This window comes from Leptolyngbya sp. NK1-12, from assembly GCF_032598965.1.
GTDB lineage: Bacteria > Cyanobacteriota > Cyanobacteriia > Elainellales > Elainellaceae > Elainella.
Genome location: NZ_CP053586.1, coordinates 3,844,827 through 3,902,090 on the forward strand (window position 1 = coordinate 3,844,827; position 57,264 = coordinate 3,902,090).

Annotated in this window: 53 protein-coding genes (2 of these 53 running past the window's edge); 29 read left to right on the forward strand and 24 right to left on the reverse strand. The window is 50.3% G+C overall.

The features are described 5' to 3' along the window. From HJG54_RS16290 to HJG54_RS16300, 3 genes are all read left to right on the forward strand, one after another. Positions 1-1,681, forward strand: the 3' portion of a protein-coding gene (locus tag HJG54_RS16290) for an ATP-binding protein (protein WP_316429983.1). It extends 23 nt beyond the left edge of the window; the window shows 1,681 of its 1,704 coding nt (coding positions 24-1,704); the start codon falls outside the window, past its left edge; the stop codon is at positions 1,679-1,681. A gap of 75 nt (positions 1,682-1,756) precedes the next feature. Beyond that, positions 1,757-2,176, forward strand: coding sequence for a hypothetical protein (locus tag HJG54_RS16295; protein ID WP_316429984.1), 420 nt, complete (start codon positions 1,757-1,759; stop codon positions 2,174-2,176). A 453-nt stretch (positions 2,177-2,629) separates the two neighbouring features. Further along, positions 2,630-4,228, forward strand: coding sequence for a serine/threonine protein kinase (locus tag HJG54_RS16300; RefSeq protein ID WP_316429986.1), 1,599 nt, complete (start codon positions 2,630-2,632; stop codon positions 4,226-4,228). A gap of 209 nt (positions 4,229-4,437) precedes the next feature. On the opposite strand, the gene HJG54_RS16305 is transcribed toward HJG54_RS16300, so the two are convergent. Both HJG54_RS16305 and HJG54_RS16310 read right to left on the reverse strand, forming a co-directional pair. After that, positions 4,438-4,944, reverse strand: coding sequence for an orange carotenoid protein N-terminal domain-containing protein (locus tag HJG54_RS16305; protein ID WP_316429988.1), 507 nt, complete (start codon positions 4,942-4,944; stop codon positions 4,438-4,440). Between the two features lie 120 nt (positions 4,945-5,064). Continuing rightward, positions 5,065-5,304, reverse strand: coding sequence for a hypothetical protein (locus HJG54_RS16310; RefSeq protein WP_316429990.1), 240 nt, complete (start codon positions 5,302-5,304; stop codon positions 5,065-5,067). Between the two features lie 186 nt (positions 5,305-5,490). Between HJG54_RS16310 and HJG54_RS16315 the strand changes: the two genes are divergently transcribed. From HJG54_RS16315 to HJG54_RS16335, 5 genes are all read left to right on the forward strand, one after another. After that, positions 5,491-8,040 carry a U32 family peptidase gene (locus HJG54_RS16315; RefSeq protein ID WP_316429991.1) on the forward strand — a complete coding sequence of 850 codons (2,550 nt, stop codon included), beginning with the start codon at positions 5,491-5,493 and terminating at the stop codon, positions 8,038-8,040. Positions 8,041-8,657: 617 nt separating this feature from the next. Next, entirely contained in the window at positions 8,658-9,962 is a 1,305-nt protein-coding gene (thrC, locus tag HJG54_RS16320; RefSeq protein ID WP_316429992.1) for a threonine synthase, read from the forward strand. A 154-nt stretch (positions 9,963-10,116) separates the two neighbouring features. Continuing rightward, on the forward strand, positions 10,117-10,392 hold the full coding sequence (locus HJG54_RS16325; RefSeq protein WP_036006382.1) for a MoaD/ThiS family protein: 276 nt from the start codon (positions 10,117-10,119) through the stop codon (positions 10,390-10,392). Between the two features lie 190 nt (positions 10,393-10,582). After that, positions 10,583-11,125, forward strand: a complete 543-nt coding sequence (locus HJG54_RS16330) for a DUF2996 domain-containing protein (protein ID WP_316429995.1) — start codon at positions 10,583-10,585, stop codon at positions 11,123-11,125. A 221-nt stretch (positions 11,126-11,346) separates the two neighbouring features. Beyond that, positions 11,347-12,225: an IS982 family transposase gene (locus HJG54_RS16335; RefSeq protein ID WP_316429998.1), complete on the forward strand. Its 879-nt coding sequence runs from the start codon at positions 11,347-11,349 to the stop codon at positions 12,223-12,225. 190 nt (positions 12,226-12,415) lie between these two features. On the opposite strand, the gene HJG54_RS16340 is transcribed toward HJG54_RS16335, so the two are convergent. From HJG54_RS16340 to patD, 4 genes are all read right to left on the reverse strand, one after another. Next, positions 12,416-13,540, reverse strand: coding sequence for a trypsin-like peptidase domain-containing protein (locus tag HJG54_RS16340; RefSeq protein ID WP_316430000.1), 1,125 nt, complete (start codon positions 13,538-13,540; stop codon positions 12,416-12,418). Positions 13,541-14,059: 519 nt separating this feature from the next. After that, positions 14,060-14,833, reverse strand: coding sequence for a Ycf66 family protein (locus tag HJG54_RS16345; RefSeq protein ID WP_316430002.1), 774 nt, complete (start codon positions 14,831-14,833; stop codon positions 14,060-14,062). A 333-nt stretch (positions 14,834-15,166) separates the two neighbouring features. After that, a complete protein-coding gene (psbX, locus tag HJG54_RS16350; protein ID WP_072009694.1) occupies positions 15,167-15,286 on the reverse strand; it encodes a photosystem II reaction center X protein in 120 nt (39 codons plus the stop codon). Between the two features lie 96 nt (positions 15,287-15,382). Continuing rightward, positions 15,383-15,811, reverse strand: coding sequence for a heterocyst frequency control protein PatD (gene patD, locus HJG54_RS16355; RefSeq protein WP_316430003.1), 429 nt, complete (start codon positions 15,809-15,811; stop codon positions 15,383-15,385). A gap of 412 nt (positions 15,812-16,223) precedes the next feature. Between patD and HJG54_RS16360 the strand changes: the two genes are divergently transcribed. Beyond that, entirely contained in the window at positions 16,224-18,503 is a 2,280-nt protein-coding gene (locus tag HJG54_RS16360; RefSeq protein WP_316430004.1) for a RelA/SpoT family protein, read from the forward strand. A gap of 41 nt (positions 18,504-18,544) precedes the next feature. On the opposite strand, the gene HJG54_RS16365 is transcribed toward HJG54_RS16360, so the two are convergent. Together HJG54_RS16365 and HJG54_RS16370 are read right to left on the reverse strand one after the other, a co-directional pair. After that, positions 18,545-19,333: an HpsJ family protein gene (locus tag HJG54_RS16365; RefSeq protein WP_316430006.1), complete on the reverse strand. Its 789-nt coding sequence runs from the start codon at positions 19,331-19,333 to the stop codon at positions 18,545-18,547. A gap of 120 nt (positions 19,334-19,453) precedes the next feature. After that, on the reverse strand, positions 19,454-20,980 hold the full coding sequence (locus tag HJG54_RS16370) for a family 10 glycosylhydrolase (protein WP_316430008.1): 1,527 nt from the start codon (positions 20,978-20,980) through the stop codon (positions 19,454-19,456). A gap of 389 nt (positions 20,981-21,369) precedes the next feature. On the opposite strand from HJG54_RS16370, the gene HJG54_RS16375 reads away from it, so the two are divergent. Continuing rightward, positions 21,370-22,017 carry a sugar transferase gene (locus HJG54_RS16375; protein ID WP_316430009.1) on the forward strand — a complete coding sequence of 216 codons (648 nt, stop codon included), beginning with the start codon at positions 21,370-21,372 and terminating at the stop codon, positions 22,015-22,017. Between the two features lie 170 nt (positions 22,018-22,187). Here HJG54_RS16375 and HJG54_RS16380 read toward each other — a convergent pair whose 3' ends face one another. Further along, positions 22,188-22,688: a sterol desaturase family protein gene (locus HJG54_RS16380; protein WP_316430010.1), complete on the reverse strand. Its 501-nt coding sequence runs from the start codon at positions 22,686-22,688 to the stop codon at positions 22,188-22,190. Between the two features lie 315 nt (positions 22,689-23,003). Between HJG54_RS16380 and pyk the strand changes: the two genes are divergently transcribed. Continuing rightward, positions 23,004-24,788, forward strand: coding sequence for a pyruvate kinase (gene pyk, locus HJG54_RS16385; protein WP_316430012.1), 1,785 nt, complete (start codon positions 23,004-23,006; stop codon positions 24,786-24,788). Between the two features lie 59 nt (positions 24,789-24,847). On the opposite strand, the gene HJG54_RS16390 is transcribed toward pyk, so the two are convergent. Then, complete coding sequence (locus HJG54_RS16390) at positions 24,848-25,441, reverse strand: peroxiredoxin family protein (RefSeq protein ID WP_316430014.1); 594 nt, start codon at positions 25,439-25,441, stop codon at positions 24,848-24,850. Between the two features lie 125 nt (positions 25,442-25,566). Between HJG54_RS16390 and HJG54_RS16395 the strand changes: the two genes are divergently transcribed. After that, positions 25,567-25,941, forward strand: a complete 375-nt coding sequence (locus HJG54_RS16395; RefSeq protein ID WP_316430016.1) for a VOC family protein — start codon at positions 25,567-25,569, stop codon at positions 25,939-25,941. Positions 25,942-25,990: 49 nt separating this feature from the next. Here the strand turns inward: HJG54_RS16395 and HJG54_RS16400 are convergent, their stop codons facing one another. The 3 genes from HJG54_RS16400 to HJG54_RS16410 form a co-directional block, all read right to left on the reverse strand. Beyond that, entirely contained in the window at positions 25,991-27,853 is a 1,863-nt protein-coding gene (locus HJG54_RS16400; protein ID WP_316430017.1) for a calcium-binding protein, read from the reverse strand. Positions 27,854-28,050: 197 nt separating this feature from the next. Beyond that, the gene (locus HJG54_RS16405) at positions 28,051-29,160 is read right to left on the reverse strand and encodes an ABC transporter ATP-binding protein (protein ID WP_316430019.1); all 1,110 of its coding nucleotides are present in this window, start codon (positions 29,158-29,160) and stop codon (positions 28,051-28,053) included. Between the two features lie 50 nt (positions 29,161-29,210). Further along, positions 29,211-30,047 carry an ABC transporter permease gene (locus HJG54_RS16410; RefSeq protein WP_316430021.1) on the reverse strand — a complete coding sequence of 279 codons (837 nt, stop codon included), beginning with the start codon at positions 30,045-30,047 and terminating at the stop codon, positions 29,211-29,213. Positions 30,048-30,380: 333 nt separating this feature from the next. On the opposite strand from HJG54_RS16410, the gene HJG54_RS16415 reads away from it, so the two are divergent. Then, the gene (locus HJG54_RS16415) at positions 30,381-30,770 is read left to right on the forward strand and encodes a hypothetical protein (RefSeq protein ID WP_211628131.1); all 390 of its coding nucleotides are present in this window, start codon (positions 30,381-30,383) and stop codon (positions 30,768-30,770) included. 270 nt (positions 30,771-31,040) lie between these two features. Here the strand turns inward: HJG54_RS16415 and HJG54_RS16420 are convergent, their stop codons facing one another. After that, positions 31,041-31,916: an ABC transporter permease gene (locus HJG54_RS16420; RefSeq protein ID WP_316430024.1), complete on the reverse strand. Its 876-nt coding sequence runs from the start codon at positions 31,914-31,916 to the stop codon at positions 31,041-31,043. Positions 31,917-31,958: 42 nt separating this feature from the next. Further along, a complete protein-coding gene (locus tag HJG54_RS16425) occupies positions 31,959-33,014 on the reverse strand; it encodes an ABC transporter substrate-binding protein (RefSeq protein ID WP_316430025.1) in 1,056 nt (351 codons plus the stop codon). Positions 33,015-34,177: 1,163 nt separating this feature from the next. Between HJG54_RS16425 and HJG54_RS16430 the strand changes: the two genes are divergently transcribed. From HJG54_RS16430 to HJG54_RS16440, 3 genes are read left to right on the forward strand one after another with little or no spacing between them, the layout of a single operon-like run. After that, positions 34,178-36,088, forward strand: coding sequence for a serine/threonine-protein kinase (locus HJG54_RS16430; protein ID WP_316430026.1), 1,911 nt, complete (start codon positions 34,178-34,180; stop codon positions 36,086-36,088). A 19-nt stretch (positions 36,089-36,107) separates the two neighbouring features. Next, positions 36,108-36,740: a rhomboid family intramembrane serine protease gene (locus HJG54_RS16435; RefSeq protein WP_316430028.1), complete on the forward strand. Its 633-nt coding sequence runs from the start codon at positions 36,108-36,110 to the stop codon at positions 36,738-36,740. A 1-nt stretch (position 36,741) separates the two neighbouring features. Beyond that, on the forward strand, positions 36,742-38,271 hold the full coding sequence (locus tag HJG54_RS16440) for an NAD(P)/FAD-dependent oxidoreductase (protein ID WP_316430029.1): 1,530 nt from the start codon (positions 36,742-36,744) through the stop codon (positions 38,269-38,271). Here the strand turns inward: HJG54_RS16440 and HJG54_RS16445 are convergent. After that, entirely contained in the window at positions 38,268-38,855 is a 588-nt protein-coding gene (locus HJG54_RS16445; RefSeq protein WP_316430031.1) for a Uma2 family endonuclease, read from the reverse strand. The two genes, HJG54_RS16440 and HJG54_RS16445, sit on opposite strands and share 4 nt — an antisense overlap. A gap of 290 nt (positions 38,856-39,145) precedes the next feature. Between HJG54_RS16445 and HJG54_RS16450 the strand changes: the two genes are divergently transcribed. Both HJG54_RS16450 and HJG54_RS16455 read left to right on the forward strand, forming a co-directional pair. Further along, positions 39,146-39,349 carry a hypothetical protein gene (locus HJG54_RS16450; RefSeq protein WP_316430032.1) on the forward strand — a complete coding sequence of 68 codons (204 nt, stop codon included), beginning with the start codon at positions 39,146-39,148 and terminating at the stop codon, positions 39,347-39,349. Further along, positions 39,340-40,230, forward strand: a complete 891-nt coding sequence (locus HJG54_RS16455) for a DMT family transporter (RefSeq protein WP_316430035.1) — start codon at positions 39,340-39,342, stop codon at positions 40,228-40,230. The genes HJG54_RS16450 and HJG54_RS16455 overlap by 10 nt, the downstream gene beginning before the upstream one ends. Positions 40,231-40,449: 219 nt before the next feature. On the opposite strand, the gene HJG54_RS16460 is transcribed toward HJG54_RS16455, so the two are convergent. Together HJG54_RS16460 and HJG54_RS16465 are read right to left on the reverse strand one after the other, a co-directional pair. Next, positions 40,450-40,878 (reverse strand): photosystem I reaction center subunit II PsaD, encoded by a 429-nt coding sequence (locus HJG54_RS16460; RefSeq protein WP_035996822.1) that lies wholly within the window; start codon positions 40,876-40,878, stop codon positions 40,450-40,452. A gap of 91 nt (positions 40,879-40,969) precedes the next feature. Next, positions 40,970-42,613, reverse strand: a complete 1,644-nt coding sequence (locus HJG54_RS16465; protein ID WP_316430036.1) for a DUF6930 domain-containing protein — start codon at positions 42,611-42,613, stop codon at positions 40,970-40,972. Between the two features lie 211 nt (positions 42,614-42,824). Between HJG54_RS16465 and HJG54_RS16470 the strand changes: the two genes are divergently transcribed. The 6 genes from HJG54_RS16470 to HJG54_RS16495 all read left to right on the forward strand — a co-directional run bounded on the left by HJG54_RS16470 (position 42,825) and on the right by HJG54_RS16495 (position 47,276). After that, positions 42,825-43,181: a HesB/IscA family protein gene (locus tag HJG54_RS16470; RefSeq protein ID WP_035996820.1), complete on the forward strand. Its 357-nt coding sequence runs from the start codon at positions 42,825-42,827 to the stop codon at positions 43,179-43,181. A 165-nt stretch (positions 43,182-43,346) separates the two neighbouring features. Beyond that, positions 43,347-43,772: a tetratricopeptide repeat protein gene (locus HJG54_RS16475; RefSeq protein ID WP_316430038.1), complete on the forward strand. Its 426-nt coding sequence runs from the start codon at positions 43,347-43,349 to the stop codon at positions 43,770-43,772. A gap of 265 nt (positions 43,773-44,037) precedes the next feature. Beyond that, on the forward strand, positions 44,038-44,229 hold the full coding sequence (locus HJG54_RS16480) for a hypothetical protein (RefSeq protein ID WP_035996814.1): 192 nt from the start codon (positions 44,038-44,040) through the stop codon (positions 44,227-44,229). A 226-nt stretch (positions 44,230-44,455) separates the two neighbouring features. Continuing rightward, positions 44,456-44,713 (forward strand): hypothetical protein, encoded by a 258-nt coding sequence (locus HJG54_RS16485; protein ID WP_316430039.1) that lies wholly within the window; start codon positions 44,456-44,458, stop codon positions 44,711-44,713. Between the two features lie 14 nt (positions 44,714-44,727). After that, positions 44,728-45,249 (forward strand): hypothetical protein, encoded by a 522-nt coding sequence (locus HJG54_RS16490; RefSeq protein WP_316430040.1) that lies wholly within the window; start codon positions 44,728-44,730, stop codon positions 45,247-45,249. A gap of 338 nt (positions 45,250-45,587) precedes the next feature. Continuing rightward, complete coding sequence (locus HJG54_RS16495) at positions 45,588-47,276, forward strand: Ppx/GppA phosphatase family protein (RefSeq protein ID WP_316430042.1); 1,689 nt, start codon at positions 45,588-45,590, stop codon at positions 47,274-47,276. Here HJG54_RS16495 and HJG54_RS16500 read toward each other — a convergent pair. Further along, positions 47,273-47,539 (reverse strand): hypothetical protein, encoded by a 267-nt coding sequence (locus HJG54_RS16500; protein ID WP_316430043.1) that lies wholly within the window; start codon positions 47,537-47,539, stop codon positions 47,273-47,275. The genes HJG54_RS16495 and HJG54_RS16500 overlap by 4 nt on opposite strands. Before the next feature lie 290 nt (positions 47,540-47,829). On the opposite strand from HJG54_RS16500, the gene ppk1 reads away from it, so the two are divergent. Next, positions 47,830-49,989, forward strand: a complete 2,160-nt coding sequence (gene ppk1, locus HJG54_RS16505; protein WP_316430044.1) for a polyphosphate kinase 1 — start codon at positions 47,830-47,832, stop codon at positions 49,987-49,989. 12 nt (positions 49,990-50,001) lie between these two features. Here ppk1 and HJG54_RS16510 read toward each other — a convergent pair whose 3' ends face one another. After that, complete coding sequence (locus HJG54_RS16510; protein ID WP_316430045.1) at positions 50,002-50,763, reverse strand: SDR family NAD(P)-dependent oxidoreductase; 762 nt, start codon at positions 50,761-50,763, stop codon at positions 50,002-50,004. A gap of 570 nt (positions 50,764-51,333) precedes the next feature. Between HJG54_RS16510 and HJG54_RS16515 the strand changes: the two genes are divergently transcribed. Next, a complete protein-coding gene (locus tag HJG54_RS16515) occupies positions 51,334-51,855 on the forward strand; it encodes a hypothetical protein (protein WP_316430046.1) in 522 nt (173 codons plus the stop codon). A gap of 92 nt (positions 51,856-51,947) precedes the next feature. Here the strand turns inward: HJG54_RS16515 and HJG54_RS16520 are convergent, their stop codons facing one another. After that, positions 51,948-53,162, reverse strand: coding sequence for an MFS transporter (locus HJG54_RS16520; protein ID WP_316430047.1), 1,215 nt, complete (start codon positions 53,160-53,162; stop codon positions 51,948-51,950). A 383-nt stretch (positions 53,163-53,545) separates the two neighbouring features. On the opposite strand from HJG54_RS16520, the gene HJG54_RS16525 reads away from it, so the two are divergent. Both HJG54_RS16525 and HJG54_RS16530 read left to right on the forward strand, forming a co-directional pair. Continuing rightward, positions 53,546-54,040, forward strand: coding sequence for a hypothetical protein (locus HJG54_RS16525; protein ID WP_316430048.1), 495 nt, complete (start codon positions 53,546-53,548; stop codon positions 54,038-54,040). A gap of 82 nt (positions 54,041-54,122) precedes the next feature. Beyond that, positions 54,123-55,340 carry an amidohydrolase family protein gene (locus HJG54_RS16530; protein WP_316430049.1) on the forward strand — a complete coding sequence of 406 codons (1,218 nt, stop codon included), beginning with the start codon at positions 54,123-54,125 and terminating at the stop codon, positions 55,338-55,340. A 448-nt stretch (positions 55,341-55,788) separates the two neighbouring features. On the opposite strand, the gene HJG54_RS16535 is transcribed toward HJG54_RS16530, so the two are convergent. After that, positions 55,789-56,223, reverse strand: coding sequence for a DMT family transporter (locus tag HJG54_RS16535; RefSeq protein ID WP_316430050.1), 435 nt, complete (start codon positions 56,221-56,223; stop codon positions 55,789-55,791). 198 nt (positions 56,224-56,421) lie between these two features. Here HJG54_RS16535 and HJG54_RS16540 point away from each other — a divergent pair, with 198 nt between their 5' ends. Next, positions 56,422-56,604 (forward strand): pyridoxine 5'-phosphate oxidase C-terminal domain-containing protein, encoded by a 183-nt coding sequence (locus tag HJG54_RS16540; RefSeq protein WP_316430051.1) that lies wholly within the window; start codon positions 56,422-56,424, stop codon positions 56,602-56,604. An 8-nt stretch (positions 56,605-56,612) separates the two neighbouring features. On the opposite strand, the gene HJG54_RS16545 is transcribed toward HJG54_RS16540, so the two are convergent. After that, positions 56,613-56,999 carry a nuclear transport factor 2 family protein gene (locus tag HJG54_RS16545; protein WP_316430052.1) on the reverse strand — a complete coding sequence of 129 codons (387 nt, stop codon included), beginning with the start codon at positions 56,997-56,999 and terminating at the stop codon, positions 56,613-56,615. 140 nt (positions 57,000-57,139) lie between these two features. Continuing rightward, positions 57,140-57,264 carry the final stretch of a nitrite reductase small subunit NirD gene (gene nirD, locus HJG54_RS16550; RefSeq protein ID WP_316430053.1) on the reverse strand. The gene runs 286 nt beyond the window's last position, so the window shows 125 of its 411 coding nt (coding positions 287-411); the start codon falls outside the window, past its right edge; the stop codon is at positions 57,140-57,142.

A 57,264-nucleotide genomic window follows, 5' to 3' on the forward strand; every position in this document is an offset into this window, starting at 1 on the left:
GTCATCTCCCCAAACGATTGGCACAGTGAAAGGGCCGGGTGAGGATGGCAATCAATATTTGTTCATCACGGCAGATAACCGTCAGGTCAAAATCGGTGAGTTTGTTTACTATGAAGTGACTTTGATGGATGCGGATCGGCTCCAAACTAGAACGCTGCAAATTCTAGGCAAAATTTCTGCCCGCTGCCTGATCGATCATTTGCCCGATCGGATTTTTGCCGATACTGAAATTAGTCCAGAGGCAATTGCGGCTCTAGTTGGGTTTGTCCATCCCAATCCAGAGCTTTACGAAGTGACAGTGGATGTGATCGGCTATTTCGATGCCAGGATTGGGTTTGTCAATCCGCGTATCACACCCGATCCGGGCGCAAAAGTCTACCTAGCCAGCGACGACAGCCTCAAACGAGTGCTGAGCAAAAAACAGCCAGCGGATGTGGGATCGGCCCATGTTGGTTCACTATTGCTGCGGGATCTGGGCGCAGTGCCGGTGGCGCTGGACGTGAAGGAATTGGTCAGTACCCATATGGCAATCCTGGCTGGCACAGGTTCGGGGAAATCTTATACGGCAGGGGTGCTGGTGGAAGAACTGCTGTTGCCTTATAACCGCGCTGCCGTTTTGATCTTTGATCCTCACGGAGAATACGGGACCTTAGCCGAAATGCGAGGCCACCCGGCGTTCCAGACGGCAGATGGATATGCGCCCAAAGTCCAGATTCTGAAGCCGGAAGATATCCATATCCGAATTTCGTCACTGGATTACTACGATGTGCTGACCCTACTGCCCGAGATGAGCGACCGGCAACAGTCGATTCTTAACAAAGCCTTTGGGATTTTGAAGCGGCACAAACTCGGCACCTATCGCTGGGGTGTGGCGGATTTGATCGCAGCAGTTTACGAGGCGGACCGGACGCAGGACGAAGAAGGCAATGAAAAGATCGGCTCCTCGGCTCCGGCAATCGAATGGAAGCTAGAAAAATTGGCGCGGTCGCCCTACTTTCATACGATGAACCATCTGGCACCCAAAGATCTGTTTGAGCCGGGACAGGTGACAGTACTGCAAATGAATGAGATCAGCCAGGAAGAGCAGCAGGTGATTTGCGCCACGGTATTGCGACAGGCAAATCAGGCTCGGATGAATACCCAGAAGGAGTTGATCGCCCCTGATGATGAAAATTACCTGCCCTACCCGGTTTTTATCTTGATCGAAGAAGCTCACCGCTTCGCCCCTGCCCATGAGCCATCTCGCTGTAAGATGATTTTGCGCACGATTTTGAGTGAGGGCCGTAAGTTTGGCCTCGGCGTCGGGCTGATTACGCAGCGTCCAGGCAAGCTGGACTCGGATGTGCTGTCCCAGTGCATGAGTCAGTTTATTATGCGAATTGTCAATCCGGTGGATCAGGACAGTCTCAAATATGGCGTGGAAGCAGCGGGACGAGATTTGCTCAAGGAATTGCCCGCCCTAACCAAAGGGCAGGTGATTATCGCTGGAGCTTGTGTCAATACACCCGTGCTGTGCCAGGTTCGCAAACGTCTGACCGAGCATGGCGGTGAAACCCTCAACGCCCCTGAACTTTGGCAGAATTACTTTCGAGCGCATCAGGTGGAGGCTCGCCGTATCGAACAGGCTCCTGTGGTCAGCCGCACCCGACCAGCTACCTTTCGCGGCATTAGCATCGAGTGATGGTCAGCGAATCAGGTTCAGCCACCCTTTAGCAAACCTCTGAGCTAAAATCAGGGCATTCTGCACGGTTTTGTTATGAATAATCCACTGCGACGCTTGAGGCAGTTGCCTTGGGTTCCCCTATTTTTAATTGCTTTGCTGACCTTATTTTGGGCCTCAGTCCTAGAATTGCTGCTAGTGGTCAGCTCAAGGTATGTACCATTAATTAATGCTGCGCTGCGAATGCTCTTCTCGCCGCCGTTAAACATCATTATGCAACTGGCGATTGCGATTGGCTTAGGCGCATTAGCCGTTGTATTTTTAGAAATTATCTATCCTCAGCTTGTAATCGACTCAGGCATTTTGTGGGCACTGGTGCTCTGCCTGTTTTTGATTTTGCTAGCGAGGAGTATTTTGCCGATTCCAACCGAGCTGCTAGAACCGTCCTATACGATGCTGATTGGCAACCTAGTAGGTATTTTTTTGAAGGGGAAACCCTACTGGCGCAGATTTTAATGGGTTACAAATGCATACAAACGTGTTGCGGGTGTATTGCAGATGTATTGCAGGATATTGCAGAAATGGGCATGACACGCAGTCTTCAATCTTACTTGCTTGCCGATTCAAATTCACCAATCCGGGAAACAAAGATTGCCGAGGTTAATGCATATCCACCCAAGAAGAGAAATCCAGCTAGAGCGACTAACATTGTGAGCCTCCTAAATAAATATTAAGAACAAGGCTTATATATCTAAAATATGCCTCTTGTGATGAATCTACATCCCCCAATCGGGGAATTCCGGATTTGCTTGAGGATCAGGAGAAAGGTATAGTTGCCCAGCGGGATAGGGTTTGGTTGCTTATGGCAGCTCAGGGTGTGTCCTAGGCCAACTAACAGTGCCGAAGAGATTCGCGTATCCTAAATAAAGTCCTAAATCTAAAATGCTCCATTGAGTGAGTTAAGAGCGTATGAACACGCTATTGGGTAAAACCTTGCAGGGCGGTAAATATACTCTGGATCAGCTACTGGGCCAGGGCGGTTTTGGGGTCACGTTTCGAGCCACGCACCATTATTTGGGCCAACCTGTGGTCATCAAAACGCTGAATCTGGTGAACCAGAACCATCCCCAGTTCAGCAAGATGGAGCAGCAGTTTCACGACGAAGCACGCCGATTAGCTCTTTGTGTCCATCCCAATATTGTCCGAGTGAATGACTTTTTCATCGAAGATGATGTGCCCTATCTGGTGATGGACTATATCCCTGGTCAGACTCTGGAGCAAATTGTTTTCCCTAATCATCCTTTGCCAGAAGAGATTGCGGTTCACTACATCCGTCAGATTGGCGCAGCTCTGGAAGTAGTGCACCAAAATGGCCTGCTGCATCGGGATGTGAAACCCCAAAACATCATTTTGCGGCAGGGCACTCAGGAAGTGATTTTGATTGACTTTGGCATTGCCCGCGAATTTACCGATGGCAAAACCCAGACCCATACCAGCCTAATTTCAGAAGGCTATGCGCCGATTGAGCAGTATGTGATGCAGGAAAGGCGCACTCCTGCAACGGATGTGTATGGCTTAGCTGCCACCCTCTATGCTTTACTGACTGCCCAGGTGCCCATCGCCTCGATTCTCCGCGACCGGCGACCAATGCCTGCCCCTCGTGACTTGCAGCCCCAGTTGAGTGCTGCCGTGAACCAGGCTGTAATGCGCGGCATGGCGGTTGAAGCTCGCTACCGTCCCAGCACGGTGTCGAATTGGCTGGCACTGTTGCCGGAGGCATCTCCTGACCTACCGCCAATTGCCTCACCCAATTCAGGTCGCCGCTCTAGCACATCCACAGCAGCAACTGTAGCCGTTAGTCCCCGCTATAGCTCTGGTCCGTTTCGGCGTCAGCCTCGTTCCCTACCCCAGCCTGTGATTCCGCCTCCACAGGTCAATCCAGCGAAAGCAAATCGCTCTAAGAATAAGAACCGCGTCAAAAATTCCCATTCTAATTCGGATCAGGCAGATTATATTGTATTGCCGGCTCCTGATCCTAGCGCTCCAACCGCACCCCCTCCCGGACACAAACCTTGGCGGGGTGGTTTAGTTTTTGGGCTGCTGACGATTGCGGCAGTGGCGGGCATCGCTGTTTATGCTGTGCTTTCACCCACGGAAGGTTCCCAGCCCGACCAAGAAGAATTGGCGCCCGCTCCGGAGACCATTGACAATATCCCTAGATCAAGAGATAGAGATCGAAACGAGCCAGAATTTCCTCTAAACTCACCCAGCCCATTAGAGACGCTCGAGCCGAGTCCCGAAGCCATTGAGTCATCTCCCGAAGCAGTTGAGGCTGAACCCTCTCCGCCAGCTGAGGAAACAGATTCGACTTCAGAAGATTCAACCGATTCAGCCGAGCCAACTGAATCAACCGAGCCAATTGATGCACCACCTCCCGCTGTAGCACCACCGCCTAGACAGGGCAACCGCAACCGCCCAAATCAGACGCCCGAAGAAAAGAAGCAGGACAAACAACGTCTCCTGCCCAATAATCTACGCCGAGAATTAGAAGAACGGGGACGCCGCTAATTTTCTGGTGGCAAGCAGCTGCCTTGCTCATGTGGAAGAATTCCGGGGCGACATAGAAACGCATTCATAGCAGGTAGATAACCTACCACCAGAAATTAAGCGAGGCTCCTGTCAGATTGATGACGTTTAATGATGGAGTCCGTCCTAATTCAATTCATTGCTGGGAGAACTCCTACGTTACAGTCATCCTAAAACCTGGCGGCTTGAACCTATAGTCTCGTGGCCTGATCCTGTTCAATTCCCGTAGCTGTAGGAGCAATGCCCATTGGCGAAACAATGTCGCGGAACAAGGTAATTTGCTGATTAAACTCAAGCCCCTTAATCTGAGTCAATAAATTATTAGCCTCACCGCTCAGTTGGTAGTCAGCCGGCATCGGAATGATAGTGCCGTTGTCCATGCCTTGGGCCAGCAGGTACCAGAATAGAAGCTTTGTTGTGTCGCTGAGAGCACCATATTCGCGGGTAAGTTGGGTATTTTTGTGAGTAATCAAATCCCGCTGAAGCTGCAACTGCTCCTCATGGGACAACTCTTTCACCTGATTGAACAAACCCTCGGCAATCTCAGGGGAAACGGTGCTAGCTGCCGGAGCCGCAGGCGTGACAGAGCTACCCATTTCTTTGTAGATGAAGTAGAACAAAGCTAGCTGTTGATCTACATCTAGATTCTGAAATGCTTGCACCAGCTCAGTATGAGAATTTGATGCGGTGTAGGTCATTGTTATCCTCCAAATTCACTGACCGTCACTGTAACAAGGGATGCATCTTGACTGTGACCTACTAAAGAGAGAGACTGGGACCTGACTCCAGAGAGAAGTTAAAAGATGGAGAACTCTAGTCTACTCATCTTCACTTTTTTCCTTCGGCATCAAATCATCCCGCAGATCTTCCGGTGCTTGCTCCACCATTTCAGGCGCAACAGCAGGATTCTCAACAATTTCTCGCGGATCGCCACTGTATCCACCCCGGTATACTAACTCTCGTGGATCGATCAGTCGATTGTTCTTAATCTCTGAATCTTGGGCCTCTGAACTAGATGGTTGAGGATTTGTCACCTGGTCGTGATTAGCATCATTCATACGTTGTACTCGCTTAATTTACAAACCAATTCACTATTAGCTTGCTGTCAGCTTAAGGATTTTCTGTTTTTAAGAGAACTACCTTAAGGCGTGTTTTCCAGCCAGCGACTTGGCTCAACCAAGCACTTCCCTACCAGACTCGATATCATAGCTAATGGACTCCGCATTCCAACTCTGCCAGCACCAATGAACCCCACCCACTCTGCTCGATCCACCGCTACCCCACCCGATGCTACCCGATTGGCTCCAGAACTGTTAGCTCCCGCCGGGCACTGGGATTGCGCCAAAGCAGCAGTCGAGAACGGAGCCGATGCAATTTACTTCGGGTTAGACCGCTTCAATGCCCGCATGCGTGCCCATAACTTCACCGAGGCAGATTTACCGGAACTGATGGCGTTTCTACATCGGCGTGGCGTCAAAGGTTACGTAACGTTGAATACGTTGGTATTTCCGCAGGAGCTAGTTGAGGCAGAGCACTATTTACGCACGATTATCGCTAGCGGTGTGGATGCCATCATCGTGCAGGATGTGGGAATTTGTCGGCTGATTCGCCATCTGTCGCCTGATTTTCCTATTCATGCCTCTACCCAGATGACCATTACCAGTGCTGCAGGCGTTGAGTTCGCCCAAGCATTAGGCTGTCAGCTCGTAGTGCTGGCGCGAGAGTGCTCCCTTAAGGAAATCAATAAAATTCAGCAGCAATTAGCCAATGCCGAAATATCACTACCGCTAGAAGTTTTCGTGCATGGAGCACTTTGTGTTGCCTACTCTGGACAATGTTTGACCAGCGAAGCCCTAGGCGGACGTTCAGCCAATCGAGGTGAATGTGCTCAAGCATGCCGCATGACTTATCAGTTGATAGCAGACGGGCAGCCGGTTCCTTTAGGCGATCGGCAATACTTGTTGAGTCCCCAGGATTTAGCGGGGCTAGAAGTGCTACCAGAATTGGTTCAAGCAGGCGTAAGTTGCCTCAAAATTGAAGGCCGATTGAAAACACCTGAATATGTTGCAAACGTCACCCAAGTTTATCGTCAGGCGATTGATCGGGTAATGGCATCATTTCAATCTGATCAGGCCAGCCGTGAATCGAATCACTATCAGGCTACACCGGAGGAACACTATCGATTAGAAATGGCATTTTCTCGTGGTTTATATACCGGCTGGCTTGATGGTATCAATAATCAAGCCCTCGTACATGCTCGATTTGGCAAAAAGCGCGGCGTATATTTGGGTGAAGTAAAACAGGTTGGCAAAGACTATGTTAGTGTACAGCTCCAGGCTCCTGCAAAACCGGGCGATGGCGTCGTGTTCGATCACGGTAATCCGCAAGCCAACGAACAGGGCGGACGCATTTATGCGATAGAACAACGGGGCAGAGAAACCCAGCTCAGCTTTGGCCGTCGGGACGTCGATCTGAGACGGATTCGAGTTGGCGATAAACTCTGGAAAACTAGCGATCCTGAGCTGGATCGGCAACTGCGGCAGAGCTTCAGCAATGACACTCCCCAATTTCAACGACCGCTCAATCTAGAGGTCTATGGCGAAAGCGGCCAACCTCTTATCCTAGTCGCACGCGATTCACAAGGTCATCGGGTGCAGGTAGAATCGACGATGCCCCTGGCTACCGCTCATACCCAGCCCCTCAGTCGTGAACGCTTACAGGAACAGTTGGGGAGATTAGGCAACACAGGCTTTTATCTACAGTCTTTGGTCTCCTATTTGCACGGCGATCTAATGCTGCCAATTAGCGAATTAAATCGCCTACGGCGGGAAGTAGTGGCCCAACTTGACGCGCTCCGTGCTCAACCAAAACGCTGGCAACTCAATCCAGAAGCGACCTTGGCTGCCTTACTGGCAAACATTGATCCGGATACTACCCAGGCTGCAACGAAAACTAACCCCGCCACTCCAGAGCTGATCGTTCTGGTACGTAATTTGGAACAGTTGAAAGCCGCAATCGAGGCGGGAATTTCTACCCTATATTGTGAGCTAGAAGACCCGCGCCGCTATCGCCAAGCAGTACAGATGGTTGCTGATAATCCTGCTAGCATGCTCTATGTTGCTCCACCGCGAATCACTAAGCCGGGCGAAAACTGGATTCTGGAACAGGTGCGCGCTTCGCAGGCCAAGGGCTATCTTGTTCGCAATTATGACCAACTCAAATTCTTTGCTCACGAGCGCTGCGTTGGCGATTTTTCCCTCAATGTGGCTAATCCCCTCACAGCGGACTACTTCAAGCAATTTGGCCTAGAGCGATTGACGGCCTCCTATGATTTGAACAATCAGCAGCTTGAAGATTTGCTACATACCTGCCCGCCCCACTGGTTTGAAATTACGATTCACCAGCACATGCCGATGTTTCACATGGAGCATTGCGTATTTTGTGCTTTCCTCTCCAAAGGAACCGACTACACTAATTGCGGGCGTCCCTGCGAGCAGCATGCGGTGAAACTCCGCGATCGTATGGGAACCGAGCACATTCTGCAAGCTGATGTTGGCTGTCGCAACACGGTATTTAATGGCGTAGCCCAAACGGGAGCCGAGTATGTGCAGCGGTTGATTGAGCTTGGCGGGCGCTATTTCCGCATCGAGTTTGTCAATGAGACCCCCGAACAGGTGCAGCAAACTATCACCTACTATCAAAAGCTACTGCGCAGTGACATCAAAGGCACGCAGCTTTGGCGCGAATTAAAACTACAGAGTCAACTCGGCGTCACGCGAGGCACGCTGGGGTAGAGCGCAAATATAGACTGGCATCCCGCATCTATCAGCCCTACGCCCAATTCAGGTTTCTAGATAGGCATTCCCAGATTAAAGTTATTCAACCCAATTAAACGATCAAGGCAGTGTGGGCAAAATGCCCACTGCAAGCGTCTCTCTTGCACTACAAATCGTTCAAATCATGAGATTGATATCAAATCCGACTAAACGCCCTAAATTTAAATGCCGCGTTATACGGGCGTTTCGCCGAAACGCCTCTACGCGAACTCTGGCTAATCAACCGGATTTGATATGACTGACTCATTTGCAGACGACTTACAGACTACTTACAAACTGAATTTCAGAAATCAAAAGCTCAGCAGTGAGCAGAAATTCTGGATCTTCATTTCTTCTTTGATTTAGTCATTGGAATTAGGAGCCGGGAGAAGTTTACTCTCGGCCTAAGACTCAAACCTATTTGACTTCTTTCTAAACCCGACAAAATTAGTCGGATATGTTTGACTCAGTTAATCATCTGTGTTAGTATCAATCGTCAATTGGATAAAAATCCTTCAAATCCTCATCCAGATTGAGATTTATCTATCAATACTGTTGATCCCACTGTTGAGAAGCTGAACCCAAAGGAATAACCCATGACCCAGGCAATCGCTCCCACCTGTTCCCAAACCGCCGCCACCTTTACTGGCCTGAAGTGTAAAGAATGCGGTGCAGAATACGAAGCCAAAGCTATACATGTCTGCGAGTTGTGCTTTGGTCCTCTAGAAGTGGTTTATGACTACGATGCGCTGCGGCGAACAGTGACTCGTGAGAGCATTCAGAGCGGACCCAACTCGATCTGGCGTTATCGTCCGTTTCTGCCCGTGGCAACCGATACTCCGATTGATGTGGGAACCGGAATGACACCGTTGCTGCAAGCCAATCGTTTGGCGCGTCGCCTGGGTTTAAAGCGGCTGTACATCAAGAATGATGCGGTCAACATGCCTACCCTTAGCTTTAAGGACCGAGTTGTGTCGGTAGCCTTGACTCGCGCCAGAGAATTGGGCTTCTCAACCGTTTCTTGTGCCAGCACCGGCAACTTGGCAAACTCAACTGCCGCAATTGCTTCCCACGCTGGACTCGACTGCTGTGTTTTCATTCCATCTGACCTAGAGGCCGGTAAAGTGCTGGGTACTCTGATTTATGGCCCGACGGTGATGGCCGTGCAGGGCAATTACGATCAAGTCAACCGCCTCTGCTCAGAAGTGGCCAATACGCATGGCTGGGGCTTCGTCAACATCAACCTACGTCCCTACTACTCAGAAGGTTCCAAGACACTGGGCTACGAAGTGGCCGAACAGTTGGGCTGGGAATTGCCCGACCATGTGGTAGCTCCGTTGGCGTCTGGTTCACTCTTCACCAAGATCTACAAAGGCTTCCAAGAGTTCATTAAAGTAGGGTTGGTGGAGGACAAGGCTGTCCGGTTTAGTGGTGCTCAGGCAGAAGGCTGCTCGCCGATTGCTCAGGCGTTCCGGGAAGGCCGTGACTTTATCGCTCCTGTTAAGCCAAATACGATTGCTAAATCGATTGCAATTGGCAACCCGGCGGATGGCGTTTATGCCGTAGACATTGCTCGCAAAACCAACGGCAACATCGAATCGGTCACCGATCAAGAAATCGTTGAGGGCATTAAGTTGCTGGCAGAAACCGAAGGCATCTTCACCGAAACTGCTGGTGGTACCACGATTGCTGTTCTCAAAAAATTGGTGGAAGCAGGCAAAATCAATGCTGACGAAACCACCGTGGTTTATATCACGGGCAATGGCCTGAAAACGCAAGAAGCGGTGCAGGGCTACATTGGTGAACCGCTGACGATCGAACCCAAACTCGATAGCTTTGAGCGTGCCCTAGAGCGCGCTCAAACCCTTGATCGGTTGGAATGGCAGCAAGTCTTGGTCTAGATAAAGTTTTGAGTTTTGAGTTCTAGTTTTTTAGTTGGCATGGTTGATTTGTGTGCACGCTCTGTGTTGCAACATCCAGCTAACAAGGCTCAAAACTCAAACTGACTACCCGTTCCAGAATCCTCAACTCAAAACTCAAACCTATCCCAAAGCTATGTCTGTGAAAGTTCTGATTCCGACTCCCCTCCAAAAGTTCACCCGCGATCAGGCTACGATCGAATGCGAAGGTAAGACGATCTCTGAGCTGCTGGATTCTCTAGAACAAGATTTTCCGGGGATCAAAGCTCGACTTTGCGATGAGCAGGGTAATCTGCGCCGCTTTATCAATTTCTATGTCAACAGTGAAGACATCCGGTTCCTTGACGGAGCTAATACAGCTCTCAACACTGGAGATGAGGTTAGTATTGTGCCAGCCGTAGCCGGAGGTTGAGTCCTGACTTCTGCAATTAATGCTGCAATTAATGCTGCAGCTTTATATTCGCGATTGGAAAAAGCAATTCGATTCGTCGGTTAGAGCACCCAACAAGGGGCGGCAACCGATTACTATAAACATAATCGGAATTAGCATGATGTGCGATTCCGGAACGCGATAGCCGCTCTGTAAGATTTCGATCTAAACCATGTCAGACGAAACAACTCCCAACGCTCCTGAAACTGAAGCTTCTGCCCCTGCACCTAATCCAGAAGCCAAACCAGATGCTGCTGAGGCTTCAGCTCAGAAACCGGCACGGGCACCCAAAGCCGATGCTGGGGAGAAACCAGCAAAGCCGCCCAAAAAGGAAAAGCCACCTGCTCTGGAAGACAAACCGTTTCCAGAGTTTATTGAGCAGCATTTCCTGCCGGGACTAAAACAAACCTTGGCTAAAGTCGGAATCTCTGACCTAGACCTTAAGTTTGAAAAGCGTAAATTGCCCATTGCAGCTCTGGGTGACGATGAATGTTGGCAGGTGATTGGTCACTGGCAGGGAGGACAGCGCCAGTTCAACATCATCTTCTCCAAAGAAGATATTCAGGCTCCTAAGTTTTTCACTTGTGCAGACAATGGCGCTCAACCTACTTTGATCGAGTCCTTTATGATTGATGAGCGCAAAGTGAACTTAGATTTGCTGTTGCTCTATACGGTGCAGCGCTTGAACGGACAGAAATGGCTGGTGATGAATTAATTCGACCAGCGGTAGGGCTGTCATAAAGTCACAAACCTAAAATTTAAGATTTAAGCCCCAGGGCGGTAGCTTTCGCTGCTAACCAACTTGGGGCTTGTTTGCTATGAAGTTTGGCTTGAGAGCCTATCTGAAACAGGACTTACGTAACGTGAGTTCGGGATAAGGAAGGGTGGAACAGATACAGTTGAAAGTACCTAATTCTCAACGCATCTGACCACCCTATGCTTAGTTTAGAAGCCCTTTTTTGCCATGTCGATGATTTTTGCCGATGGTTTGAACCGCGCTGGCAGCAGCACTTATTGGGCGAAGGACTACAGCGTCGTTCCCGCTCCCGCAGCCGCAGCTTAAGCGAGATGATGACAATCTTGATTGCCTTCCATCAGTCGGCCTATCGCAACTTCAAGTGGTTTTATACCCAGTTCGTCTGTCGTTACTGGCGCAAAGCCTTTCCTCGATTAGTCAGTTACCAACGCTTCGTGGAGTGGATGCCATCGACCCTCATTCCCCTGTGCGCCTACTTGCGCCACTGCTTCGGACGCTGTACGGGCATCAGCTTTATGGATTCGACCAGTATCAAGGTTTGCCATAACCGCCGCATCGCCTCTCACAAGGTATTCAAGCCTCTAGCTGCTAGAGGCAAAACGTCGGTGGACTGGTTCTTCGGCTTTAAGCTGCATCTGGTGATGAACGAGCAAGGAGAGTTGCTCAACGCGATCCTCACCCCTGGCAATGTCGATGACCGTCAGCCAGTTCCCCAATTGCTGCAACAGCTTTTCGGCAAAGTGTTTGGCGACCGGGGCTATGTCTCCCAGAAACTCGCCCTGCAACTGTGGCACGATTGGGGAATTCAACTGATTACCAAGCTCAAACGGAATATGAAGAACCGCTTGATGCCATTGGCAGATAAGCTGCTCCTACGGCGACGAGCCATTATTGAATCGGTGATTGACCAGTTGAAGAACATTTCTCAGATTGAGCATTCTCGTCATCGTTCACCCGTCAACTGCTTGGTCAATCTGGTCTGTGGATTAATTGCCTACTGCCATCAGCCCAAGAAACCATCCCTCATCCCTGATACCTTTTTGCCTGAGCCTATTTAACCCGAACTCACGTTACGTATTTGCCCCCTAAATCCCCCAATTTTGGGGGACTTCCAATCTGATTCTCTCCAAATTTGGGGACTAGGGGGACAGAAATTGCTGAGCTGCGTAAGTCCTGGGAAAACCCCAAAGGGGTTTTGAAATTCAAAAACTCTGATGAGTTTCGGATAGTGTAGTTGATAGCCTAGCTCTACCGTTCTAACCGATTACCACCCGTTGTCAGACGAATGTTGTAACGTCCAGTTTGTCCTGCACGATAGGTGTTGGCTAAAACCGTATAGGTGCCGTCAGCCGGCAGGGATGTGACTAGTCGGGCATCGGAGCCACCACCGCCATCATCATCTTGAGCGACATCCCGACCGTCCGGTGCCAGCAAAATTAGATAGGCATCTAGTTCGCTGCTTGTCATTTCAATCACTACCTGCTGCCCAGCTTTGCCTTCAAAGGTATAGGCATTGAAATAGCTGTTGTCTGCTGGTAGGATACCGCTCTCCTGACTCAACTGACCAACTATGGGTGTGTTTGGTGTGATCCGCTGAGCCGGTTGCCCTCCTGCCAGCATTGGCGATTGCTGAGCTGTGCGTGGAGCCGTACCATCGCGAACCGCCGTCAGGAATGGCTGCACCCGATCCACCGAAATAGCAAAGCCAATCCCGATATTGCCCCCTGCTCCCCTAGGGGAAAAGATGGCGCTGTTGACGCCAATTAACTCGCCGCGACTGTTCAGCAGTGGCCCACCTGAATTACCAGGATTAATTGCCGTATCGGTTTGGATTAACCCTCGATTGCTATCAATGCGGCTGACAATGCCAGTCGTGAACGTTCCCTGAAACTGACCAAACGGGTTGCCAATCGCAAAGGCCCGTTGTCCCACAGCTACAGATGCAGGGTCGGCAATCGGAACCGTCGGTAGGTTGCGCTGTCCACGTAGCTGCACAGCTGCCAGATCTAAACCCGCTTCACCAAAGGCAACCACATCGCCTTGCAGCTTAGTGCCGTCGGGTAAAACCACTTGAACCGTGCGTGCACCGGCAACCACGTGGGCATTTGTCAAAATCAAACCGTCCGGGCTGATAATGGTGCCACTGCCGTTTCCATCCCCAGCTTCAATTGAAACAACCGCAGGGCTGGCGGCCTGATACACACGGACGTTCACATCTTCTTCTACATCTTGAGCTAAGGCTTGATGGGAGGCACGGCCCAAGGTAACTGGATTCAACAACTCAACAGTAGAGAAGGCATTGAGCAAGTTGATACCTAAAGAAGTGCCAACAATGGCTAATCCTGAGGTGATGAGACGGAGATTGATGTTCATGCTTTAACCGTGGCTTGACTTGTGATGTGTGAGGCTGCTCTATCGGACGTGGACAAATCCAGTTCCATTACTGCCTGTTTTAACCTATAGCAGTCATCAGCAACAATGGTGGTAATTCTATCTATCTACCTGACCCGGCTCGGATAAGTTTGAGTTTTTGTTGGGATAGTCGCTCCGTCTGCAATTCAACGCCCTGATCGTTGCAGATACCAGTGGCTGTCGATTGTAGATTCCAAGCAGCTAATTTTGACGATAGTCACCCTATCCCTTCGTCTTCTCACACCCCGCAATACCAGACAGGACTCCTCACACCCGGCCAAACAAAAACTATTCTCCCTAGTTGTTCTGATTCAGGCAACCTCTTACCACCTACCTGGAAAGCAGAGGTTTGCTCAGAAACTCTGACGAGTTTTCTAGATAGGCTCTAAAAAAAATAAGCTCTGAGCCTCACAGAACAGGAGAACATCAAAGCTATGGCATACCAAACTCAGGAGGTTGAGCAAACTCAAAGTGGGTCAACTATTGCCAGTCATCGCGAGGATTGTCGGGCCGATCGTCTGGGAAATCAATCGGTTGGTAGTCTACATAATCAGAATCTGATCCAGACCGACGCCGGGGCGAAGGAGAAGGGCGGCGGCTACTTCTAGGCGGACGCGACGAAACGCTGGTATCTCGAATCACTTCCCGCATGCCAGTACCAGTGTCATCCATGCCGCTACCATAGGACGCGTTGGCATTGTCATCCCAATTATCACCCCAATCGGATCGTTCAGGTGGCAGGGGACGGGAGGAGCGGGGTTTGCGGGAGCGATCGTTGGGGCCAAACCGATCATCTCGACCAGATGGACGACGACGCATATCTTCTCCGTATTCATCCGCACTTGAGCGGCTATCACGACTGCCTCGAATCCGACGAGTTACATTGCGCTGTTCTTCTAACGGCGTCAATTCATCTAGCTCGGCCCGATAGACGCGACTCACCGGACGTTCGTCATCTACAACTGGCGTTGCCCGTTTGGCCTGTTCAGTCGTGATCCCTCTCAAACGAATAGCTTCGTAGGCAAACCACACTGCAGAACCAATTGATAGGAATTGGGCAAATTGCAGAATCGGATCAAGCCGCCAGCTTTGGAAGAGTAAAATGCCACCGCAGAGCAAGGCCACTGCCGCGAAAAAAATGTCATGGTCTCTAGCCAAATTCGGACGAACTGTGCGCAGAAAGTAGAGGCCCACTCCTGCTAGAGCAAGGGTAATGCCTAATATGCCACCAAGTCCGAGGCTCCAATTTAACATTGCTATTCTCCGTTGGTATGTCCCTATGTTAGCGAGTCCAAGAACAGATTCTCCACTGAAAATTCCACAAATCCAGTGGGTGAAAGGCAGTTAATCTAACAATTCTGACGCCCGATAGAAAAATAGCGCTTAGGGCTAAACTCAGCACCGAGCAGGCTAATTGCCCAAACCAACCGCGAATTAGAATTCACACTCAAATGGCACAAAGCTGTCCTGCCGACAAAATAAGTCACAGCAAGACAGCCAAGGATTTCACTCCTACTAAAACTGGGATAAGCAACAAGGGGCAGCAAAGCTGTTCCCTCATCGCCCCAATTCATCCCATGAATACAGCTAGGAACGCTGAATTTTATCTTTTTGGCTGATGAAGACAAGTCCTACGACCACGGGGATCACAACGATTACCACACCTGCCAGTAGGCTGTAGAAGAAATTTACTAAAGATGGAGTCATGGTGTTCTACCCTTGCTAGTAATGCTAAATAACTGAGGCTTCTGCACTAGATCATATTATCGACTCAATGACGCATTTGGAAAGCAGGGACAGGATTCAATTGCTCTCGGTCGGTGGGGCTTTGGTTGACGATTCTGGTGTACTTGCTGACGCATCTGAAAACCCATCTGGCTGGGGTTGGAGCGCCAAACTAGCCGCACAGTACTGCAACAATAGGTCTAGCCGATGGTTGATCTGCTGCTTTCGCTGTTGGGCTGTGGTGGGTTGCCGCGCAGCTTGCAAAAACACCCCATCGGTTTCGAGTAACCTCAACTGTTTATTGATTTCCGTATGAATGGATTGAAGCTGCGTACTCAGGGATGCCTCAATCGTTTCTGCCAACGGCACAATTTGCAATTGGAACATCTGCTGAATTTTAGCAATTGCTACTCGTAATTCGTGCGGAGAGGCGTCAACGACTTGGATTTGTAGCTGCTGGAGACGCTGCTGGAACTGCCGATAGGACGAATCAAATGCTGATGCCATGAATAACCAAAATCAATAGAAACGAATTGATCAATTTGGGTTAAAGTATTGTTAAGTACTCTGTATACATCGTTGGTAAGCCCCGCTCTGCAACCGGTTAGCTTTATTGTTAGATTATTAAATTTTTTATACAGTCAATTTGTTGAACGTGGTTCAGGCTTAGGCAGAACCGATTTGTTATTCATCTGAGCAATAAGCCGTAGAAGTCTTCATTTCTAAACACTTGCAGCAGACAAAGCCGGTTTTCAATTCCTGATCCCAGCGGATCCCAGCAGTTGATCTCCAGCCCTGTTGAAGTCAATGTCGAGGCAGGTTTTAGAATCGCTTTCTACTCGGAACTCGCTCAAATCCCTTAGAATCAGCAACATCCACTCAATAGTTTGGCTCCTTTACCCACTTCGGGCTTGACAGCATGAACGTAGCAACTCTGACTTTTCCAACTGATATTGCACTTCCTGAATGGCTGCAAGCTTGTTTGCTAGAGTATCGCTCGTCGAGTGGTAGCAGCTCAGACGCTCCTTTGGCCGATGCCGATTTAATCTGCGAGGCGTTTAACTTTGCCTACAGTCTCCACGAAGGGCAATACCGAGCCTCTGGTGAACCCTACATTGCCCATCCGGTGGCCGTAGCGGGGCTGCTGCGCGATTTGGGAGGCAGTGCCGCCATGATTGCGGCTGGTTTTCTGCACGATGTGATCGAAGATACTGACGTTACCGCTGAGGAAATTGAGCAACGCTTTGGCATCGAAGTGCGACGACTGGTGGAAGGCGTCACCAAACTCTCTAAGTTTAACTTCTCCAGTAAAACAGAACGGCTAGCTGAAAACTTTCGCCGCATGTTTTTGGCAATGGCGCAGGATATCCGCGTGATTGTCGTCAAGCTGGCCGATCGGCTGCACAACATGCGCACGCTGGAATATTTACCGGATGAGAAGCGTCGTCGTATTGCCTTGGAAACGCGGGAAATCTTTGCGCCGTTGGCGAACCGACTGGGAATCGGACGGTTTAAGTGGGAACTGGAAGATCTGGCTTTTAAGTATCTAGAGCCAGAAGCCTATCGGGCCATTCGGCAGCTAGTGGCCGATAAGCGTATTGATCGAGAGGCACGCCTAGAGCGGGTTGCCACCACGCTGCAGGAACGGCTCGATCAACTCGGGATTCGCTGCTATGACATTAGCGGACGCCCGAAGCATTTGTATGGCATCTATGAAAAAATGCAGCGGCAGCAGAAAAGCTTTGAAGAAATCTATGATATTGCCGCCATTCGCATCATCGTGGAAACGAACGACGAATGTTACCGCGCCTTGGCGGTTGTACATGATGCCTTTCGGCCTATTCCGGGCCGCTTCAAAGACTACATTGGCCTGCCCAAGCCCAATCGATATCAATCGCTGCATACCGTTGTGATTGGCAACACGGGCCGACCGCTGGAAGTGCAGATTCGCACCTTGGAGATGCATCACGTCGCGGAATACGGGATTGCTGCTCACTGGAAGTACAAGGAAACTGGCAATAGCTACGCCAAACTGTCCACCGACGACGAGAAGTTTACCTGGTTGCGGCAGTTACTAGAATGGCAAAACGACCTCAAGGATGCCCAGGAATACCTGGAAAGCGTTAAGGGCAATCTGTTTGATGATGATGTTTATGTCTTCACACCGGGCGGTGATGTGATTGCGCTGGCCCAAGGATCAACTCCAATCGATTTTGCCTATCGCATCCACACGGAAGTGGGCAATCACTGTGCCGGAGCAAAAGTAAACGACCGGATGGTGACTTTAGACACGCCGCTAAAAAATGGTGACATTGTTGAAATTATCACCCAAAAGAATTCTCATCCCAGCCTAGACTGGCTCAATTTTGCCGTTACCCCCGGCGCTAAAAACCGCATCCGCCAGTGGTACAAGCGGTCCCATCGAGATGCCAACATTTTGCGTGGTCGGGAGTTGCTAGAGAAAGAGTTGGGCAAACGGGGCTTTGAAGCATTGCTGAAGTCTGAGCCAATGCAGGCCACTGCTGAACGCTGTAACTACCAATCCCCAGAGGATTTATTGGCAGCTTTGGGCTACGGCGAAGTTACGCTAAATCTGGTGTTGAACCGACTGCGTGAGGCAATCAAGGCCCGTCAACCGATTGTCGCGGTTCCCAAAGAAGAGAGTACAAACACTCTGCTACATCCAGCCACAAGCAATACCCCAGTACAGCCAGTAGCGCGGAGCAAAACTTCTCCCATCGTAGGAGTAGAGGGGTTGCTCTACAGCTTGGCTGGGTGTTGCAATCCCGTACCCGGAGAGTCGATTATTGGTGTAGTCACGATGGGCGGTCGCGGCATTTCGATCCATCGCCAGGGGTGTAGCAACACCGAAAATGTTCCTGGAGAACGCTTGATCCCGGTGAGTTGGAATACGACTGAAGGCAACTCTCGTCCCCAGACCTATCCGGTGCAAGTACAAATCGAAGTCATCGACCGCGTTGGTGTTTTGAAAGATATTCTGTCGCGGTTGAGTGACTACAACATTAATGTGCGCAGTGCGCAGGTGAAAACCTTTCCCGGACAAACAGCGGTCATTAATTTAGGAATTGACATTATCGACCACGAACAGCTTGAGCGCATCTTCACCCAAATCCGCAAGATGAGCGATGTCTTGCAGTTGCGCCGAATTAGTCAGGTGGATGAACAGCCGGGTGGTTGAGCAGCCAAGTAGTTGAGCAGGGTGGCTTGATCAGAATTGCTTTAGCGTGCTCGCCGTTTCTTCACTTTGGGCGCTTTTGAGCTACTGCGTCCCAGCCCAGCCCAAGCAATCATCAGGTAGCCTGCTGCAAAGATCAGGCTGGAGAGGGTTGTGTGCAGCCGATCTCGCCGCATTTTTGCCTGTAGCTCGCCTAACGCCTCGGCTTGCTTCTGTTGGATTTGATTCATACCTTCTGTCCGGGCCTTAGCAACCTCCTGATCCAGCGCTTTAGGATCGGATTTCACCTTCTCGAGGGTGGTTCTGATTTGCTGTAACTGAGCCTGCTGATCTTCAGGTAAATCCAAACTATCAAGCCGTTGCTGTAACTGAGCCAACTGGTTTTCGTTAGAAACAATCGCATCAACACGGGCACGCTGCTGCTCTAGCAGGTTGTTGAGCTGCTGTTCGGCTTGGGCTGCCTGCTGATTAATCTGTCGGGTTTGAGCGGCACTCATTAGGCGACTGCTATTGAAATAGAGCGGCGCTAAAAGCAGAAATATCACGCCCAGCAGAGCTGATAAGCCAAGAGCCAGTTTTGGGAAACCCTTGAGGTCAGATTCTGAATCGCGGTCAAACCACACGCCTAGAAACAGCAGCGCCAATCCTAGGATGGGAACGGTGGCTCTCGAAACCCATTCGTTGATCAAATTTGCCAACCACTCGCTATCTAAGAAATTAGGTGGCACGGCTAAGACAATGTAGTCTAACAGGGTTCCTAGAATCAGGATCAGACCAGTGATCTTCAGAATCAGAGCACTATAGGACTGGGAGAAAAAGCTGCCTGTTTTCATGGCGAGGAAAAACTTGAGGTCAGGTTTGGGTCAGGTTTGGATCAGGATTAGATCAGGAAAAGACGGACACTTTGTAGGGTGCCCGACGATGGAAGCCAACCAACACCATAGCAGGAATCCCTAACGAAGCTGACAGAATTTGCGATTGTGATCGAAGGCGGGTTCTTGCCAGGAGAAGGCAAAGTGGCTAACGGCCTGAAGTTGGGGAAATGCTTGCCGAATAGCCTGCATCTGTTGCTCCAGGGGTGGATGCTGGTTGAGGGTTTGTCCCCAGGAGCCGGCTAGGGCAGGCTGAATTTGGGTGCCTGACGGAGCTTGAGCAGCAACTCGCTGAATCTGAGCAACAATGCAGCTAGCATCGGCACAGGTTGCATAGGCCATTGGGTGCCAGTCGATTGTATGGGGAAAGCGTTCCCAGGCTTGTAAGCGCGAATCATAGCCCTGCTGCCCAACGGTTTGGTTGGCCTCTGGAAAAAACACAGCACCAGCTTTTAGCCCCCGCTGTTGTACCGATGCAGTCGCCATTGCTAGAAAATCAAGTACACCCTGGATGGCATGGGCTACAGTCAGCCGCCAAAGCTCGTTTTGCCAATGGCTAATAGGGGCATCATTGACTGGGGTGAGTCCTTGCCAGAGGGGAATTGGCTCCGTAGGGTAGCGGGCGGCGAGATCGGACCAATCGGTGGAGTTAACGTGGCCCTTAGTCAAAAACCGCTGAATTAGCTCCATACCTTTTTGGTTCAGGGCACGCTGGTAGAGCGCCTGCTGAGCTGCGGTTCCGTAGATCCAGAGATCCTGCACCCGACTGGCCACTGAAGCAGAGCCAGTTCCTTTGGGATAGCGAATGTAGTCAAACAAAACACCATCTGGCTGCCGTTGCAGAATGGCTTGCAGGAGTTGGGCGTAATCTTGCTTGGCCTGAGGATGGTAGGGATCAATAAACAATTCGTCCGCGTTCACGGTGGTACCATCTGCTTCTGGAGCACGGGAGGTGAGACTTGTGGCTCCCTGGCCATTACGAGCTAACACAGACTGGGTTTCCAAACTCTGACTGTAGCTGTAGCCAAAATTTAATGTAAACATCCAGGCATAGACTTTCAGCCCTCGTTCCCGGCCCAGCCTCACCGCCTCAGCTAGCAGATCTCTGGTCTCATAGCCAGGAGTGCGCAGAACCGAGGGCCAGCGGGTCGAGTTTTGGGCTGCTGGAAGCAAAACCTGACCGTTGTAGAACACCTCCAGAAATACCTCGTTGTAACCACGGCTGACAATGCGGTCCATTACTTCTTCTAGCACTCCATCCACCGCATCACAGGGATAAAGCCGCAGCCAAATGGCCTGTTTCTGTGGCCAGGTTTGACTACGACACCGCTGTAATTGCTCTGCATGTTGCCGTACTAAAGTTTGGTAGCGCTGTTGGGCTGCCTGATCTCCTTGCAGGGCCAGTTGATGCACCGCACTCGTCTGGGTAATTTCCTCGGCACTGAGCTGACAGTAGGCATTGGTTTGAGCCACTGCGGGTTGGTTCATGCTAGCCAGCAGACTGCCGCTGACCCAACCGAGCAAAACCCCACTCCAGCCTCGATGGCTTTGGCGCTTCTGTCGCCGCTGGTTTGTTCCTAGCCAGCTTGCCAATCTGGACTTGTTCACTGCCATTGAAGAGCAACACCTTAAACTGCACAGCCTCTAGTTATAGCGAACGCAGCTCAATTCGCTGAGTGTTGCTTGCTCAATCTTCATGAATAGAACTAAGCATGAGTGGAATTTTTGGATAGATGTGATCGGCAATCAGCTCGGCTTTGGCTGCTCTGTTGAACTAGGGCTGTAATAAAAACGACTTAAATCGGAACTTCATGAAAACTCAAAGGATTTCAAAGATTCCAACAATCCCTCTGCACTCGCACTGATTCGCATCTGGCCTGCCTCTATAGTTGCAGTGGATGATGGTTAGTTCTACGTGTGGTCTACCGATCAAGGAGCAATTGCGATCTGTGATCATCACAACCTGCCCATTGCGTTCCTCCTCGCGAGTTTCACCTATGCTTGCCCACCAAGAGATGTTTCCGACTCCTCAGCAGGTGCATCCTTCTGTCAACAGCAAGTGGAAACGCCTGCTAGATATTATTGGTGCTTTGGTTGGGCTAACGATTGTTGGCATTTTAATTATTCCAGTTGCCATTGCCATTCAATTAGATAACCCTGGTCCCATCTTCTACAGCCAAATCCGCTGTGGCTTATATGGTCGCACCTTTCGGATTTGGAAGTTTCGCTCCATGATTGTCGGTGCCGATAAACTCAAGCACCTAGTGAGCAATCAAGCAAAAGGTAATATTTTTAAGAACCGTAATGATCCTCGCATCACCCGTGTTGGTAAGTTTTTGCGTAAAACTAGCCTGGATGAGTTTCCCCAATTTTGGAATGTGTTGAAAGGAGAAATGAGTTTGGTTGGCACGCGCCCACCCACCGTTGATGAGGTGATGGAATACGAGTCTCATCACTTTCAGCGCTTACTCGTTAAACCAGGCATTACCGGCGAGTGGCAGGCCAACGGTCGCTCTCATGTCGAAGATTTTGAAGACATTGTCAAACTGGATCTGGCTTATCAAGAAAAGTGGTCTTGCTTCTACGACATTCTGTTGATTTGCAAAACTATTGCTGCTGTCTTTAACAAGCAGGGAGCTTATTAAATAAGCTTCTCAGTAATTTCCTTCTCAAATTTAATTGCTTTCTGCAGCGGTCTCTTTAGCACTGCATGCGCTTAGTGCCAGCTTTAACCAATGAGTTCCTGTGTGTTGTTCCCCTTGAGCAGTTAAACCCTCTGTCAAGGGGACTTTTCTTAGGTTTACTACCAGCAGGTTTACCACCAACGCAGTGCCAACAGACCCCGCTCAGGCTGATTGAGTTCTTCCTCGGTTAACCAGTCTACAGCTTTGTAAGTACCAAATACATGATCCCACCAGTCAACCGCCAAGCCAAAGTTGTGGTGCCACATACCATATTTATGATGCACATAGTGAACCGGCATTTTCATCCAAAAGCACTTGGTGGGATTCTCGTGCTGAAGTTGATGGGCATAGGACGAAAAAGCAGCAAACGCCAATGCCCCCAGCATCCAAGCCAAGCCAGCTTGCCAAGAGACAAAAAACATCAGGCCCATGGCAATTGCGGTGCCTTTGACATAATCCAAAAACTCCCACAACACGCCCTGTCCGTCATTTTTACGGTGATGCTCCCGGTGCCGTTCGCTAATTTTGAGCTGAGGAGAAGCATGCATCAGACGGTGCACCCAGTACTCAACCAGGCTAGCTAGCACAAACGCCGTTACAAAGCATAGACAAACAATCACAGCAGTCCACATTTTCAAGTCTCTCCTGTAGGTTCTCCAGTCACACCAGATTGCTTCTTGTTTTCCTTGTCTTGATTTACTTGTCTTGACTCATAAATTCTATCCAAGTGCCAGCTTAAACTGGAAAGCCAGCAGGAGACATTAACCGGGATGGAATAAAACGAATGCGACGCTTTACGAAAGAATCAAAAACTCTTCATCCTAATAATGTCGCATCTTCAACACATTTTGGTTAAGGAACTCGCTAAACGTGATAGTATCCCTGTTGCCGCCGCACAGGCTAGCGAGTGTAAGTCTACTGGCTCCTTTTTCCCGGTTAGAGCAATCATGCAATCACAACCCACCCTACGTCGAACTAAAATTGTGGCAACGATCGGTCCTGCAACCAGCAGTCCGGAAGTTTTGCGCGAGCTGATTGAAGCCGGGGCAACGACGTTGCGTCTCAACTTTTCTCACGGCACGCATGACGATCACCAGCGCAACATTCGGCTGATCCGCCAAGTCTCGTTTGAGCTGAATCAGCCGGTTGGAATTTTGCAAGATTTACAGGGTCCGAAAATTCGCTTAGGTCGCTTCGAGAATGGCGCTATTACGCTGCAAAAGGGCGATCCGTTTATTTTGACAAGCCGTTTGATGCCGGGAACCCAAGAAATCAGCTCGGTCACGTATGAACCTCTGGCCGATGAAGTGCCTGAAGGAGCAATCATTCTGCTGGATGATGGTCGGGTAGAGATGAAGGTGGAGCATGTCAAGCCGGACAAAGGAGAATTACACTGTCGCGTGGTGGTCGGGGGCGTTTTATCCAACAACAAAGGGGTCAATTTTCCGGGCGTCTACCTGTCGATTCGTGCCCTGACCGATAAAGACAAGGAAGACCTGATGTTCGGTCTGGATCAGGGCGTGGATTGGGTGGCGTTGAGCTTTGTCCGTAACCCTCAGGACGTTCTAGAGATTAAAGAATTGATTTCCAGCGCGGGTAAGAGTGTGCCGGTGATCGCTAAGATTGAGAAGCACGAGGCAATTGAGCAGATGGAAGCAGTCCTGTCGCTCTGCGATGGTGTGATGGTGGCACGGGGCGATTTGGGCGTGGAGCTACCGGCAGAAGATGTGCCAATTCTGCAAAAACGCCTGATTGCAACCGCCAACCGTCTGGGTATTCCGGTGATTACAGCAACTCAGATGCTCGATAGCATGGTGAGCAATCCTCGCCCAACCCGAGCCGAAATTTCCGATGTAGCGAACGCAATTTTAGACGGCACCGATGCGGTGATGCTCTCCAATGAAACGGCTGTCGGCAAGTACCCAGTCCAGGCGGTGGAAACAATGGCTCGGATTGCAGAACGGATTGAACGGGAACAGCCAGCGAATCGGGCCTTTGAGGATATGCCGAGGCGTTCGATTCCCAATGCAATTAGCCAAGCAGTTGGGCAGATTGCCGAACAGCTCCAGGCCGCTGCGATTATGCCGCTGACTAAAACAGGGGCCACCGCTCGCAATGTGTCTAAGTTTCGTCCCAACAAGCCAATCCTGGCCGTTACTCCCCATGTGGATGTGGCCCGTCAACTCCAGTTGGTCTGGGGAGTGCGTCCGCTGCTGGTGCTGAATTTGCCTTCGACCGGGCAAACCTTTCAGGCGGCTCTCAATGTGGCCCAAGAAAAAGGTTTACTGCGGCAAGGCGATCTGGTTGTAACGACAGCAGGTACTCTCCAGGGCGTCGCCGGGTCCACAGACCTGATTAAAGTTGAGCTAGTAACGGCTGTGCTGGGTAAGGGAACGGGCATCGGGCAAGGCTCAGTCAGCGGACGAGCTAGGGTGGCCCACAGCATTACAGAGCTGGGAAATTTCAATCCGGGCGAAATTTTAGTCGTATCCAAGACCAGCGCTGATTTTGTGGAGGTGATTCGCAAGGCGGCGGGCATTGTCACCGAAGAAGACAGCATTACCAGCCATGCAGCGGTGATTGGGTTACGCCTCGGTGTGCCAGTAATTGTCGGCGTAGAGGAGGCCACCCAAATTATTCGGGATGGCACAATTCTGACGCTGGATATGCAGCGCGGGTTGGTTTACTCTGGCATGAACTCAATCCAAACCGATGCGGTGCTGGCAGTTTGATCTGAGCTTGTTGATCTGAGCTTGATTCAAGCTGGGTTTGCTGGAGCGATTGGATCCGGCTAGCGCAGGTAAAGCTCGTCTTTGGCTTGGAAATTGGCTTCAAGAAAGGTCAACAGCCGCTCAACGCTGGCGTTGGGTTCAATAAACGAAAACAAATGGCGAAATCGAATTCTGCCCTGACAATCGAGGAGAAACTGAGCCGGCAGAGGAGCACCAAGCGCTTGACCAACCTGATAGCGGCGAAAGGTGCGGCAACCCGGATCGCTGAGCAGCGGCATTTTTAAGCCCAACTCTTGCAGTACAATCCGGCTCTGCTGTGGATCGGTGCTGGTAATCATTAAAACTTCTATGCCCTGCTGCACAAACTGCTCGTAGGCGGCATTTAGTTCCATAATGTGAGGGAAACAAAGTGGGCAGTAGTGCTTTTCGCTGAAAATCCGCGTGAAGGCCACCAAGACTCCCTGATTGCGAGCTTGAGGTAGAGGGGAACTCAAATAATCCGCCAAACGAATTTTCTGCCCGGTGGTCACATTCAGCAGCTCAAAAGGTGGTGCTACGGTGCCGAGCGGAAACTGATTTGTGGCGGGAATCGGGAAAAAGTTTTGGGCAAAGCGCCGATTCAATAGGCTGTCAAGTGAAGTAGCGGTCAGCATAGAAGTCTAGTAATGGAGATCGCCTGTTTATATTATGAGGACGATCGCCAGAACCAGCCTGCAACCCGATAGAGTAGGTTTAGGTTCAAAAGCTTTAGATTAAAGACCAGGGGGAGCCGATGAGCATGAAAATCACCCATTACCTGCACACTGCCGTTTTAGTCAGTGACCTGGAACGGGCAGAGCGCTTCTATGGTGAGGTGTTGGGATTGGCTAAAATCAACCGCACCCTCAAGTACCCCGGAGCCTGGTATCAGCTAGGAGCGGTACAGGTGCATTTAATTGTGGATACGGCCTTTGACTCCAGCTTACAAAATGCTGAAAAGTGGGGGCGCAATCCCCATCTGGCGCTGGCCGTCGAGAACCTAGAAGCCGCCAAAGCCCACCTCACGGCGCACGGTTATCCGCTTCAACTCAGCGCTTCCGGACGAGCCGCCCTGTTTACGCAAGACCCAGACGGTAATGTGATTGAGCTAACGGAAATGGCTCCAGAAACCTAGCTAGCGAACCTATTGCGACACCACGCAACCATTCCACAGAACTACTGCTTCACGTCACGATCAGAAAATCTGTAGCAGCTAGATTAGGTTGGCTGACGAGGGTGGCAAAGTGTCCGCCTGAGCCGAATCCGGCTCCGCCTCGGTTGGCGTTGTAGAAGAGTTTGCCATTTGTGGCGTTATAAACAATTCGGGCCTTGCTAGCCGCAGCCAATCCGTCGCGCTCAACGACGGCGAACTGATCAGTGCGAACAAAGCGGCGCTGATTGATTGATTTGAGAGCGGTAAATGTGGTTCGGTCGAGGACGATTTTGTCTTTGCCATGGGTAAAGTCTCGGATGGTGTCAACTCCAATTGCGGTGCGGCTGAACTTTGCGCCGGTGTTGTAGATGAAGCGATCGTTGCCGGTTCCGCCCGTAAGCGTATCTTGCCCAAGACTGCCAACCATCCGATCATTCCCTGCGCCTCCCAATAAGCCATCGTTGCCGTCTCCTCCATCTAATCGATCGTTACCAGACCGCCCCAACAGGGTATCTTCTCCGGCTTCACCGTAAAGCTGGTCGTTGCCGTCTTCGCCATCGAGGCTGTCAGTTTCGCCGCCAGCAAATATGACATCGTTCTCTGCCCCACCCAGCAGTTTGTCGATCCCGGCCTCACCGTAAAGCTGATCGGTACCTGCACCACCGTTGAGGGTATCGTTGCCTTCGCTGGCGAAAAGCTGATCGGTACCAGACCCGCCCGATAGCTGATCGTCGCCAGTTTCACCGTAGAGCTGGTCATTGCCCTCGCCGCCTTCGAGGGTATCTTGCTCGGTTCCGGCAAACAGGCGATCGTCTCCTGCGCCGCCATTGAGCTGGTCATTTCCAGCGGCTCCGTAAAGTTCATCGCTGCCTGCGTCGCCGTTCAGCGCATCGTTGCCGTCATTGCCAAACAGCTTGTCATTATCAGCTTCACCTGCGAGCGTGTCGTTGCCGGTCTCACCTTGCAGCTCGTCATTCCCTTCACCGCCCTGAAGACTGTCATCCCCTTCGCTGCCGAAGAGTTTATCTTCACCCGCACCACCAGCAAGGCGATCGCTGCCCAGTCCACCATCGAGCGTGTCGTTACCATCATCGCCGTTTAGAGCGTCATCTCCTTCTGCACCGTTGAGGAGATCGGTGCCCGTACCGCCATTGAGCGTGTCATTGCCGGCTTCGCCAAATAAGCGATCGTCATCCTCACCGCCGAATAGGCTATCTTGCCCATCACCACCAGAGAGCTGATCCTGCCCGGCATCACCATTCAGCGTGTCGTCACCCCCTTCACCGAACAAGCGGTCGTCATCGGCTCCGCCTGAGAGGATGTCGTTGTTTTCTCCGCCTAATAGCTGATCGGCTCCGGTATCACCGGACAGGATATCATCTCCACGTTCACCGTAGAGAATATCTCCACCGTCATTGCCGTTGAGCTGGTCCTGATCGTCGCCGCCGTAGAGAGTATCGTTATCCGCTCCCCCAAACAGCACGTCATTGTTGGCTTCGCCATAGAGCTGATCATCGCCTGCATTGCCGTTAAGCAAATCTTCGCCGGTGCTGGCATAAAGAATATCGTTGCCTAATCCACCACTAAGGTTATCGTTACCGGCTTCACCCAGCAGTTCGTCATCACCAGCATCACCGTTAATGGTATCATTTCCTTCACTGCCTAGTGCTTTATCGTTATCAGTTCCACCGTTTAGAACATCATCTCCGGCTTCACCAAATAATTCATCATTGCCACTATCACCATTCAGCGTGTCTACACCTTCTCCCCCAAACAGCTTGTCAATTCCCGCACCTCCGCTGAGAGAGTCCTGTCCTCGATAGCCATACAGAACGTCGTCTTCTGCTCCGCCAATCAGAACATCATTTGCATTGGTTCCTTGAAAAATTGCCACGTCGCTTATCCTTCACAACACCTTACTCCTATTGGTGTGCGCCCTGTTGCCGTCAATCGGCTGATCTCATGCTATCTCTACCGGAAAAGGTTATTGTGAAGCGCTCGCCTGTTTCGTGATTGCAGGAGTCAAGGAACTGTAAATTTTCTCAAGGCGTATGTGCGATTTATGTCACCGGAGATTGGGATGCTTAAGCGCTACAGAACAGTTTGGGCTTTGGTTGGTGAAATCATGATGCAGTCTTGAGCCTGCCAATTGAGAACAACTTCTCCAGATGGCTCAGTTCCACTTAACTGGGTAACTGTAAAAGCGCCGATTGGCGTTTCGAGTTGGATCTGTAAAAGTTGGCCAATGTAAGTGACATGGGTGATTTTGCCAGGGATTTGATTGGCGTTTTCACCATGATTGGCGGCATTTCCAACATTAGCGCTTAGTTGCAACTGTTCTGGACGAATCATTAAGGTAACGGTTTCGCCAAGGGTTGGTTTGTAGCTGGGCGCGACGGCTTTGATTACGGTGCCTGCGACTTCAACTTGCAAAGAGTCAGATAATTCGATGACCTTGCCCGTGAGAAAATTTGCCTTACCGATAAACTGGGCCACAAACAGCGAAGCGGGGCGATCGTAAATTTGTCTGGGTGTGCCGACCTGTTCTACTTGACCGTTGTGCATTACCGCGACCCGGTCGCTGAGGGCAAGCGCTTCTTCTTGATCGTGGGTGACATAAATAAAGGTGAGATTAGTCTGGCGCTGGAGTTCCCGCAGCTCTTGCCGCACTTCTTCCCGGATTTTGGCATCCAAAGCCGAGAGCGGTTCATCGAGCAGCAGCACTTTGGGGCGATTAATCAAGGCCCGTGCAAGGGCGACTCGCTGTTGCTGTCCCCCAGAGAGCTGGGCCGGGCGCCGATCTCCCAACCCTTCGATCCGAAACATGCGCAGCGTTTCTGCCACACGTGGCCCAATTTCAGCCTGAGGGATTTTAGCAATACTCAATGGATAGGCAATATTTTGTGCCACGGTCAGATGAGGAAACAGCGCATAGTTTTGAAACACAGTGTGTACATTGCGACGATAAGGGGGTAGCGCCGTAACGTCTTCTCCGTTGATGTAAACTTGACCGTACTCAGGAATTTCAAACCCGCCAATCAAGCGCAGTGTTGTTGTCTTACCAGAACCACTGGAGCCTAGCAAAGAGTAGAACTCTCCAGGCTGCACATCGATGGTCACTTCCCGCACAGCATGGAATTCTCCTTTGGATGTAGCGTAGATTTTACTGACGCGATCAAGATAGACAAGACTGTCTTTCATGGTTGTGTTCTACTATCGTGACATTCTCGTGGCTGTCGGTTTGGATAGACCTAAGGTTCCTTCCCAGTCACCCATTGACTGAATAGCACAATTGCTCCAGAGGCGACTGATATCAGCGTAGCAACAGCAGCAATTTCTGGCGTAATGTTGGTACGCAATCGGCCCCAAATCTCGATTGGCAGCGTGTTGTCTCGCCCGGTCAGAAAGATCGTGACCACTACTTCATCAAAGGAGAGGGTAAATGCCAACAGTGCACCTGAGATGACGGCGCTGCGAATATAGGGAAAAATCACATCTCGAAATACCTGAGCTGGTTTTGCGCCCAGATCGTAGGCAGCTTCTTCTAAACTGCGAGGAAACTGACCGAGGCGAGTCAGAATGGGGCCGAGGGCGACGGGGATGCCAAACACAGCATGACCAATGATCACCGTCAGCAGCGATAACTCCCAGCCTAAATCGGAAAAGTAGGCTAACATCGCCACACCTGTGACAATACCTGGCAGCAGAATCGGCAGGTTGAGGGCAATACGGAAGGAGTTTCTGCCAAAGAACCGGTAGCGATAAATGGCGAAGGCGGCAGAGAGGCCCAGGACAGTAGCTAGGAGGGTGGCAGCAGCGGCAACTTTGAGGGAGTTGAGCAACGCTTGGCGAATGGCTGTATCTTCGAAGGCACGCCTGTACCAGGCAAAAGTCACTCCTTTGAAGGGCAGCGACAAAATTGCCGAGTCATTGAAGCTGATCACGATCAGGACAACAATGGGCAAATAGAGAAAAGCATAGACAGCCACGGCCCAAACTGCCAATGGCCAGGGTTGAGCAGGTTTCCGAGGTGAGACTGGAGAGTTGACGTGAGTAGGATTGACTCGGCTGTTTACTTCATTGGTCATAGAATCCACTATGGGTATTCTGTTGTTAGCAGGATTTTTTATTTAAGCTACAGGCAAGCTAGAACTAGAAGCATCAAAATAATCTAGGTCAACTGTGGAAAACCCTGACACTGTTTTACTGAAAAGTCAGTGAAATCAAGGTCATAGATTGAGTAATCTACGTAGATCAGGTATTCGCTAAGTTAAAAAAATACACTCACCTTAAGGAATTTAAGTAAAACCACCATTACAGACCACGCTATCTGACGTTAGATTTTGACTAGCTTCATGTAGCTAATCATGTAGCTAATTTAGTCCACTATATAGATCATGGTATCCCTGACACCCAAAGCAATGATTAAAAAACTATTGCCTTTGTCAGCGAGCATTGCCGGAGTTGGTATTCTGCTCGCGCCAATTGCCTTTGCTCCCAAGGCAGAAGCAATCTACTACGAACGTGAACCTGGCACATTTGCCTGCCGGAACAGTCTGGACCCTCAGTGCGAGAATCCTCCACGGGAAATTGGCACGGCTGAAGAGGGCGGCTGGGCTTGCAAGAACAACCCTGGCCCGGTTTGCACAGAGCCTCCTAGAGTTGATCAGGAGTTGGGGAAGGGCAACTGGGTTTGCCGGTTTAACCAGAACACCCCCGCTTGTGGTAACCCAATTCGCTATACGGTTCCCGAATCCGATCGCGAAAACTGGCCGACTTATTTTCCCGAGTACACTGAAACTGAAAGCTAATGCTGACCTACTAAGGTCTCCAGTTTTGGTTTAATTGAATGACTGGTCTCTAGTCGATCGTGAGCTGCTCAGACAGCCAATCAAAGAGCAATGCTCTAGGAGTGAATTAAATGTGGTGTGGGAGTGGGTCGTGTTGACACTCCCTTTTTTATTTTTTGACCCTACATCATTTTTTGACTCTACAGAGCCAGCAAGCTGTGGTAGAAGACTGTGGTAGAAGAGGTCTCCCGTTCTGCACTTGATTTGGATTGGGTAACTCAAACACTGAACTCAAAGACTATCGAGGCCACCACGTTGCAGCACTAGAGCTAAGCCCGAAAAGACAATTAGCATTACGATCAGGGCGAAGGCAGCACCCAGCGGCCAATTGTAGGACACTCCGAATTGGGAGGAAATCACATTACCGAGCATGATGCCGTTTGGGCTGCCTACCAGACTGGGCGTAATAAAATCTCCCATAGTCAACGAGAATACGCTAATGGATCCCGCCAGGATGCCTGGAGTGACCAAAGGCAAGACAATGCGGCGAAATGTCGTCCAAGGGCGAGCATTCAGATCGGCAGACGCCTCCAGCAAATTGTGCGGTAACCGTTCAAAGGCAGTACTTACTGGCAAAATCATGAACGGCAACCAGATATGCACAAACGTCAGCGTGGTCGAGAACTGATTGTAGAGGAAGATTTGACTGGGTTCTGACAGGATGCCAAGCAGAATTAGAGCATTATTAAGCACCCCGTTATAACCCAAAATGATTTTCCAAGCGAACACCCGCACTAAGTAGCTAGACCACAGCGGCAAAATCACCAGCAGAGTCAGCAGGGAACGATAGCGGCCACTATAGCGGCCAATAAAATAGCCCAGCGGAACCGCAATCAAAATATCAATCAGTGTCACACCCAAGGCGGTTAACACAGTGCGGCCTATGACCGTGCGGTAGGCACTATTGGTAAAAATGGTTTTGAAGTTCGTCAGGCTGAACTCCTTGACGATATCGAACGCTTCCAAGCGCCAAACACTGTAGGACATCAGCAGCGTCAGCGGCACAAAATAAAGCAGCGTCATCCATAGCAAGGGCGGCAGGAGAGTTGCATATAGCCCCACTGGAGCCGGAGCACGACGACGCTGCGCTAATTCGGTGACACTCATACCGAGGAAGAAGAGAAAGGATGCCAGGATGCTCAGCCGAACCTAACTGCGAATTTCGTTCCAGAGCTGCACCCATTGATCATAATTCTTGACGCTCTGCCACATATTGATCTGAGAATGCAGCGACAGATCATCCATGAATAGTTCATGGGCTCGCGCTTCGCCCACAGCCTCGGCTCCCAGGGTTGTCGCTCCCGAATAGCCCGTTACCTCAATTACGCCCTTTTGGCCGGCACCGCTGAGGATATAGTCAATCCACTGATAGGCTACTTCGGGATTGCGCGAGTTTTTAGAAATCATCCAGGAATCGGTCCAACCAGTCAGCTTACCTTTGGGACTAACTGAATCGATCGGAAATCCGGCTTCACTGAGCTGAGTGTAGGTGAGCGGCCAAGCATGAGCCAAGACAATTTCACCCGACTGAAACAGGTTGGCGAGTTCTCCAGCCGTGGTCCAGAATTTGCGAATGTTGGGGCGCAGTTCCAGCAGCGTTTGTTTCACCTCGGCCAGATCGGCAGTCGTCAGATCGTAGGGATCACTCTTACCTAGCCAAAGGGCTACATCGGCAATGGTCATCGGGTTATCGGGCAGGGAAATTTTGCCAGCGTAGGCTGGGTCAAACAAAATATCCCAGGATTGCGGCTTGGACTTGACGGCTTTAGTGTTATAAACCAAAACATTCGGTCCCCAGGCAAATGTAACTCCGTAGGGTTTGCCATCGAAGGTGTTCCACTTGCCGCCCTGAAACGACTGAAATACCGAACTGTAATTTTGCAGTTTGTCGGTATCGATAGGACGAACTAAGCCAGCTTTGTAGAGTCGCTCAGTGATGTCACCAGAGGCCGAGATAATGTCGTAGGTGCGTCCACCGCCAGCCCGGAACTTGGCAAACATCTCATCACTGGAGCCAGCATAGGTAGCTTTTACCTTACAGCCAGTTTGTTCTTCAAAGGTCTTGGTAAACGAGGGATCGGTGTAACCCTCCCAAACAATGGCCGTGAGTGTGCAGCCTGCCGCTGCCGCAGGTCGAGCAGGGAGCCAAAGCGCAGCCAAACTGAAGCAACCGATCAGCAACGCAGCGAGTAAACGATGCCCCATAGCAAACGGTCTGATTGGATTTCTGATTGGATTTCTGATTGAATTTTTAACTGGCAGATCAGATCGAAAATTCATAGGTCATTAGCGTCAACAATCACGCAAATTGGAAGGGTGTTTTGCAGCACAAAAACTGCCCATTTAGTCTGTTTTCATTCAGTCTATCGTTCGGGTTTAGAAGCAAGAGCGGAATCATAGATTTCCGTAAGGATCAGGCAGAAGTAGTGAACGATTGACGGGTAACACGGCGAAAAATTGGGCCGCGGCTCCGATTTTTTCTAATTCTGTAACCCTACTGTGACCTGGCATACTTGACGACAAAAGCAAATTTGGTATCACAGAAAGATATTGATGCAGATTTCAATACTTGCTCTGAGTTGGTTTCTACGGATTACCCTTGGGGCTGCTACCTGTACCATTAATTAGGGAGTTAAATGCGTGAGGTCAATCAAAACCAGTAGCTAGGTAAAGTGAGAGAAACGAGCGTGCTTTGATAAACGATTTCTGAAGCTTCCTTCGTTTCGTGACGAATTATTTCTGATTCCTAGTGCATTACTGGCATTACTGGCTATTCAGAGCTAGTAATTTTCCCGGAAGTCAGGCAAAAGCACCGGGAAGGTAATGTACCAGACCTGAATTAGGACGAGCTTGAATTCAGCAGCGGCTTAACTCGCAGGAAGCGTATGGAAGGGGGCTTAATCAACCAAAATTATTCCTTGCCACTAGCTCTGTGAAAACCAGAAAACGAGGATAAGATTAGGATTGAGTATAAAAAGCAAAGCTTTCCCCCCTCAGCAATACTGGTAAGCTTCTAAAATAAAGGGTGTTTTGACTTCTGGTATAGAATCTGAACCATAGCTGCATCTACAGTTGAAAAACCAGATCCAGCTATAGATCGTATCTACTTGTATATTTATAAAATCGCTTTGAAAGCCATCTGTGTATCTACAGTTCGTGTGTCTACAGTCTGTGTATTTACGAGTAGTGTATTTGCCTTGTGAACACCAGTCTTAGGCTGCAGTCGAGACAATTTCGAGACAATAAAGACAGTCCCTGTTAACAATGGATATATTGTCTTAGGCCAGCCTTAAGCCAGCGCGACTCAAACTGCCATCAGGACTGAATTATGACTGACCTTCTGACCTCTGTTTAATATGAGCCGCACAATGCCCCGGATAACCCAAGATAAGCCTTTGGGTGGACGATACAAGCTTGTCAGCCAGCTAGGAGTTGGTGGATTTGGTCGTACATTCCTAGCGGAGGATTTGCATTTACCGGGCCATCCACGCTGTGTGATTAAACACCTGAGGCCGCAGAGCAAAAATGACGATACGCTGCAAATGGCGCGACGTTGCTTCAATCTGGAGGCACAGGTCCTCTATCGTCTGGGTAATCATGACCAAATTCCACGGCTGTTAGCTCACTTTGAAGAAGGTCAAGAATTTTATTTAGCTCAACAGTTTATTGAGGGAGAACCCCTGACTCGGGAATTAGTGGATGGCAAACCCTGGTCCCAGGGCCGAGCTGTTACTCTCACCAAAGATATTCTGCAAGTGCTGACCTTTGTGCATCAGCAGCAGGTGATCCACCGAGACCTCAAACCTTCGAACCTAATCCGCCGCCGCCATGATCACAAGGTTGTTCTAATCGATTTTGGGGCCGTCAAACAGGTGAGCGCACCTAGTGCTGATCCCGATACGGGACTGACCAACCTGACCATTTCAATCGGCACTCAGGGCTACATGCCCAACGAACAGCTAGCGGGCCGACCCAAGTTCTGCAGCGATGTCTATGCGGTGGGAATTCTGACTGTGCAGATGCTGACAGGGTTGCATCCAAGATGTTTAGGTGAAGACAGCAACGGTGAAATTGCTTGGCATGACCATGTCAATCACGTCAGCCCTGAACTGATCGAGGTGATCGATCAAATGATTCGCTACGACTTTCGGGAGCGATATGTAGATGCCGCCGAAGCGTTGGCAGCGCTCGAAAGCCTACCTGCGGCGATTGCAGAAGACCAAACCGAATACGAACCGCCTCAATCGGCTAAAGCAGGGATGAGTGGGGCTGAAACCGCGAATCAAGTAGCAACTACGCCCCAGATCGAAACAGCCACGGATTTTAGTGGGCAATGGTCAAAATCCAATTTTGAATTTAGCAACGGTAGGAATGCCGCCCTGCCAGAAGAACCGATTTCAACCGCAATCTGGTTACCCAACGAATCAACGCTGCAAGCGATGCAGGCATCTGGAACGGGCTTGACCCAGGCGGTAGGCCGTCCCCATTTTTCTGGAGCCAATTCTGCAACTGCTCGCAGACCAGCATTGTCTGGAATCACTCAGCGGTTGGTTCAGCCTTGGGCGCTGGTTGGGTTGCTTGGCCTTGGCCTCACGTTAGCTCTAGCGCAAAGTCTGTTACCCCAGTTGGGCAATCCGTTTTTGGGCCAGCATTCATCGTCCTCTAGACAAGATGCGACCGGTCAGAACTCTCCTCTGCCCGACGATCCGCAACAAGCAGCCAGCGCGCTGGTCGAACAAGCCAATCGGTTGCTGCAAGAAAAACAGTACGACAAAGCCATTGCCATTTTTGATCAGGCCATCAAGCTGCAATCCAACTATGCTCCGGCCTATGCCGGACGGTGTGAGGCTCTAAATCTGCTGGAGCGTCCAGAAGAGGCAATCGTCTTTTGCAATGATGCGCTGGCCTACGACCCAACCTATGCCGAAGCAAAATGGAGCCAAGGCAACGCAAAGCTGTTGCAAAATCGGTCCTATGAGGCGCTGAAGCTCTATGAAGAGGTGACCGAAGCCAAGCCGGAGTTTGCCTTGGGTTGGGTGAAACGGGGCGTGGCTCTGCAAAAATTGGGGCGATCAGCAGAAGCGTTGATTGCTCTCGATCAGGGAATCCAGTTAGAACGCAACTCGGCTGAGGCTTGGCTCACCAAAGCAGAGGCACTCTATAACCTGCAGCGGTATGACGAAGCCCTAGCGGCGGTTAACAAAGCACTCCAGCTCGCACCAAGCGATCCCCAAGCGCTCGAACTACGCCAGCAAGCTAAAGATAGAGCAAGTAAATAGGGGCTAGCAAGGAGCAGGCATGAGCGGTATCCTGGCCCTGGGATTCAACCCATCAGAGTGGCAGTCCCGGTTTGCTATCCTGTACGAAACTTTGCTGATTACCTGGAGCATCAATGCCTTTAACTGGCTGCTGCCGGGCAGGATACTGAATTGGTTCGGAATTCGTCCCCGCACCGCAATTGGCCTGCTGGGCATTTTCTTTAGCCCACTGCTGCACGGTGATGTGGCCCATTTGATGGGCAATTCACTCGGCTTTGTGGCGCTGGGCTGGCTACTGCTGTTGAAAGGCGAAGCGGATTTTTGGGCGGTGACACTAGTTGCGCTGCTGACGAGCGGGATTGGGGTGTGGCTGTTTGGCCGTGCGCAAGCCTACCGCCTCTCCTCAGATCACCTGTATGCTGTACAAATGGTGCACCTGGGAGCCAGCGGAATCATCTTTGGCTACCTAGGGTTTCTGCTATTTGTCAGCTTCTTTGACGAGGATCCGCTATCGCTGATTCTTTCCCTCACGGTGGGCGCGTTTTACTGGCATCTGCTTCCTGGCATTTTTCCCAAACCGATCGGGATTTCTTGGGAAGCTCACCTATTTGGTTTTTTGGGCGGGATTCTGGCGGCTCGTTATTTGCCTACGATTAAGGCATTGATGTTTTAGCGTGACTTGGAATATGCAGGATGCAGATGTAGTAGTGATTGGCAGCGGCATTGGGGGATTAACTGCCGGAGCGCTGCTGGCTCGCTACGGACGCCGGGTTATCGTTTGCGAAAGTCATGCCATTCCGGGTGGAGCGGCTCACAGTTTTGTGCGACAAGGATTTCATTTCGATTCCGGGCCTTCCTTCTATGCTGGGCTGAGCGATCCCAAATCTCTGAATCCGCTGCGACAGGTGTTGGATGCGATTGAAGAATCGCTAGAAGCCTTGGCTTACGATCCATTGGGACACTACCATTTTCCTGAAGGCACGGTGCCGATTTATGGCAATGCCAACCGCTATCGTCAGACGATTGCCCAAGTCACGCCTACGGGAGCCGCCGAGTACGAATCCTTCGAGCAGGAATTGCTACAGCTTTATCAGGGACTGCGTGAAATTCCCACCCTGGCACTACGGGCCGATTGGCAGTTGGTTTGGGTGCTGCTGAGTCGCTATGCTTGGCCTACGCTGAAGCTGATGCCGCAATTGGGCAATATTCAGGCGTCGGTGGGCGAGGTGATGGATCGCTGGGTAGAAGACCCTTGGGTGCGGCGGTTGATCGATTTGGAATGCTTTTTGCTGTCAGGCTTGAAGGCTGACGGCACGGTTGCGCCAGAGGTGGCGTTTATGCTGGGCGAGCGTTCTAACTCAGTCATTGATTATCCGATTGGCGGCAGTGGAGCAATTGTGCAGGCGCTAGTGCGAGGACTGGAGAAATGGGGCGGACATCTGCGGCTGAATGCCCATGTCGAACAGATTTTAGTCGAACAGGGTAAGGCCATTGGCGTGCGGCTGAAGCGGGGAGAGGAACTGCGAGCACCGATTATCATCTCCAATGCCACGATCTGGAACACCTATGCCCAACTGCTGCAACCCGAGGATTTGCCGTCCGGCTATCGCCAAGCTGCCCTAGAAACGCCGCCTGTAGACAGCTTTATGCATCTGCATCTCGGCATCCGAGCTGATGGATTAGAGGGATTAACCGGCCATCATGTGGTGGTTCACGACGCACAGGATATCACCGCACCGGGCAACACCTGTATGATTTCGATTCCATCGGTGTGGGACGCCAATCTAGCGCCTGTGGGGCACCATGTCGTTCATGCCTATACGCTCGAACCCTACGCTGGTTGGCAGCGCGATGCTGACTACGAGACTCGCAAACGCCAGAAAGCCGAGCCGCTGTTTCGGGCGCTGGAAAAAGTGATTCCCGACCTGCGTCAGCGCATCACTCTAGAGTTAATCGGCACTCCCCTTACCCACGCCTACTATTTACGGCGCTGTCGAGGTACCTATGGCCCTGCCATTGCCGCCGGAACCGCGATGTTTCCAAGCTGCCACACGCCGATTGCCGGACTCTATCGCGTTGGGGACAGTACAATGCCAGGGATTGGAGTACCCGCCGTGGCCGCTTCGGGGATTCTCTGTGCCAATACCCTGGTTGATCCCACAGAAACAGCCGCGCTAGTGGCCAAGTCTATTGCCAATCGCTAAAGCTCTGCTAAAACAGCTTGAACCGCATCGTACTGGTCAGGATAATCCACATACTTCAACAGCAGGGCCAAATCTAAGTCCGGAAAAAACTGGCTGCGCGTTACTTCGCTATATTGATCCTGGTTGAGCTGAAACACTCGCAGTTGTTGTTTCCACCAAAACCAGACTTCAGGAATTTGCAAGGGACGGTAGAGTTCTTTGCGATCGATCGTGCCGCTAGTGACAATCACCTCGATCACCAAATCAGGGAACCGCCGACGAGTCCCAATCGAATAGGATTCATCTGGAGTTCCAGAGGCGTAGCCAGGTGCTTCTAGGGTGAAACCTCCCCGACGATAATGCCGCATGTTTTTGTGCCGCATGTAGGCTTCTAGCAACACGCCAATCGTACTCTTGATCGCTTCGTGCTGATCCCCAATCGGAGACATAATCTCCAACACTCCCTGTAAATAAGACAGTCGCACTGCCCGCACCCCTTCCAGGTTGGCTTCGATTGCCTTAAACTGCTCCCAGTTCACGCCATGTAAGGTGACGAGCTGTTCATCGCCGTGATGCCTAGATCGATTTGGAGCTTGAAGATTCATAGAGTTCACCTGCCGATTCAAGCAACCGGGGTTGCTGTAGCATTACCGTCATCTCATCGCTGCCATCTAGTCTGACACACTACTTATCCCATTCCCTTTGATTGAGCTACAGATCACCAAGCTCAACAGACTGGATTGTGCAGGTCCCGTAACTCAAAACTCAAAACTCAAAACTGCATGCCATGCAAAGGCTACGCCACCAAAACTCAAAACTCAAAACTCAAAACTAAGAACTGATATTAGTCGAGCTTAACCGTAAGGTAGCATTAGCTAGTTGCCACTGAAACCGCATGTATATTCCCACAGCATTTCGAGAAGGCGATCTCGACAAACTCGACAAATTAGTTGGAGAGGGCAAATACAAGCTGAGCCAAAATCGCAGTCATGCAGATCAGAAGCATGTAGCCCATGCCTTGCTGCAAAGTACGGACCCTAGTGCTCATACCATTGGTGTCGAAATGCAGCGTAATCTGGACGGCAACGAATGCTGTTAACCGACTTTCGCGGTGAGCTAGCGGCCCTAAGTGCGGCATTGCTGTGGGCACTGGCCTCTTTCATGTATGCCAGACTAGGCAAACAGATGTCGCCCCTGTGGCTGAACCTGACCAAAAGCAGCCTAGCGGTTGGGATGATCTTGCTGACACTGGTGCTGCGACGCGATGCCTCACCCCAATTGGAATGGAATAGCTTTATGCTGCTGTTTCTTAGTGGTGCCGTGGGCATTGGCTTCGGTGATTCGGTCTTTTTTGCCGCCTTGACCAATCTAGGAGCGCGACGGGCATTACTGTTAGAGGCAATTGCACCACCCTTGTCGGCCTGCTTAGCGTTTGTATTTCTAGATGAGCAGCTCGGCTTGACCGCGTGGCTGGGGATTTTGCTGACGGTGGTGGGAGTAGCTTGGGTGATTGTAGAGCGTACTCCAGAACAAACAGCCGTTCTCAATCTCAAGCGCGGCGTGATTTTGGGTCTGCTGGCGGCGTTGGCTCAATCGAGCGGGGCGGTGCTGTCACGAGCAGCTTTGGCAGAAACGGCAGTGAGTCCACTCTGGAGCAGTTTGATTCGATTGGCGGCGGCGGTGACGGTGCTGTTACTTTGGTTGGGCAGACACCCATCCTGGCAAGCCCTCCAGCCACTACGTTCGGGACGATTTCTAACGGTAATCACAGCGGCAGCTTTTGCAGGTACCTATTTGGGCATCTGGCTGCAACAAACAGCTCTCAAATTCACCGAAACTGGGATTGCCCAAGCCCTAATCGCTACGAGTCCGCTGTTCATCATTCCGATTGCCATGCTCACCGGCGAGCGCGTCAGTTTTCGCGCCATTTTGGGAGCACTGATCGCCTTAGCTGGCGTCTGGCTGCTGTTTGCCGGTTAATCGATCCAACCGGAACATTTACCAACTCATCTAATCATCTCGGAGAACTCTAAGTTGATGATTGATGAACACTGATGATCATAATTCAAACAATCAATGGCAGATAATTACAAAAAATGGGGCTGCAATTGCCCCATCATTGACCTATCTAAAATGAATTCAATGAACTATCTGAAGTTGAAACTGAAGTTGAAAAACGATTGACCTAACTCAAGGGAATTAGGGATCGTAGGTGTTTTTGCCAGTGAATTTAACGGTAGCAGGCTGGGGATTTTGCCCAATGCTGCGAGGCACACTATTCACCGCTGCGCGGCCTTCATTCACCTTCTCAGGGAAGACGCCATCCGCAGGATGAAGGTACTGAATCTCACCGCTAGGAAAGACTCGGTAGATTTTGTAGTCCTCGATCTTGGGCTTGAACTTACTGCGAAGCTGCGCCCCTAGAGCGATACATTGCTCTTTGCGAGCCAAATACAGCAGGTTTTCACCTTGCCGCATCACAGCAGCTCCGCCGGTAGGCATTTCAAACACCTGTTCCTTAGAACTGGTCCAGGTGATTGCGTATTTTTCTTCTTCGTCTGCTTTACTCAGCAGCCCGCCTGTGCTGCCGCCGAAAATGGGGGTTTGTCCAGTAAGAGTTTCTGCCATGAATCGTTCTCTGAACGTTTTTCAGGAATCCTATCATCGAGATTGCGCCCAAGCTCAATTTTATTGAGGAACTGTAACAGTTCTTTATTCGCTATTCCAAATAGGGCATCAGTTGGAGCGATCCTAGCCCCAGTTCCTGCTCAGAAATAGCCCGCGTTTCGTACAGCGCCATCATGTCTGTGAGTTGAGGATTGCCACGCGACGAACCCTTCAAGCCCTTGGCAATCACCAGACCGCAGTGTCCCTTAGTTTTTTTGCAGCGCTGGTCCCACTTTTTACGGGCTTGGATGTGCACTGGATCCTGCTCGTAGAATTCGCCAAACAGATGCAGCTCACCGTTGTTGGTTTGCAAAATGCCCAGGTCATACTGTTCATCACCGAGCGGATCTTCGCCCGGATTAAAGCAGATCCCTTTCAGTCCGCCGGCAGCTTGCAGCGCTTCGATCAGGGCCTTGGCTTTGGGGCGCGAGGTTTGAATCAGGATTACGGGAAATCCGTCAGCGGTTCTGGCACAGTTGGCTTCTGCTTCTTGATGGATTTGAACAACAGCCCGCAGCATATCGAGCGTTTCCCACGGCATGGCTCCCAGGCTGTAGAAAGCGTCATCGGGAATTAAATCATGGCGCAATACCGGGATATTGGCGATGCCGAATCCGTCTTCACCGAGTTCCGCCTCCATCGACATTTCGTAGAGTTCTTCGGCCACATCCGGCAGGGTAGATACCTTGACACTGAGCTTGCGGCTAGGCTGATCTGGGTCAGGCAGACGATAGCGACTGCTGACAGCCGGAAAATTGTCTTCGTCCATCTTGGTTAGGTGCTGCTGGAAAAAGCGCTGTAAGGCTTGAAGCGCCACCAAAAGCACGCGCGCCTCTTCGTCGTGGAGCAGCGGACGCATCCCTTCTAGCGGGTGTAAATTGCCAAAGCTGGGCCAAACTCCGGTTTCAGCAAATAGGGCGGTCAAGGTTTCATCGTCATCAAGGGCATCAGCTTCCGCATCCTCTAACGACTCGAAGGTGACGAACAAACAATCTTGCTCTAAAAATGCCTCTTCTAGAACTTGGGGCGTGTCATCAGCCGTGAGCACCTGCTGGCGGAACTTTTTCAGCGACTCTAGGGAGCGGTACATCAAAATCCCATACTCCATGCCCAGCATCCCCAAGATCGAGACATAGAGGGTTTCTACATCGCCATAATTGAGTTCAACCGCGATAATTTTTTCCTCATCGAGTTGGGTCCAGGGTTCGCTATCCCAAATCTGGCGAGCGGCCTCTAAAATCGGCTGGGCATAGGCTGGCGGCAACTCAGGTGGACTGTCAGCAGCTATGCCCTGGATACCAGCAAAAATCTCGTCAATTAGCGGTAGTTCTGGAGCATAATCAACTACAATGTTCAGCTCTTGCAACACACCCCGCAAAAAGAACTGCAATTCCCGGTCTCGCACTACAATCTTCTGGGGACGGGCAGGCATCACCGAACTTTGGGGATATTCCATCGCCTGCAATAAGGTACGCACAACTGCTTCTGGCCCCGCGTCCGACGACACGACATCCATGGCTCGTACCAACCCCTCAGTGCCATCTACCCAGAGCACACAGTCGCCCTGGCGGGGCGCATCCGCGTCAGAACCCGGCATCAAACGCGGTGAAAGCTTGCGGCGATCGCCCTCCCAAACGCTTGGCACTTGGCGGAGCTGTTGCAGACGACGACGGGTAGAACGATTAAAAGCAGTCATACGAGGAAAACCTAAAAGTGGGTTGGCAGCAGCTTCCTTTTGCAGAGAATTTGCGGAATCCGTTACCATCAGATTAAAGATTAGTGTACCGAGTGTAGACAGATTTGACTTTGATGCACTCTGTAATAGGTACAGATTCAACTCTGATTTGACCTGAATTTTGGTTTGGCAACAATTTTGGTTTGACAACGCAAGGGAGTTTTATCAACCAATGACACAAACAGCTCAGTCTCAACAACGGGGAATCATGATGACCGAGACAGCCCTGCGGCATGTCATGGCTCTGCGCAATCAGCAGGGAAAGGACCTGTGTTTGCGGGTGGGTGTCCGCCAGGGCGGTTGTTCTGGCATGTCCTACACGATGGATTTTGAGGACATCAGCAACATTCGGGCCACAGATGAGGTATTTGACTACGAGGGTTTTAAGGTCGTCTGCGACCCCAAGAGTATGCTGTACCTGTATGGTCTAGTGTTGGACTACAGCAACGCCCTGATTGGCGGTGGCTTCCAGTTTACAAATCCTAACGCTGACCAAACTTGCGGCTGCGGTAAGTCCTTCTCGGCCTGAGCAGAAGGTGGTTGGGCAATTGGTTCAACTAGTTTGAGATTTTTTGACGGCGGGTCAGTTCAGTCTGCCCGCTGTTTTAGCAAATTTGGTTTGGTAGGTTATCGGCTTTAGCAGATGCCAAGTTTGCTATGCTAGACCACTGGGCAATTGAATTAGAGACGGCACATGACAGAGACGACAGTTGAAGCATTATTTGATCAAGGGCTTGAACGCTATCGGGCGGGCGAGGATCCAGCATCCCTAATTCCCCTATTCAAAGAAGTCTGTGACCGGACGCCAAAGAGTAGCTCTGCCTGGACTTGTTTGGCTTGGCTTTATCTGTTGGACAACAAGCCATCCCAGGCTTACAAAGCGGCACAGAGAGCGGTGAAGCTCAACCCGCAAGATCCGCAGGCTCGGATTAATTTGGCAATGGCAATGCTAGAAACCGCTCAAAAAGGCGTCAGACAGCATGTAGAAGTAGCCGGTCAGTTAGTGATGGCGGTTCCAGAGCTGCGTCAGGAAGTTGAGCAGAATTTTGAAGATGGATTAAGCAAAAAGCCTGATTGGAAGAGTCTGCAGCGGGTCAAAAGCTGGCTTTTTGAAAGCTGACCCAGTTTTCTCTGAGCAAAAATTATAAATCTTAAACTTAAAGCACGCTAAATCAAGCTGTCCAGCCTCAGATTTTTAGGCTGGCTTTTTTTGTTTAAAGAAGCTTAATCATAACGGGAATTCCGAATATATATAGATGCCTTAATCATTGCTTAAGATTATTAACAAAAGAATCGAAAATCTAATGATAAGATTTGGTGAAGTTCGAGATTAGTCATTCTGATGACTCAAATCAACTTCTTTTAAGATCAAGGAGCTGGGAACTATGAATGGTAATAACGTCGAAGTGAAGCCAGAGACCCGGAATCACAAAGGCTTTTTTATTGAGCAAGGTTTATATAAGTTTATGGGTGTTGATCAGTCCGGTTGGGCACTGATTTGTGTTGATGACGCCACATGCCACTACGTAGATCCAGACAACTTAGAGGAAGTCTCGGAGGAACTGATCGAAAGCTAATCCGAATTGACTCGATTTAGAGTTTCGAATACTGCTTCTACAAATGTGGCTGTCTCCCCTGCGAGATACAGCCATATTTTTTTGATTGCTGATTTTGCTAAACTATTCCTGAACAAAATAATGCGGCACAACGTTGTTTCAGGGGGCTGAATTGCCAGTCACGCTACTCCATGATCTCTGAATTTACTACCTATCCAAGTTAATACGTTTTAGAAATTGAAAATCTATGAAAGACAAATTGCTAGAGTGGCTGAATCTCGCGCTTGTAGCCAACATTTTTCTAGTTCTATTTAGCTTTTTCTGGTTAGCCATTGCCCTGATTGGTCATGCGTTCAATTTACCTTTAGGGCTGGATCTTTGGTATCAATTATGGGAGCCTGTTTTTACTCCTGCAATCGGAATTTTGATGGCGGGGGCGCTGTTGAGCGGCATTCTGGGCTGGCTGAATCGGCGTTTTGGTTCTAATAAACTCAATAATTCTTGACAATTCAAACATTTATGACTTTTCTCCCTTTGTCTAACGTTCGTAAGCTGCAACTATTGCGTGGGTTCCGTAGATCTTGGCTGTTGGGTCTGGGTGGGGTGACGTTGGTAGGTTGTCTGGGCAACAATCTAAGCTGGGCCTTACCTGCTGCCACCTCGGCTCCTGCGCCTACCATTGCTCAGTCTGATCCAAACACGGGCTTCACTGGGGTACAAATCCCCTATACCTCTGTAACGCCGGTTAATAACCGCGTCAACATCCGATTTATTAACGAAACTGGCTCGCCGATTGACTATCAGGTGATTGGAGACACGCAGTTTCGCACCCTGCCGGGCCGCTCGGAAATGACGCTGGAACGGCTAAGCGTACCAACCACATTTACATTTCGCCGGGCTGACAATGGCTTTCTACAGGTGACGCTGCATCCCAATTCGCCCAGAGGCACGTTAGTGATGCGAGTGCGAGAAACACCCGACTTTGCTACCGATCGGACTTCAGTTTACATCGATCAGGGAGGGCAGGTTTACCTCAACTAACCGGACAAAGAGTTCGATTGCTTTAACCTGATTGCCTTTACTTAGCATCCCTTTACTTAGCATCCACCAAGTTCGCCCAGCATTCCTTCACCGAATGTCACATTTTGCAGGCAGCGGTTGGGATGTTGCTTTGTCGCGATAAAATTTAAGCAATTGTTTAGAAGTTCCTGAACTGCCTGTTCTGTTCCCAGTCTGTTCTGTTCCCAGTCTGTTCTGTTCCCAGTTCAATTCCAATACCTGACAGCCGTTGAATTTTAATTCAAGCCCGGCTATGGGGTTGAAGCAGGCGACATTTGTTTATCCATTGCTCCATTTTCAGTGTGGGAGTGGAGACATAAATGCGAGCATCTCCAGTTCTTTGTTTTTCTCCTGCATCGAGCATGATTGATCTACTGTTTAAAAGCGAGGAATCGCGACTCGCCCCACTGCCTACTCCAAAACAGGACCGAATTTTAGCCGCAATTGACGTAGGCACCAACTCGATCCACATGGCGGTCGTCAAGGTTGAACCGGTTATTCCAGCTTTTACCATCATTGCTCGCGAAAAAGCCACAGTGCGGTTGGGGGACCGGGAACCGCAAACAGGACGGCTGACTCCAGAAGCCATGGAGCGAGCAATTGTTGCTTTACGCCGCTGTCAGGAAATTGCTAAGACCCTCAATGCGGAAGAAATTGTTGCCACGGCCACCAGTGCGGTGCGGGAAGCGCCCAATGGTCAGACGTTTCTGCATGAGGTGGAAAAGGAACTGGGCTTAATCATTGACCTAATTTCGGGGCAGGAAGAGGCGCGGCGCATCTACTTGGGTGTGCTGTCGGGCATGGAGTTTAACAACCAGCCCCATGTGATTATCGACATTGGCGGCGGTTCAACTGAGCTGATCTTAGGAGACGGTCACGAACCCCGCACCCTCAGCAGTACCAAAATTGGCGCAGTGCGGCTGACAGCAGAGCTAGTGCATACGGATCCAATCAGCAACAGCGAATTCAATTACCTGCAAGCCTATGTGCGGGGTATGCTAGAGCGTTCAGTGGAGGAATTGAGCGCTCAGGTACAACCTGGCGAACAACCTCGCTTGGTGGGTACTTCTGGCACAATTGAAACCCTGGCCGCCATTCATGCCCGCGAAAAGTTGGGGTTGATTCCGTCGCCGCTGAATGGCTATCAGTTCAGTCTCAAAGACTTGCGAGAGATTACTAACCGTCTGCGCAAACTCAACTACAGCGAACGAGCCGCCATTCCAGGCATGTCAGATCGCCGCTCGGAAATTATTGTGGCAGGGGCGGTGATTTTGCAAGAGGCGATGACCTTACTGGGCTTAGAGGAGATTACGATCTGCGAACGCGCACTGCGGGAAGGCATTGTTGTGGACTGGATGCTGACCCACGGGCTGATCGAGGATCGACTGCGATTTCAGGGATCGGTGCGGCAGCGCAGTGTGTTTAAGGTGGCTCACAAATACCATGTCAATTTGGAACACGGCAGGCGAGTCGCTGATTTTGCTCTCGATCTGTTTGATCAATTGCGAGGGCGGCTGCATCACTGGAGTGATGCAGAGCGAGAATTACTTTGGGCCAGCGCTGTTTTACACAATTGCGGACATTTTGTTAGCCATTCTGAGCATCACAAGCATTCCTATTATCTGATTCGCTATGGTGAACTGCTCGGTTACACAGATGTAGAAATTGAAACAATAGCAAATCTAGCTCGCTATCACCGTAAAAGTGGACCGAAGAAGAAGCACGACAGTTTTCGCAGCATCGGCAGTAAAAAGCACCGCCGGGTAGTCGAACAACTCAGCCCGTTGCTGCGGTTAGCAGTGGCACTGGATCGGCGACAGATCGGCGCGATTCAGCAAGTGCGCTGCGAATATCTGCCTCAAGAGATCCGGCTGCATGTCACAGCAGTTGACCCAGAAGACGACTGCGAGCTAGAGCTGTGGAGTCTGAACCTGAAGAGATCCTGCTTTGAAGAAATCTATGGTTTAAAGCTAGTCCCCGTACTAGAAGGTGTACCCGTCAAACGCTAAAAGTTTAAGTTGGTAATCACAAGATCGGTGAGATTGACCTCTGTATTGCCTGCTCTGAGAGTCAAGCCACCACTATGAATAATTTCAACTTTAATCCTATCGAGATCGACTGCACCACCAGTAATGGCAAAACTCGCAATCCCATTTTGAATACGGGTCTTGTCAAATCCACTGGCTTGTACACTCAAAGTACCCAAGGCATTTACCAACTCGGTGCTCAAGATGACTGAAGTTAGACCGTTTCGACTTGTTGAAGTAGTCATCTGAGACATTCTACTCTATTACTACAGATAGGTCTTCAGATAGGTCTTTAGATAGGTCTTTCACCAATCCTGGGATAGCTTGACCTTTCCGATCAGAATCTGCAAGTCGTGTTCAGAGAGGACATAGGCCCTAAAATAAAAACAGGCCAAAATTGGAAGCCGCTTGAGAGGGGTTTAATTTAGATCATCAGATTCATAATTAATTGAAAGTTGTCTGATGTCGTTTAGAACACTTCTCCTTACGCTCACTTTCTGGCAAAATTTGCGGTACCCTGCCTCTTCAAAAACCTATGGCAAGAGCAAAAGAAACGGTCCCCGAGATTAACCTGAGCGATTCGCAGTATTACTTTAATCGAGAGTTAAGTTGGTTAGAGTTTAACCGTCGCGTCCTCCACGAAGCCCTAGATGCTCGCACACTACTGTTGGAGCGGCTAAAGTTTCTGGCTATTTTTAGCTCAAATTTGGACGAGTTCTTCATGGTGCGAGTCGCCGCCCTGAAGCAGCAGGTGGAAGCAGGTGTGAGTACCCTTACTCCCGATGGCCGCACTCCTCCAGAGCAGCTTGATGCCATTAGTCAAGTACTTCGTCCGATGGTAGTAGAGCAGCATCGCCATTTTGAGCAGGTTTTGCGGCCAGCTTTGATCGAGCATGGGGTCTATTTGCTCAATTACATCGACCTGAGCCAAGAGCAGCGACTCTATCTACAGGATTTTTACGAAAAGCGAATTTTTCCAGTCCTGACCCCGCTGGCGGTCGATCCGGGCCATCCGTTTCCGTTTATTTCCAATCTCAGCCTCAATTTGGCCGTTGTAGTCAAGGATCCAGAAACCGAAGAAGAGCATTTTGCTCGCGTCAAGGTGCCCAGCAGCCTGCCTCGGTTTGTCACATTCCCGCCTGAATTGCGCCAAGTCGATGGTAAATCAAGTCTGTGGATGGGAGTGCCGCTAGAGCAGGTGATTGGGCACAACTTGGAAACGCTGTTTCCCGGAATGAACATTCAGGAGTATTATCTGTTTCGGATTACGCGCGATGCCGATTTAGAGATTGCCGAAGATGATGCAGATGATCTACTGCTGACGATCGAGCAGGAGCTGCGCAAACGACGCTTAGGCGGTTCAGTCGTGCGGCTGGAGGTGCAAACGGCGATGCCGGAAACCGTGCGAGATACGCTGATGCAGGAAATGAAAATCACTAGCAGCGAGACCTATGAGATTGACGGTATGCTGAATCTCAAGGATCTGATGGCGCTGATGGCGCTTCCCCTGCCCCATTTGAAAGACTCACCCCGTCGGCCCGTAATTCCACCGCGCTTGCGCTCAATTGGTGAGTATCCCACGAAAAGCGGCGAGGGTGAGGAAGAGAGAGATTTTTTCACGGTGATCCGCAACGGTGATTTACTGGTGCATCATCCCTATTATTCGTTTTCGCTGTCGGTGCAGCGATTTATTCAATTTGCAGCCCAGGATCCAGATGTGCTGGCGATCAAAATGACGCTTTACCGCACGTCGGGCGATTCGCCGATTGTCAGCGCATTGATTGCAGCAGCCGAAAACGGCAAACAGGTGGTGGCGCTGGTAGAGCTGAAAGCTAGATTCGATGAGGAGAATAACATCAATTGGGCACGCCGGTTGGAGCAGGCTGGGGTGCATGTGGTCTATGGCTTGGTGGGGCTGAAAACCCACACGAAAGTAGTGTTGGTGGTGCGACAAGAAGGAGACCGAATTCGCCGCTACGTGCATGTTGGGACGGGTAACTATAACTACAAAACGGCTCGCCTCTACACCGACCTGGGGCTATTAAGCTGCCGAGAAGAGTTGGGCGCAGATCTGACCGATCTGTTCAACTACCTGACCGGCTATTCGCGCCAACGAGCCTATCGCAAGCTGCTGGTGTCGCCGGTAAATATGCGCGACCGCATGACGGCTTTGATTCGGCGGGAAGCTGAACATTGCAAAAACGGCAATTCGGGCCGGATTATTGCCAAGATGAATTCGCTAGTTGATCCGCAAATTATTGCTACGCTCTACGAAGCCTCGCGAGCCGGAGTGCAGATCGACCTGATTGTGCGCGGCATCTGCTGTTTGCGTCCGGGTGTACCTCATGTGAGTGAAAATATTCGCGTGATTAGCATTGTGGGCCGGTATCTAGAACATTCGCGCATCTTCTATTTCCAAAACAATGGTGAAGAAGAACTCTACATTGGCAGTGCCGATTGGATGACGCGCAACCTTGACCGCCGCGTTGAAGCAGTGACGCCAATTGACGATCCGGCGATTGCTAAAGATCTGCAAGAAATTCTGGCAATTTTGCTTTCGGATAACCGCCAAGCTTGGGATCTACAGCCCGACGGCTCCTATGTGCAGCGCAAGCCACCCGCTGGAGAACCAGAGCGCAGTGCTCAAACCATCCTGACGGACATGGCGTTGAGTATGGGTAGCGTGGTGCATTAGGCCCATGTGGATTCACGAGCGCAAATAGCTGGCTCCATTCACATCGACAATTGTGCCGGTAAGGAAGGTAGCCGGTTCGGAAGCGAGGAACAGCACCGTTTGGGCCACTTCTTCCGGGCGAGCTACCCGATTGAGTGGGCTTTGTTGGCGGATTGCGTCCCCGGCAGGACTATCCAATGCTTTGCGAGACATATCGGTCTCAACCCAGCCGGGAGCTACGGCAGTTACCGCAATATTGTAAGGAGCAAGGTGTTGGGCTAGAGATTGGCTAAAGGCATTGAGTCCGGCTTTGCTGGCGGCATAGGCCGTAGCCGTTGGTTCGCCGCGAAAGGCTCCCCTGGAGGTAATGTTGATAATGCGCCCTTGGCGACGACTGATCATATGCTGAGCTACGCAATAGCTAACATTAACAGCTCCAAGTAGATTAACGTTTACAGTACGTTGCCAGATATCAGTCCAACCTTGGTAATCAGTCTGGTCAAGCGGATGTTCCAAATAAATTCCAGCATTATTCACCAGAATATCAATCTGCCCACATACGGTGAGGGTAAAGCTGATCATCTGCTCCACCGCGACTGGATTAGACAGATCGGCTTGAATCAGGCAATGGCCGCTGCCAGGTAAGGACGCTCGTACCTGTTTGGCTGCCTCCCGTTGCTGATGGTAATGGATAGCAACCCGCGCCCCGTGATGGGCAAAGACCTGCGCCACCGCCTGCCCAATGCCGCGACTGCCTCCGGTTACGAGTATGGTTTTTCCCTCAAAGTCAAACATGTGGATAGGTCGATGGGTGGATGGATAGATACAGCCTTTTTCAGGCTAGGGAAGTACGAAAAACGGGGTGCAGGAGCAGTGCCCCTGTGTGGGGCTTCGTCCCCACACCTCCCATACCTCACATGAGTGAAAAACGCTGTAGAATAGCAATGTTAGCTGTAAAGATTGACCATAAGATTGACTATAAAGTTGACTATGTTGACTATGTTGACTATAGAGTGCTCTGGTTAGTATCTCTCTTCAAGGCTAGCTGAAGCTAAATTGATCACAAAAATTGATCCCAATGATTCAAAGATCGCAGTTTCCTCCTGGAAAAGCATAAAAAACTGTAAAAATCTGGAATTTCGCTGTTTTTTTCCTGATCAGAGGCTGTGGGCAACGTAGGGTAGAGGCATTGGACAGTTGTGAAATTGGATCATTCGCATCGTCCCGTCAGGGGCTGGGGGTGCCTTTGTTGCTTGAGCTGTCTACTTTTCGCATTGGGCTGTCCATTCTGCACGTCTACAGCACTGAATTAGAACTGCTGTATAACATCTCTCCCATTTAAGATTGAACCGAAGGAGTTGCCGTATGAATTGGCGTCGTTTCACCGCCACTAGTCTGCTGCTTGCTAGTGCAACATTACCGTTTTTGATTGCTGGACAAGCCCAAGCTAATCGCCCTCGTACTTCAACTGGGTCTGGCTGCTTTGTTGTAACTTCGCTGGATACAGGTGAGCGCCGGTTTGTCACCGCAACTGGTTTACCCTGTAATCCTAACTCGACTCGCTCGACTCTGCACTCCACTGCTGTTGCGCAAGTGACGCCTGTGGTTCGTCCAGTGGCAGAGGCTTGGATTGATCCAAACGATCACAATTTTGAGTTGTTTAACAATTCAGATCGAGACATCCTGTATCTGCACCTGTTCCCCGTTAGTACACCCGATGATGTGGCTGTTTTGGGTGGTAGACGTGGTTTGGCACCGGGGCGGGCTTGGAACGTCAATCTCGACCGTGGCTGCGAGTACAACCTACTGGTCGAGTTTGAGGACGGCGCAGAAGATTTCTATGAAGGGGTAGATACTTGCGCCTATCGGGGTATTCAGCTTCGCTAGCTTGAGATCAGTTTAAGGGCATTAATGGCACTTAATTGAGTCTGGCATCAGAAGCAAAGATTGCAGTTTGACTTCGCTAATCCTGAAAACGGTTAGGAGAAATGCTGGGTTCGGGGGGGAACCGAACCCAAAATACAGAATCCAGCAACCAATAGAGCCATAATCGCTAGACCTACGCCCGTTGTCGGTGTCAAAAAGCTAGCTTGACTCACCACGCCGCTGTAGAGGCTGTTAGCGGCGGCGGCCCCACCAAAAAATAAACCTACGCTCAAGCCTGCCTGATCGAGAGAAAGGGTATTGAGCACGAAGGGTAAAGTGCCATTGAAAATGAAGCTGAAGGACAGTCCTAGCGCTACTGCTGTCAATAAGGCGATGGTGGGCTGGCGAGTCAGGGTCATCAGGATTAGACAAGCCGCGGTTAGGCCCAAGCCAATCACCATGACTTTTAGGTTGGTCCAACGGGTTGCCAAACGGCCTGCAAGCAAGGCACCAAGTCCCAAACTAACGAACAAAATGCCGAGGAACAGGGGTGGCTGAATTTCGGCAGCTTTGAGAATTTTGGGAAACAGCTCAACCGCCAACCTAAAGGTGAAGGTAGCCGTGAGTCCCAGTCCAAACAGTCTTGCCAGCGTCGTAAACTGCCAAGGCGCAGTTGGGAATACATCGGGCGCGCTGGTCACATCACTCGGCTGCACAGTTTTGAGCCAGGTAACGGTAATTAAAAGCAGAATGGCAGCGCCAATGAAGGTGAGAGTAGCGCCCTGACTGAGTATCCAGGCGCTGGCCAAGGGCGTGGCAGACCCAGCTAATGCTCCCGCCAGGGTAATCAGACTAGCTGCGAGGGGCAACTGTTTGGGCATAGCGTAATGGCCAAGTAGGGCCAGGGCCGGACTGCGAAACATGCTGATGGCAATCGCCCAGACGATCAGCAACCCCGGCAGCCACCAGTTGGCCGATGCGCTTGGCTGCACCAGCCTGACAATTCCTGGCAGCAAGGCAAATAACAGGGCCGTCATGCCGGTTCCCAGCAGAATGATATAGAACCGTCCCCCGAAGCGTTGGGGCGTGCGATCCGAGGTGACCCCGGCCCAGGGTTCCACCACAATTGCTAGCAGGGATTCAATCAGAAGCAAGACTGGGGCGAGACCTTTGGGAAATCCTGCTTGGGTGAGCAATCCCGCCAAATGCACCCGGTAGATAATCCAACTCAAGGTAATGGCGGCATTGACACTGGCAAGGGCGGCTGTGGGACGCCACAACACCGACTGCGATGACGAGAAAAAGGGAATACGAGATGGCGTTTGCATAAGAATCTGATTAAAGCGATTGAGACAGTTCAGTGAATTAGGCCATCAATTTAAGCAAACAAAAAGCAAACAAAAAGCAAACAAAGCAAAATAGCTAATTGGTTCACCGAAGTGGCTAATCTACTTCCTAATTGTGGCGAAATTATAGTGCTCTGAAAACCGTATGGCCGAAACAACCGACCTTTTCTGACTTTTTCTGACCTAATGCGAATCGATGCAGAATAGGCCGTAAAAACATGGCTGAAAATCACTGAGTTAATCTAACTTTTTCAGGCTGACTCAAGTGAGTTAATCTACTAATCTAACTTCAAGGGTCAGTGATGCCATTCCTGGAATAGAGGCACACAAAATCAAACCCATTTGTTTATGAAGTTGAGCGGCCTATGAAACCCGTCGAATCTCCTACCCAAATTCCCAGATTTTTCCTAGTGTGCGACCGTTCGCTCACTCAACAACAGGAATCTGTGATGCGACAACGAAAGCTGCTCTTGATTGCGCTATTGATGACAAGTGCGTTATTCACAATTGTGTTGACCAGCCTGCCCCAGCTATCCAAATTGTTTCTGGGTAAGGCATATCACTCTCAGATGCTGCAAACCCTATCGCCACTGGTTGTGCCACCATCGGCTCCTGAAGCAACTCCTATTGTTGTTCAAATTCAGCAGCCAGAAGGAGCAAGCCATTTAACAGTTCAGATAGTTACGACTCCAGCTCAGCCATCCGCAGCCATGGGTATACCATCAACCAATTCTAATCCAGCTTATAATCAAGTCCCCACAATAATTCTCAAAACCGTATCTGGTGAACCACCAGTAAAACTGAGCGAGCAGGTGATTAAGCCTGAACCGGGTTTAGCTAGCGGTTGTGCGCTTAATTGAAGTATGACCGATGATATGACAGGAGAATTCTAGGATAAAGTATTGAAGATAGAAGGTTGCACCGAGCTGAAGTCAGTGAACTATGATTGAGTTATCAAATTGCATTGTTCTCTACGGAGCTGACCTCGAACCCTATTGGTGTGACCGCTTTGTTGTAAATGGCGATACAGTTCAGCAGTTAGTGCTCAGAGAACCCTGCCAAAGCATCGATCAGGGCGCTCTGGTGGTTGTGCCAGGATTTTACAATTGTCATACCCACATTGGTGACACCTGCCTACCGGATGGAGCAACCGGGATGACCTTAGAGGAGGGATTTTTTCGTCCTGATGGCTACAAGTATCGAGAATTAGCCAAGCGCTCGGAAGCAGAGCATTTGTTTCATATCACGAATCACTTACAATACATGGCCCGAACCGGCACTATCGGGCATATTGATTTTCGCGAGCAAGGGGTTTATGGCAGTCAGCTATTGCAACGAGCCGCTGAGCAAACAGGCGTCAACTCCATCATTCTGGGACAGTTCAACGCCCTCCCGTTTACACAGGCCGAGCTAAAACAGAATTGCAGCAGTCTCCCGCCCGCAGCCGTCACGGAACTAGAAGCAATTCTGGCGATAGCCGATGGTTTTTCAGAAAGTACGATGAACGATTTGACTGATCCGGCTTGGGCGCAGATCCGAGAAATCACTCAGCAACATAAAAAACTGCGAGCCATTCACTGTCTGGAGAACGATGCCTATCGAGCGGACAGCTTAGCGATGGCAGGACGAGGTGACTTGGAACGCGCGATCGACCTTTATCAACCTGATTTGATTATTCACGCCACCGTTGCAAATGATGCAGAACTGGCGTTGCTTTCAGCCCAACGGGCCAATGTTGTTCTAAATCCTCGTGCTAACGCCAATTTAGGGCTACCTTTACCACCCGTTGCCAAACTGATTGAAAGTGAGGCAAATTTGCTGCTAGGTACTGATAACGGCTTGTTGAATAGCCCAAATTTGTTACCGGAACTAGACTTTACTTACAAAATAGCCAAAAGTCAATTTGGAGACGCTGTACGGCCCGATCCAAAAGTGATTCTGAAGATGGTAACAAGTAACGTCGGCGTAGTTTTGCAAGACAAAATCTGTGGATATTTGGCGCAAGGATTGCCTGCCGATTTTGTAGTGCTAAATTTTACCAATCCGCACCTCCGCGCTAGCCGCAATATTCTTGCTTCGATTGTCACTCGCGTCACGCCTGATGATGTATTGGCTACCGTGCGGCGGGGACGATATTTATATCGAGGGGAAATTGATTAAGGGGTGGGGAGTGAGGAGTGGGGAGTGAGGAGTGGGGAGTGAGGAGTGGGGAGTGGGGAGTGGGGAGTGGGGAGTGAATCAAATTTTTCTTAATAATTGTTGAGTCTGTCGAAAGTTTTGTCTCAATTGGGTTTTCTGATTTTAGTTTTTCCACCTTCAACTAAGTGCACGCTAATAAAGAACGGTTGCTCTACGCACAGCGTTCCTGCAGGGTAGCAGGTTCTGTCAAGATGTAAGTGCACTCCCCTACAAGAAGGCAAAGCCTACAGTATACTTAGCCTATTCACCCACTGTTTACATACGGATAGGTTAGGTTGCTAACCGACACAAAGCAATTTACAGACTCAAGAATTATTTTGGCTCTTATATTCTGACTTCTATATCTTAGTCTCTAATTTCTATATTCCAACTCCTCACTCCCCACTCCCCACCCCCTACTCCCCACCCCCTACTTAACAATCAACCACACACCAATCATTAATATCGCAACTCCTAACAATTTTGTGCCATCTAAAGTTCGCACGCTTGCCCCAAACAGACCAAAGTGGTCAATCAACACGGCTGATATAAACTGTGATGCCACGATTAGAGTAAATCCAGGTGCTAATCCCAACCTAGGCACCACATAGCCGATTGTGCCAACAATAATTAGCCCTAAAGCTCCAGCGCTAAAGGCGTACCAAGGCACCCCATGCCATGCCCGCAGGTTTCCCCCCTGGGTTATTATCATCATCAGCGTTGCAATCATCCCACCAATACCATAGGTGATAAAGATACTTTCCTTGGTTCCGATTCCTTTATCCAACAATCCCATAAACTGTCCCTGTAAGGTAATCGCGAGACCCGATAGGACGGCTAGAGTAAGCAGAAACAAGAAGTTCATTGGCCTCAACCTTGGATAGTAATCAATTGGATAATATCTTGAATTGAGCCAACGAGGTTATACCAGATTTGGAAATGGTTGCTACAATTTGAACTATCTATCTTTGGCACAAGCAACCGAGTTTTTCGGCTGATACTCAATCTGAGAACCTCCGCGTGGATCTCATCCCGCCAGATGCTGCTGATGGAGTTTGAAGCGATGAAACAAAAGTTTCGTAATCAAGAGGTTCCCTTGCCGCCATTCTGGGGAGGATATCGAGTGATCCCGAATCAGTTTGAATTTTGGCAAGGGCGTTCTAATCGACTGCACGATCGCTTTTTATATATTCGCCATATTCGCCAAGCTGACGAGAGCTGGAAGATTCAACGACTCGCACCTTAAGCTAGCTATCAATCCACATCGCCGAAGTATTCGCGCAAGCCAGAGATCTTCTCACCGCTAACATCGAGGGCAATTGCAATCCGGCCTTGATACGGCTGTTGGCGAATCACGCCTTTACATTCAAATTCAAACATCACAGTTGTATCGCTGCTCGTGATGTGGTGCGGTGGGCTGAACGTAAGACGATCTCCGGCTTGCATATGGTCATGGCACTTAGCAACTATCCGAGCTTTGCCTTCCTGTCCGGTGAATTTGCCGCGATATTTGCCGTAAGGATACCAGAAAGTGAACTCGTCGGTCAGCATAGCAAAAAATGGTTGGAAGTCACCAGTTGCCAAACCTCGAGCAAAAGCTGCAAAGGCTTGTTGGGCAACTTTCATAGTCAATTCGTTCATAGGCTTGGGTCGCTGGTCTGTTAAAGGAACAGATCCCATTATCTGATAGAACGGCTATGTTTATGGTGATATTGGTTTTGTCTAAACTTCGGCATTGAGGTTGCAATGCGCATCAGCAACTCGTTCATTCGTCAATCAACTCACGCGACTGAAGCAAACCCTACTTCGACCTGTCCATCGACTACCCGAACTGGAAACACCGGCAGCGAAACCGTTTCGTCATCAAGGCAGCGGCCCGTAGCAAGACAAAAGTTTTGTTTATAGA

Coding starts and splice junctions, on each gene's coding strand:
- HJG54_RS16295 (WP_316429984.1), top strand. CDS start 1,757: ATGAATAATCCACTGCGACGCTTGAGGCAGTTGCCTTGGGTTCCCCTA.
- HJG54_RS16300 (WP_316429986.1), top strand. CDS start 2,630: ATGAACACGCTATTGGGTAAAACCTTGCAGGGCGGTAAATATACTCTG.
- HJG54_RS16305 (WP_316429988.1), bottom strand. CDS start 4,944: ATGACCTACACCGCATCAAATTCTCATACTGAGCTGGTGCAAGCATTT.
- HJG54_RS16310 (WP_316429990.1), bottom strand. CDS start 5,304: ATGAATGATGCTAATCACGACCAGGTGACAAATCCTCAACCATCTAGT.
- HJG54_RS16315 (WP_316429991.1), top strand. CDS start 5,491: ATGAACCCCACCCACTCTGCTCGATCCACCGCTACCCCACCCGATGCT.
- thrC (WP_316429992.1), top strand. CDS start 8,658: ATGACCCAGGCAATCGCTCCCACCTGTTCCCAAACCGCCGCCACCTTT.
- HJG54_RS16325 (WP_036006382.1), top strand. CDS start 10,117: ATGTCTGTGAAAGTTCTGATTCCGACTCCCCTCCAAAAGTTCACCCGC.
- HJG54_RS16330 (WP_316429995.1), top strand. CDS start 10,583: ATGTCAGACGAAACAACTCCCAACGCTCCTGAAACTGAAGCTTCTGCC.
- HJG54_RS16335 (WP_316429998.1), top strand. CDS start 11,347: ATGCTTAGTTTAGAAGCCCTTTTTTGCCATGTCGATGATTTTTGCCGA.
- HJG54_RS16340 (WP_316430000.1), bottom strand. CDS start 13,540: ATGAACATCAATCTCCGTCTCATCACCTCAGGATTAGCCATTGTTGGC.
- HJG54_RS16345 (WP_316430002.1), bottom strand. CDS start 14,833: ATGTTAAATTGGAGCCTCGGACTTGGTGGCATATTAGGCATTACCCTT.
- psbX (WP_072009694.1), bottom strand. CDS start 15,286: ATGACTCCATCTTTAGTAAATTTCTTCTACAGCCTACTGGCAGGTGTG.
- patD (WP_316430003.1), bottom strand. CDS start 15,811: ATGGCATCAGCATTTGATTCGTCCTATCGGCAGTTCCAGCAGCGTCTC.
- HJG54_RS16360 (WP_316430004.1), top strand. CDS start 16,224: ATGAACGTAGCAACTCTGACTTTTCCAACTGATATTGCACTTCCTGAA.
- HJG54_RS16365 (WP_316430006.1), bottom strand. CDS start 19,333: ATGAAAACAGGCAGCTTTTTCTCCCAGTCCTATAGTGCTCTGATTCTG.
- HJG54_RS16375 (WP_316430009.1), top strand. CDS start 21,370: ATGCTTGCCCACCAAGAGATGTTTCCGACTCCTCAGCAGGTGCATCCT.
- HJG54_RS16380 (WP_316430010.1), bottom strand. CDS start 22,688: ATGTGGACTGCTGTGATTGTTTGTCTATGCTTTGTAACGGCGTTTGTG.
- pyk (WP_316430012.1), top strand. CDS start 23,004: ATGCAATCACAACCCACCCTACGTCGAACTAAAATTGTGGCAACGATC.
- HJG54_RS16390 (WP_316430014.1), bottom strand. CDS start 25,441: ATGCTGACCGCTACTTCACTTGACAGCCTATTGAATCGGCGCTTTGCC.
- HJG54_RS16395 (WP_316430016.1), top strand. CDS start 25,567: ATGAAAATCACCCATTACCTGCACACTGCCGTTTTAGTCAGTGACCTG.
- HJG54_RS16405 (WP_316430019.1), bottom strand. CDS start 29,160: ATGAAAGACAGTCTTGTCTATCTTGATCGCGTCAGTAAAATCTACGCT.
- HJG54_RS16410 (WP_316430021.1), bottom strand. CDS start 30,047: ATGACCAATGAAGTAAACAGCCGAGTCAATCCTACTCACGTCAACTCT.
- HJG54_RS16415 (WP_211628131.1), top strand. CDS start 30,381: ATGATTAAAAAACTATTGCCTTTGTCAGCGAGCATTGCCGGAGTTGGT.
- HJG54_RS16420 (WP_316430024.1), bottom strand. CDS start 31,916: ATGAGTGTCACCGAATTAGCGCAGCGTCGTCGTGCTCCGGCTCCAGTG.
- HJG54_RS16425 (WP_316430025.1), bottom strand. CDS start 33,014: ATGGGGCATCGTTTACTCGCTGCGTTGCTGATCGGTTGCTTCAGTTTG.
- HJG54_RS16430 (WP_316430026.1), top strand. CDS start 34,178: ATGCCCCGGATAACCCAAGATAAGCCTTTGGGTGGACGATACAAGCTT.
- HJG54_RS16435 (WP_316430028.1), top strand. CDS start 36,108: ATGAGCGGTATCCTGGCCCTGGGATTCAACCCATCAGAGTGGCAGTCC.
- HJG54_RS16445 (WP_316430031.1), bottom strand. CDS start 38,855: ATGAATCTTCAAGCTCCAAATCGATCTAGGCATCACGGCGATGAACAG.
- HJG54_RS16450 (WP_316430032.1), top strand. CDS start 39,146: ATGTATATTCCCACAGCATTTCGAGAAGGCGATCTCGACAAACTCGAC.
- HJG54_RS16455 (WP_316430035.1), top strand. CDS start 39,340: ATGCTGTTAACCGACTTTCGCGGTGAGCTAGCGGCCCTAAGTGCGGCA.
- HJG54_RS16460 (WP_035996822.1), bottom strand. CDS start 40,878: ATGGCAGAAACTCTTACTGGACAAACCCCCATTTTCGGCGGCAGCACA.
- HJG54_RS16465 (WP_316430036.1), bottom strand. CDS start 42,613: ATGACTGCTTTTAATCGTTCTACCCGTCGTCGTCTGCAACAGCTCCGC.
- HJG54_RS16470 (WP_035996820.1), top strand. CDS start 42,825: ATGACACAAACAGCTCAGTCTCAACAACGGGGAATCATGATGACCGAG.
- HJG54_RS16475 (WP_316430038.1), top strand. CDS start 43,347: ATGACAGAGACGACAGTTGAAGCATTATTTGATCAAGGGCTTGAACGC.
- HJG54_RS16480 (WP_035996814.1), top strand. CDS start 44,038: ATGAATGGTAATAACGTCGAAGTGAAGCCAGAGACCCGGAATCACAAA.
- HJG54_RS16485 (WP_316430039.1), top strand. CDS start 44,456: ATGAAAGACAAATTGCTAGAGTGGCTGAATCTCGCGCTTGTAGCCAAC.
- HJG54_RS16490 (WP_316430040.1), top strand. CDS start 44,728: ATGACTTTTCTCCCTTTGTCTAACGTTCGTAAGCTGCAACTATTGCGT.
- HJG54_RS16495 (WP_316430042.1), top strand. CDS start 45,588: ATGCGAGCATCTCCAGTTCTTTGTTTTTCTCCTGCATCGAGCATGATT.
- HJG54_RS16500 (WP_316430043.1), bottom strand. CDS start 47,539: ATGACTACTTCAACAAGTCGAAACGGTCTAACTTCAGTCATCTTGAGC.
- ppk1 (WP_316430044.1), top strand. CDS start 47,830: ATGGCAAGAGCAAAAGAAACGGTCCCCGAGATTAACCTGAGCGATTCG.
- HJG54_RS16510 (WP_316430045.1), bottom strand. CDS start 50,763: ATGTTTGACTTTGAGGGAAAAACCATACTCGTAACCGGAGGCAGTCGC.
- HJG54_RS16515 (WP_316430046.1), top strand. CDS start 51,334: ATGAATTGGCGTCGTTTCACCGCCACTAGTCTGCTGCTTGCTAGTGCA.
- HJG54_RS16520 (WP_316430047.1), bottom strand. CDS start 53,162: ATGCAAACGCCATCTCGTATTCCCTTTTTCTCGTCATCGCAGTCGGTG.
- HJG54_RS16525 (WP_316430048.1), top strand. CDS start 53,546: ATGAAACCCGTCGAATCTCCTACCCAAATTCCCAGATTTTTCCTAGTG.
- HJG54_RS16530 (WP_316430049.1), top strand. CDS start 54,123: ATGATTGAGTTATCAAATTGCATTGTTCTCTACGGAGCTGACCTCGAA.
- HJG54_RS16535 (WP_316430050.1), bottom strand. CDS start 56,223: ATGAACTTCTTGTTTCTGCTTACTCTAGCCGTCCTATCGGGTCTCGCG.
- HJG54_RS16540 (WP_316430051.1), top strand. CDS start 56,422: ATGAAACAAAAGTTTCGTAATCAAGAGGTTCCCTTGCCGCCATTCTGG.
- HJG54_RS16545 (WP_316430052.1), bottom strand. CDS start 56,999: ATGAACGAATTGACTATGAAAGTTGCCCAACAAGCCTTTGCAGCTTTT.